Annotated in this window: 62 protein-coding genes, 4 tRNA genes and 1 rRNA gene (2 of these 67 running past the window's edge); 32 read left to right on the plus strand and 35 right to left on the minus strand. The window is 42.8% G+C overall.

Features of this window, described 5'->3' with window-relative positions:
• Together A3L04_RS07185 and A3L04_RS07190 are read left to right on the plus strand one after the other, a co-directional pair.
• On the plus strand, positions 1-1,238 hold the 3' portion of the coding sequence (locus A3L04_RS07185; protein ID WP_068578297.1) for an ABC transporter permease. The gene continues 334 nt to the left of window position 1, outside the view; only the last 1,238 of its 1,572 coding nucleotides appear in the window; its start codon lies off the left edge, out of view; the stop codon is at positions 1,236-1,238.
• A complete protein-coding gene (locus tag A3L04_RS07190) occupies positions 1,232-2,221 on the plus strand; it encodes an ABC transporter ATP-binding protein (protein ID WP_068578298.1) in 990 nt (329 codons plus the stop codon). The genes A3L04_RS07185 and A3L04_RS07190 overlap by 7 nt, the downstream gene beginning before the upstream one ends.
• Here the strand turns inward: A3L04_RS07190 and A3L04_RS07195 are convergent.
• From A3L04_RS07195 to A3L04_RS11295, 4 genes are all read right to left on the minus strand, one after another.
• Positions 2,208-3,254 (minus strand): thiamine ABC transporter substrate-binding protein, encoded by a 1,047-nt coding sequence (locus tag A3L04_RS07195; protein WP_068578300.1) that lies wholly within the window; start codon positions 3,252-3,254, stop codon positions 2,208-2,210. The genes A3L04_RS07190 and A3L04_RS07195 overlap by 14 nt on opposite strands.
• A 54-nt stretch (positions 3,255-3,308) precedes the next feature.
• The gene (locus A3L04_RS11285) at positions 3,309-3,737 is read right to left on the minus strand and encodes an ATP-binding protein (RefSeq protein ID WP_449353739.1); all 429 of its coding nucleotides are present in this window, start codon (positions 3,735-3,737) and stop codon (positions 3,309-3,311) included.
• A gap of 82 nt (positions 3,738-3,819) precedes the next feature.
• On the minus strand, positions 3,820-4,170 hold the full coding sequence (locus A3L04_RS11290) for an ATP-binding protein (RefSeq protein ID WP_231963770.1): 351 nt from the start codon (positions 4,168-4,170) through the stop codon (positions 3,820-3,822).
• Entirely contained in the window at positions 4,158-4,334 is a 177-nt protein-coding gene (locus A3L04_RS11295; RefSeq protein WP_231963771.1) for a hypothetical protein, read from the minus strand. Before A3L04_RS11295 ends, A3L04_RS11290 begins: the two co-directional genes overlap by 13 nt.
• 136 nt (positions 4,335-4,470) lie before the next feature.
• Between A3L04_RS11295 and A3L04_RS07205 the strand changes: the two genes are divergently transcribed.
• From A3L04_RS07205 to A3L04_RS07230, 6 genes are all read left to right on the plus strand, one after another.
• Positions 4,471-5,472: a formate--phosphoribosylaminoimidazolecarboxamide ligase gene (locus A3L04_RS07205; RefSeq protein ID WP_068578302.1), complete on the plus strand. Its 1,002-nt coding sequence runs from the start codon at positions 4,471-4,473 to the stop codon at positions 5,470-5,472.
• A gap of 444 nt (positions 5,473-5,916) precedes the next feature.
• Positions 5,917-6,840, plus strand: coding sequence for a glutamine-hydrolyzing GMP synthase (gene guaA / locus A3L04_RS07210; RefSeq protein ID WP_068578304.1), 924 nt, complete (start codon positions 5,917-5,919; stop codon positions 6,838-6,840).
• 115 nt (positions 6,841-6,955) lie between these two features.
• A complete protein-coding gene (locus A3L04_RS07215; RefSeq protein ID WP_068578306.1) occupies positions 6,956-7,165 on the plus strand; it encodes an antitoxin family protein in 210 nt (69 codons plus the stop codon).
• Positions 7,162-7,623 (plus strand): type II toxin-antitoxin system VapC family toxin, encoded by a 462-nt coding sequence (locus A3L04_RS07220; RefSeq protein WP_068578308.1) that lies wholly within the window; start codon positions 7,162-7,164, stop codon positions 7,621-7,623. The genes A3L04_RS07215 and A3L04_RS07220 overlap by 4 nt, the downstream gene beginning before the upstream one ends.
• Positions 7,604-8,173: a GMP synthase subunit A gene (locus A3L04_RS07225; RefSeq protein WP_068578309.1), complete on the plus strand. Its 570-nt coding sequence runs from the start codon at positions 7,604-7,606 to the stop codon at positions 8,171-8,173. The genes A3L04_RS07220 and A3L04_RS07225 overlap by 20 nt, the downstream gene beginning before the upstream one ends.
• A gap of 106 nt (positions 8,174-8,279) precedes the next feature.
• A complete protein-coding gene (locus tag A3L04_RS07230) occupies positions 8,280-8,549 on the plus strand; it encodes a hypothetical protein (protein WP_068578311.1) in 270 nt (89 codons plus the stop codon).
• Here A3L04_RS07230 and A3L04_RS07235 read toward each other — a convergent pair.
• From A3L04_RS07235 to A3L04_RS07290, 12 genes are all read right to left on the minus strand, one after another.
• Positions 8,504-9,223 (minus strand): DUF2101 family protein, encoded by a 720-nt coding sequence (locus A3L04_RS07235; protein ID WP_068578313.1) that lies wholly within the window; start codon positions 9,221-9,223, stop codon positions 8,504-8,506. The genes A3L04_RS07230 and A3L04_RS07235 overlap by 46 nt on opposite strands.
• Before the next feature lie 20 nt (positions 9,224-9,243).
• Positions 9,244-12,471 (minus strand): DUF2341 domain-containing protein, encoded by a 3,228-nt coding sequence (locus A3L04_RS07240; RefSeq protein ID WP_157895692.1) that lies wholly within the window; start codon positions 12,469-12,471, stop codon positions 9,244-9,246.
• Positions 12,471-14,573, minus strand: coding sequence for a hypothetical protein (locus A3L04_RS07245; protein ID WP_068578317.1), 2,103 nt, complete (start codon positions 14,571-14,573; stop codon positions 12,471-12,473). The genes A3L04_RS07240 and A3L04_RS07245 overlap by 1 nt, the downstream gene beginning before the upstream one ends.
• On the minus strand, positions 14,570-16,279 hold the full coding sequence (locus A3L04_RS07250) for a hypothetical protein (RefSeq protein ID WP_068578319.1): 1,710 nt from the start codon (positions 16,277-16,279) through the stop codon (positions 14,570-14,572). The genes A3L04_RS07245 and A3L04_RS07250 overlap by 4 nt, the downstream gene beginning before the upstream one ends.
• Positions 16,276-16,773: a hypothetical protein gene (locus A3L04_RS07255; protein ID WP_068578320.1), complete on the minus strand. Its 498-nt coding sequence runs from the start codon at positions 16,771-16,773 to the stop codon at positions 16,276-16,278. Before A3L04_RS07255 ends, A3L04_RS07250 begins: the two co-directional genes overlap by 4 nt.
• On the minus strand, positions 16,739-17,191 hold the full coding sequence (locus A3L04_RS07260; protein WP_068578322.1) for a hypothetical protein: 453 nt from the start codon (positions 17,189-17,191) through the stop codon (positions 16,739-16,741). The genes A3L04_RS07255 and A3L04_RS07260 overlap by 35 nt, the downstream gene beginning before the upstream one ends.
• Before the next feature lie 2 nt (positions 17,192-17,193).
• A complete protein-coding gene (locus A3L04_RS07265; RefSeq protein WP_068578324.1) occupies positions 17,194-17,814 on the minus strand; it encodes a class III signal peptide-containing protein in 621 nt (206 codons plus the stop codon).
• Positions 17,815-17,915: 101 nt separating this feature from the next.
• A complete protein-coding gene (locus A3L04_RS07270; protein WP_068578326.1) occupies positions 17,916-18,506 on the minus strand; it encodes a hypothetical protein in 591 nt (196 codons plus the stop codon).
• On the minus strand, positions 18,481-19,593 hold the full coding sequence (locus A3L04_RS07275) for a tubulin/FtsZ family protein (protein ID WP_068578328.1): 1,113 nt from the start codon (positions 19,591-19,593) through the stop codon (positions 18,481-18,483). Before A3L04_RS07275 ends, A3L04_RS07270 begins: the two co-directional genes overlap by 26 nt.
• A gap of 12 nt (positions 19,594-19,605) precedes the next feature.
• Positions 19,606-21,672 carry a prenyltransferase/squalene oxidase repeat-containing protein gene (locus A3L04_RS07280; RefSeq protein WP_068578330.1) on the minus strand — a complete coding sequence of 689 codons (2,067 nt, stop codon included), beginning with the start codon at positions 21,670-21,672 and terminating at the stop codon, positions 19,606-19,608.
• Between the two features lie 56 nt (positions 21,673-21,728).
• On the minus strand, positions 21,729-23,810 hold the full coding sequence (locus A3L04_RS07285; protein ID WP_068578332.1) for a COG1361 family protein: 2,082 nt from the start codon (positions 23,808-23,810) through the stop codon (positions 21,729-21,731).
• 72 nt (positions 23,811-23,882) lie between these two features.
• On the minus strand, positions 23,883-26,618 hold the full coding sequence (locus tag A3L04_RS07290; protein WP_068579599.1) for a DEAD/DEAH box helicase: 2,736 nt from the start codon (positions 26,616-26,618) through the stop codon (positions 23,883-23,885).
• A gap of 50 nt (positions 26,619-26,668) precedes the next feature.
• On the opposite strand from A3L04_RS07290, the gene hjc reads away from it, so the two are divergent.
• Entirely contained in the window at positions 26,669-27,049 is a 381-nt protein-coding gene (gene hjc, locus A3L04_RS07295) for a Holliday junction resolvase Hjc (protein ID WP_068578335.1), read from the plus strand.
• On the plus strand, positions 27,033-28,610 hold the full coding sequence (locus A3L04_RS07300) for an Ig-like domain-containing protein (protein ID WP_068578337.1): 1,578 nt from the start codon (positions 27,033-27,035) through the stop codon (positions 28,608-28,610). Before hjc ends, A3L04_RS07300 begins: the two co-directional genes overlap by 17 nt.
• On the opposite strand, the gene A3L04_RS07305 is transcribed toward A3L04_RS07300, so the two are convergent.
• Genes A3L04_RS07305 through A3L04_RS07320 form a run of 4 tightly spaced genes read right to left on the minus strand, consistent with a single transcriptional unit; the run spans position 28,585 to position 30,387 of the window.
• Entirely contained in the window at positions 28,585-29,187 is a 603-nt protein-coding gene (locus A3L04_RS07305; RefSeq protein WP_068578339.1) for a DUF447 domain-containing protein, read from the minus strand. The genes A3L04_RS07300 and A3L04_RS07305 overlap by 26 nt on opposite strands.
• Positions 29,184-29,468: a PRC-barrel domain-containing protein gene (locus A3L04_RS07310; protein ID WP_068578341.1), complete on the minus strand. Its 285-nt coding sequence runs from the start codon at positions 29,466-29,468 to the stop codon at positions 29,184-29,186. Before A3L04_RS07310 ends, A3L04_RS07305 begins: the two co-directional genes overlap by 4 nt.
• Positions 29,469-29,511: 43 nt before the next feature.
• Positions 29,512-29,964 carry a 30S ribosomal protein S19e gene (locus tag A3L04_RS07315; RefSeq protein WP_068578343.1) on the minus strand — a complete coding sequence of 151 codons (453 nt, stop codon included), beginning with the start codon at positions 29,962-29,964 and terminating at the stop codon, positions 29,512-29,514.
• 3 nt (positions 29,965-29,967) lie between these two features.
• The gene (locus A3L04_RS07320; RefSeq protein WP_068578345.1) at positions 29,968-30,387 is read right to left on the minus strand and encodes a YhbY family RNA-binding protein; all 420 of its coding nucleotides are present in this window, start codon (positions 30,385-30,387) and stop codon (positions 29,968-29,970) included.
• Positions 30,388-31,111: 724 nt separating this feature from the next.
• Between A3L04_RS07320 and A3L04_RS07325 the strand changes: the two genes are divergently transcribed.
• From A3L04_RS07325 to A3L04_RS07355, 7 genes are all read left to right on the plus strand, one after another.
• Entirely contained in the window at positions 31,112-32,095 is a 984-nt protein-coding gene (locus A3L04_RS07325) for a hypothetical protein (protein WP_068578347.1), read from the plus strand.
• A 70-nt stretch (positions 32,096-32,165) separates the two neighbouring features.
• On the plus strand, positions 32,166-32,531 hold the full coding sequence (locus A3L04_RS07330) for a chymotrypsin family serine protease (RefSeq protein WP_068578349.1): 366 nt from the start codon (positions 32,166-32,168) through the stop codon (positions 32,529-32,531).
• Positions 32,532-32,533: 2 nt separating this feature from the next.
• Positions 32,534-33,088, plus strand: coding sequence for a hypothetical protein (locus tag A3L04_RS07335; protein ID WP_068578351.1), 555 nt, complete (start codon positions 32,534-32,536; stop codon positions 33,086-33,088).
• Between the two features lie 229 nt (positions 33,089-33,317).
• Positions 33,318-33,394 (plus strand) — tRNA-Thr (locus A3L04_RS07340).
• Between the two features lie 56 nt (positions 33,395-33,450).
• A tRNA-Ser gene (locus A3L04_RS07345) sits at positions 33,451-33,537 on the plus strand.
• 15 nt (positions 33,538-33,552) lie between these two features.
• Positions 33,553-33,627: transfer RNA gene (locus A3L04_RS07350), tRNA-Cys, on the plus strand.
• A 360-nt stretch (positions 33,628-33,987) separates the two neighbouring features.
• Positions 33,988-34,332: a hypothetical protein gene (locus A3L04_RS07355; protein ID WP_157092435.1), complete on the plus strand. Its 345-nt coding sequence runs from the start codon at positions 33,988-33,990 to the stop codon at positions 34,330-34,332.
• Here A3L04_RS07355 and A3L04_RS07360 read toward each other — a convergent pair.
• Complete coding sequence (locus A3L04_RS07360; RefSeq protein ID WP_068578355.1) at positions 34,321-35,517, minus strand: pyridoxal phosphate-dependent aminotransferase; 1,197 nt, start codon at positions 35,515-35,517, stop codon at positions 34,321-34,323. The two genes, A3L04_RS07355 and A3L04_RS07360, sit on opposite strands and share 12 nt — an antisense overlap.
• 171 nt (positions 35,518-35,688) lie before the next feature.
• Between A3L04_RS07360 and A3L04_RS07365 the strand changes: the two genes are divergently transcribed.
• On the plus strand, positions 35,689-36,762 hold the full coding sequence (locus A3L04_RS07365) for an NOG1 family protein (RefSeq protein ID WP_068578358.1): 1,074 nt from the start codon (positions 35,689-35,691) through the stop codon (positions 36,760-36,762).
• Here the strand turns inward: A3L04_RS07365 and A3L04_RS07370 are convergent.
• Both A3L04_RS07370 and A3L04_RS07375 read right to left on the minus strand, forming a co-directional pair.
• On the minus strand, positions 36,736-37,299 hold the full coding sequence (locus tag A3L04_RS07370; RefSeq protein WP_068578360.1) for a DUF996 domain-containing protein: 564 nt from the start codon (positions 37,297-37,299) through the stop codon (positions 36,736-36,738). The two genes, A3L04_RS07365 and A3L04_RS07370, sit on opposite strands and share 27 nt — an antisense overlap.
• Before the next feature lie 62 nt (positions 37,300-37,361).
• Positions 37,362-37,823, minus strand: a complete 462-nt coding sequence (locus A3L04_RS07375) for a DUF2284 domain-containing protein (protein WP_068578362.1) — start codon at positions 37,821-37,823, stop codon at positions 37,362-37,364.
• Positions 37,824-37,894: 71 nt separating this feature from the next.
• Between A3L04_RS07375 and gcvH the strand changes: the two genes are divergently transcribed.
• Positions 37,895-38,299 carry a glycine cleavage system protein GcvH gene (gene gcvH, locus A3L04_RS07380; protein ID WP_068578363.1) on the plus strand — a complete coding sequence of 135 codons (405 nt, stop codon included), beginning with the start codon at positions 37,895-37,897 and terminating at the stop codon, positions 38,297-38,299.
• On the opposite strand, the gene A3L04_RS07385 is transcribed toward gcvH, so the two are convergent.
• A complete protein-coding gene (locus tag A3L04_RS07385) occupies positions 38,296-38,499 on the minus strand; it encodes a 30S ribosomal protein S17e (protein ID WP_068324258.1) in 204 nt (67 codons plus the stop codon). The two genes, gcvH and A3L04_RS07385, sit on opposite strands and share 4 nt — an antisense overlap.
• Before the next feature lie 76 nt (positions 38,500-38,575).
• Between A3L04_RS07385 and A3L04_RS07390 the strand changes: the two genes are divergently transcribed.
• Positions 38,576-39,226 carry a PHP domain-containing protein gene (locus A3L04_RS07390; protein ID WP_068578365.1) on the plus strand — a complete coding sequence of 217 codons (651 nt, stop codon included), beginning with the start codon at positions 38,576-38,578 and terminating at the stop codon, positions 39,224-39,226.
• Here A3L04_RS07390 and A3L04_RS07395 read toward each other — a convergent pair.
• Both A3L04_RS07395 and A3L04_RS07400 read right to left on the minus strand, forming a co-directional pair.
• The gene (locus A3L04_RS07395) at positions 39,212-39,760 is read right to left on the minus strand and encodes a hypothetical protein (protein WP_068578367.1); all 549 of its coding nucleotides are present in this window, start codon (positions 39,758-39,760) and stop codon (positions 39,212-39,214) included. The two genes, A3L04_RS07390 and A3L04_RS07395, sit on opposite strands and share 15 nt — an antisense overlap.
• A 70-nt stretch (positions 39,761-39,830) precedes the next feature.
• Positions 39,831-40,499 carry a TIGR00703 family protein gene (locus tag A3L04_RS07400; RefSeq protein ID WP_068578369.1) on the minus strand — a complete coding sequence of 223 codons (669 nt, stop codon included), beginning with the start codon at positions 40,497-40,499 and terminating at the stop codon, positions 39,831-39,833.
• Positions 40,500-40,590: 91 nt separating this feature from the next.
• On the opposite strand from A3L04_RS07400, the gene A3L04_RS07405 reads away from it, so the two are divergent.
• Positions 40,591-41,493 carry a THUMP domain-containing protein gene (locus A3L04_RS07405; RefSeq protein WP_068578372.1) on the plus strand — a complete coding sequence of 301 codons (903 nt, stop codon included), beginning with the start codon at positions 40,591-40,593 and terminating at the stop codon, positions 41,491-41,493.
• On the opposite strand, the gene A3L04_RS07410 is transcribed toward A3L04_RS07405, so the two are convergent.
• Both A3L04_RS07410 and A3L04_RS07415 read right to left on the minus strand, forming a co-directional pair.
• A complete protein-coding gene (locus A3L04_RS07410; RefSeq protein WP_068578374.1) occupies positions 41,474-41,875 on the minus strand; it encodes a DUF555 domain-containing protein in 402 nt (133 codons plus the stop codon). The two genes, A3L04_RS07405 and A3L04_RS07410, sit on opposite strands and share 20 nt — an antisense overlap.
• A 10-nt stretch (positions 41,876-41,885) precedes the next feature.
• Complete coding sequence (locus A3L04_RS07415) at positions 41,886-42,179, minus strand: DUF357 domain-containing protein (protein ID WP_068578376.1); 294 nt, start codon at positions 42,177-42,179, stop codon at positions 41,886-41,888.
• Between the two features lie 55 nt (positions 42,180-42,234).
• Between A3L04_RS07415 and A3L04_RS07420 the strand changes: the two genes are divergently transcribed.
• The 5 genes from A3L04_RS07420 (at position 42,235) to A3L04_RS07440 (ending at position 45,336) form a co-directional block, all read left to right on the plus strand.
• The gene (locus A3L04_RS07420) at positions 42,235-42,636 is read left to right on the plus strand and encodes a ParB N-terminal domain-containing protein (RefSeq protein ID WP_068578378.1); all 402 of its coding nucleotides are present in this window, start codon (positions 42,235-42,237) and stop codon (positions 42,634-42,636) included.
• Positions 42,637-42,682: 46 nt separating this feature from the next.
• Positions 42,683-42,760, plus strand: a tRNA-Lys gene (locus tag A3L04_RS07425).
• 98 nt (positions 42,761-42,858) lie between these two features.
• A 5S ribosomal RNA gene (gene rrf, locus A3L04_RS07430) occupies positions 42,859-42,980 on the plus strand.
• Between the two features lie 143 nt (positions 42,981-43,123).
• Complete coding sequence (locus A3L04_RS07435; RefSeq protein ID WP_068578379.1) at positions 43,124-44,812, plus strand: acyl-CoA mutase large subunit family protein; 1,689 nt, start codon at positions 43,124-43,126, stop codon at positions 44,810-44,812.
• 197 nt (positions 44,813-45,009) lie between these two features.
• Positions 45,010-45,336, plus strand: coding sequence for a PadR family transcriptional regulator (locus A3L04_RS07440; RefSeq protein ID WP_068578381.1), 327 nt, complete (start codon positions 45,010-45,012; stop codon positions 45,334-45,336).
• A 3-nt stretch (positions 45,337-45,339) separates the two neighbouring features.
• Here the strand turns inward: A3L04_RS07440 and A3L04_RS07445 are convergent, their stop codons facing one another.
• Positions 45,340-45,495 (minus strand): 50S ribosomal protein L40e, encoded by a 156-nt coding sequence (locus A3L04_RS07445; protein WP_068324217.1) that lies wholly within the window; start codon positions 45,493-45,495, stop codon positions 45,340-45,342.
• 62 nt (positions 45,496-45,557) lie between these two features.
• Here A3L04_RS07445 and A3L04_RS07450 point away from each other — a divergent pair, with 62 nt between their 5' ends.
• Positions 45,558-45,854 carry a hypothetical protein gene (locus A3L04_RS07450; RefSeq protein ID WP_068578383.1) on the plus strand — a complete coding sequence of 99 codons (297 nt, stop codon included), beginning with the start codon at positions 45,558-45,560 and terminating at the stop codon, positions 45,852-45,854.
• Here A3L04_RS07450 and A3L04_RS07455 read toward each other — a convergent pair.
• The gene (locus A3L04_RS07455; protein ID WP_068578384.1) at positions 45,840-46,487 is read right to left on the minus strand and encodes a serine/threonine protein kinase; all 648 of its coding nucleotides are present in this window, start codon (positions 46,485-46,487) and stop codon (positions 45,840-45,842) included. The genes A3L04_RS07450 and A3L04_RS07455 overlap by 15 nt on opposite strands.
• A 62-nt stretch (positions 46,488-46,549) precedes the next feature.
• On the opposite strand from A3L04_RS07455, the gene A3L04_RS07460 reads away from it, so the two are divergent.
• A complete protein-coding gene (locus tag A3L04_RS07460; protein WP_068578386.1) occupies positions 46,550-47,701 on the plus strand; it encodes an alanine--glyoxylate aminotransferase family protein in 1,152 nt (383 codons plus the stop codon).
• Here the strand turns inward: A3L04_RS07460 and A3L04_RS07465 are convergent.
• Positions 47,693-48,274 carry a P-loop NTPase family protein gene (locus A3L04_RS07465; protein WP_068578388.1) on the minus strand — a complete coding sequence of 194 codons (582 nt, stop codon included), beginning with the start codon at positions 48,272-48,274 and terminating at the stop codon, positions 47,693-47,695. The two genes, A3L04_RS07460 and A3L04_RS07465, sit on opposite strands and share 9 nt — an antisense overlap.
• Positions 48,275-48,324: 50 nt before the next feature.
• Between A3L04_RS07465 and A3L04_RS07470 the strand changes: the two genes are divergently transcribed.
• Positions 48,325-49,467: a radical SAM protein gene (locus A3L04_RS07470; RefSeq protein ID WP_068579609.1), complete on the plus strand. Its 1,143-nt coding sequence runs from the start codon at positions 48,325-48,327 to the stop codon at positions 49,465-49,467.
• Here A3L04_RS07470 and A3L04_RS07475 read toward each other — a convergent pair.
• The gene (locus tag A3L04_RS07475) at positions 49,457-50,734 is read right to left on the minus strand and encodes a dicarboxylate/amino acid:cation symporter (RefSeq protein WP_068578390.1); all 1,278 of its coding nucleotides are present in this window, start codon (positions 50,732-50,734) and stop codon (positions 49,457-49,459) included. The two genes, A3L04_RS07470 and A3L04_RS07475, sit on opposite strands and share 11 nt — an antisense overlap.
• 501 nt (positions 50,735-51,235) lie before the next feature.
• Here A3L04_RS07475 and A3L04_RS07480 point away from each other — a divergent pair.
• A complete protein-coding gene (locus A3L04_RS07480; protein WP_068578392.1) occupies positions 51,236-51,463 on the plus strand; it encodes an AbrB/MazE/SpoVT family DNA-binding domain-containing protein in 228 nt (75 codons plus the stop codon).
• Between the two features lie 93 nt (positions 51,464-51,556).
• Entirely contained in the window at positions 51,557-51,853 is a 297-nt protein-coding gene (locus tag A3L04_RS07485) for a PIN domain-containing protein (protein ID WP_231963779.1), read from the plus strand.
• A gap of 82 nt (positions 51,854-51,935) precedes the next feature.
• On the opposite strand, the gene gatE is transcribed toward A3L04_RS07485, so the two are convergent.
• From gatE to gatD, 3 genes are all read right to left on the minus strand, one after another.
• Positions 51,936-53,822, minus strand: coding sequence for a Glu-tRNA(Gln) amidotransferase subunit GatE (gatE, locus tag A3L04_RS07490; RefSeq protein WP_084448892.1), 1,887 nt, complete (start codon positions 53,820-53,822; stop codon positions 51,936-51,938).
• 104 nt (positions 53,823-53,926) lie between these two features.
• A complete protein-coding gene (locus A3L04_RS07495) occupies positions 53,927-54,091 on the minus strand; it encodes an antitoxin AF2212-like protein (protein ID WP_084448893.1) in 165 nt (54 codons plus the stop codon).
• A gap of 318 nt (positions 54,092-54,409) precedes the next feature.
• The gene (gatD, locus tag A3L04_RS07500; protein WP_068578395.1) at positions 54,410-55,726 is read right to left on the minus strand and encodes a Glu-tRNA(Gln) amidotransferase subunit GatD; all 1,317 of its coding nucleotides are present in this window, start codon (positions 55,724-55,726) and stop codon (positions 54,410-54,412) included.
• Between the two features lie 59 nt (positions 55,727-55,785).
• Between gatD and A3L04_RS07505 the strand changes: the two genes are divergently transcribed.
• A protein-coding gene (locus tag A3L04_RS07505; RefSeq protein WP_068578397.1) for an MGH1-like glycoside hydrolase domain-containing protein crosses the window boundary here: on the plus strand, positions 55,786-56,008 show its start. The gene runs 1,418 nt beyond the window's last position; 223 of the gene's 1,641 nt are visible here — the first part of the coding sequence; it begins with the start codon at positions 55,786-55,788; its stop codon lies off the right edge, out of view.

Consider the following 56,008-nt stretch of genomic DNA (forward strand, 5'->3'; position numbering starts at 1 on the left):
CTTTTGGGGAATTAAACATCCTGTACTCCTGGAAGGCCATAGTTCTCGCCCACGCGTTCTACAACTTTCCAGTGGTAGTTAGGATGGTTTCAGCTCTAATAGAGAGAGTGAACCCAAGTTATGAAGAGGTCGCAATGACTCTCGGAGCTAGAGGCTTCACGCTATTCAGGAAGGTAACTCTGCCCCTTATCATGCCCGGGATACTTGCCTCAGCCCTTCTAACCTTCACATTCTCCTTTATGAGCTTCTCAATTCCCCTGATCCTCGGAGGCTACAGGTACGCTACGCTAGAAGTCGACATATTCACATCTGCAATAATAATGCTCGACTTCAAGACGGCTTCTTCCTTAGCTTTACTTCAAATACTGCTGAGCTTAGTGTTCATGTACCTCTACCTCAAGGCCCTACAGCTCTACGCTAAGAGGGAGGAGCAGAAGGTCATGAGAAAGCCGGAGAGAATAACCTTAAGAACGGCCCTGTGGGTTGTTCCCTACTTCTTGCTGGTGTCTATTCTCATCCTCGGACCACTTATTGCAGTGGTTTATGATTCCCTCTTCTATACCGGAAGCTTCAGCCTGGAGATGTATAGGAGAGCCTTCTCCCAAGAGTACAACCCAATGTTCGGGACTACTGTGCTCAGAACTATAGCGAATTCAATCTTCTTCGGAGTTTTAACTGTAGTGATATCAACTTTGATTGCATTACCTTTGAGCTACTCCCTCGTTAAATGGAGATTCAAAGGCAAAGTCATCGCGGATGCACTTGCTACCCTGCCTCTAGCCAGCTCTCCGGTGATACTTGGTCTGGGATACCTCCTAATCTTCAGGAGAACCCCGCTTTACGGAAGCTGGGTGATAGTGGCCTTGGCTCACTCAATAGTTGCTTATCCCTTCGTCCTGAGGGCCGTGAGCTCAGCCCTCGTCAAGATAAAGCAGAACCTGTACGAAGCTGCTCTAACCCTGGGGGCTAATGAGGAGAGGGCATTCCTTAAGGTAGAGTTGCCCTTAGCATCAAAAGGAATAATAGTCGGAGCCATCTTCGCCTTTGCAATGAGCATAGCCGAGCTCGCAACGACGTACATGCTCGCTAGACCAGAATACACGACCCTCACGTTGGCAATATACAAGTTCATTTCCTCAAGGCAGTTCGGCCCTGCATTAGCCCTAGCCGTTGTTCTCATGGCAATTTCCGGCGTTAGCTTCGCCCTCATAGAGAGGATGGGGGAGGAGGTATGGTGAGCATTGAGTTAAGGGATGTAATTAAGAGGTACGATGAATTCACGCTAAGCGTTAACTTAAAGGTTAGGGACGGGGAGCTGATGACCCTTCTAGGGCCAAGCGGGTGCGGAAAGACCACAACCCTCAGAATCATCGCTGGGCTTGAAAGGCCAGATTCTGGAAGAGTTCTCTTCGATGAAAATGATGTAACCGAGAAGAAACCGTACGAGAGGAACATAGGGATGGTGTTTCAGGACTACGCCCTCTTTCCTCACCTAACAGTGTTCAAGAACGTAGCATTTGGACTGGAGATGAGGAAGCTCCCCAGGAACGAGATAGAGAAGAGGGTGAGGTGGGCCCTCAAGCTCGTCGGCCTCGAAGGGTTCGAGAACAGGTATCCAGAGCAGCTCTCTGGGGGACAGCAGCAGAGGGTGGCCTTGGCCAGGGCCTTGGTTATAGAGCCGGACGTTTTATTGCTTGACGAGCCGTTGAGCAACCTAGATGCCAAGGTGAGGGAGAGGCTTAGGGGGGAGATAAGGAGGATTCAGAGGAATCTAGGGATAACAACCGTGTACGTCACCCACGACCAAGAGGAGGCCATGGCAATAAGCGACAGAATAGCAGTGATGAACCTTGGGAGGATAGAGCAGGTGAATGAACCTTTAGAGCTCTACATGAGGCCAAAGACGGAGTTTGTAGCCAAGTTCCTGGGGACTGGGAACATTCTGGAGCTGTACGCGGAGAACGGAAAGGCCTGTTTAGGCGAGCTCTGCTTCAAAACTCCAAAAGATGGAAAGGTAAAGGTATTCTTCAGGCCAGAAAGCGTTGAAATGGGTGATGGTGTTGAAGCTGAAGTTGTTGACTACGAGCTACTCCCCGGGAGGGTGAGAATTAAACTTAGGATTCATGGGGTCGAGATTATAGCCGAAGAGAAGCTCTCTAGGTTCGATCCCAAGAAAAAGAAGGTTAGGATAAGGGTAGAAAACTACGTCATCCTTCCTTAATTGCCTCTTGGGGAGTTTTGCCCTCAACGACGACGGCAGTCCACTGCTTCAGCCACTTGTCAAGGTTCTCCATGACGAGCCCAGGATCGAGGGAGATCGGCTTGGTAACATTGAGAGCGTACTTATAAACCTCTGGGAGCTTGACGTTCTTGTTTACCGGGTACATCCACTGGGTCGTTGGTAGCTTTTCCTGGGCCTTCTCACTTATGAGGAACTCTATGAACTTCTCGGCGAGATCCCTGTTTTTCGTTCCCTTAACTATTCCAGCACCCTCCACCTGGATGAAGTTGCCCCTCCTGAACTGAACTGCCTTAACGTTCGTCTTGTTGTCGTAGTACACAACGGCTGCCGGGGAAGTGGCATAGCTGAGTACCACCGGATACTCACCCTTGCTGAAGGCCTCCCAAGCGGCACTCCAGCCCTTAACTATCTGAACGTTGTCCCTGAGCCTTGCCCAATACTCAAGCCAGGAATTCCCGTAAACTGCGATTGTCCACAGCATAAATGCTAAGCCGGGAGAGCTAGTCCTGGGGTCTTCAATTATTATCTTGCCCTTCCACTCAGGCTTTATCAGGTCATCTAGGCTCTTCGGTGGCTCATCTATCATGTCAGTCCTGTAGTTGAAGGCAAGAAAACCGTAGTCGAACGGAGTTAAATAGTCATCCGCGGGGAAGTACTCCAATATATCTTTCCTTATTACGTCGAAGTTCTTTGGCCTAAACTTCTCAAGGACCCCAGCTTTTATTGCCTTTGCCATGAAGGTGTTGTCAATTCCAACCACAACGTCAGCCTGAGGATTGTCCTTCTCAAGGATGAGCCTGTTAACTAACTCTCCAGTACTTCCCACCAAGACAAGGTTAACTTTGACGTTGTACTCCTTCTCAAACTCGGGAATTACTTCCTTGAGCCAGTATTCAAGGCTATCATAGGCGTAAACCGTTAGAGTTCTTGGGGTTTGTTGTTCCTGGGAGCTTATGCATCCAAGTCCCAGGAACATTAGCAGGATCAAAGCTATTGCACCCACTTTCTTCATTCCCATCACCGAATTTCCCTAAGCACCGAGTTTTTAAATTTGATAGGTCGGTTATCAAACTAAGAGCCATTTCCTCAAGCTTATTACAACTACTTCCCTTCCCCTTACATTCAAAATCTCATCCTGCTCCAAAGTTACCACTATCAACTTTTTGATTCCTAGCTCCTTGCTCGCTTCAATTAGCCCCTTGATTTCTCTTTCATAGTTTTTCTCATGAAGCTCTGCCGTAACTTGAATGAGCTCTTTCCCTTTAATGAGAAAATCAACTTCCTTCCCATTTCTAGTTACATAGTAGAAAAGATCTTCATTCGGTTCGTGTCCCCTCTTTATTAGCTCAGTAAAGATCAAGTTTTCGAGAAGCCTGCCATCATCTTCAACCCCCATAACCTTAAGTAGCCCATTATCTACGAGGTAGGGCTTAAAACCCATCTTTTCCTGCAACTTGTACGACTTTACGTAGGGTCTCAGGGGATAGAAAATCATTGAATCCGAGAGATACTCGAGGTAATTGGCAACGGTCGCCTTGCCTATCCCAATACCAAGGCTTTTGATATTACGGTGGGCTTTACGCCTTAAGGATTTCCCTGAAGGAGAACGGATAAACTCTCACACTTAGACTTCTTCCCCTTAAGGAGGTCGCTATTTCCTTTGAGAGAAGCTTTGAGGAAGAACCAGAAACTATAACACGCTGATTCCTCTCGAGAAGAAACCTAACGAATCTTTCCCAGCCAGGAACATTTTGAACTTCGTCAAGAAAGAAGTAACATTCTTCCCTGGTGTTCTCCGGGAACATTTCATAGTAAACATCAAGAAACGTTAAGAGGTCTTTGACCTCCACGCCGAGCAACCTAGGATCTTCAAAGTCCACGTAAACAGTTCTCTCTTTTGGTAGCCCACTGGAAATTAGGTGCTCCATAATTTGGAACATGAGATATACGTTTTACCGACTCTTCTTGGCCCGATTAATGAGATAGCCCGTGGCGTTCTTGGGAATTTAACTTCTACATCCCTCTCAATAAGCTCAACGTGACGCTCAAGGTTATCCTTAATTATCCTCCCCCAAACTTCCTTTTTAATCATGTTCTGTCAATAGTCCATATTATTTATAAATGTTTGGACCGTCTACAGAACACTGCCTGCTGATAAGAGCGTGTAAAAATAACATTTAAAAATGGGGTTAATTTTACATGATTTTGACTAAAGGAAGGTGAAAGATATGGTGAGGATAGCGACTTACGCATCTCATTCAGCTCTCCAGATCCTGAAAGGAGCCAAGGATGAGAGATTTGAGACTATAGCATTTGGGAAATCTAGGGTTAAATCGTTGTACACTAAATACTTCCCTGTTGCCGACTACTTCATAGAAGACACCTACCCAGAGGAAAAGCTGATCGAGTTAAATGCGATAGTGATTCCAACGGGCTCCTTCGTTGCACACCTCGGAATTGAGCTCGTTGAGAGGATGAAGGTTCCCTACTTCGGCAACAAGAAAGTCCTGAGGTGGGAGAGTGATAGGAGTTTAGAAAGGAAGTGGCTCGAAAAGGCCAAACTAAGACTGCCCAAGGTTTACGATGACCCAGATGATATCGACAAGCCAGTTATAGTAAAGCCCCACGGCGCGAAGGGTGGAAAAGGCTATTTCCTCGCCAAAGATCCCCAGGACTTCTGGGCTAAGGCCGAGAAGTTCCTTGGAATAAGGGATAAGGAGCAACTTAAGGAGGTTCAAATACAGGAGTACGTAGTTGGAATTCCTGTTTACCCCCACTACTTCTACTCCAAGGTTAGGAAGGAGCTAGAGCTCATGAGCATAGACAGGAGGTACGAGAGCAACGTTGATGCCATAGGTAGGATCCCAGCCAAAGACCAGCTCGACCTTAGCATTGACATAACGTACACCGTCATAGGCAACATCCCAATAGTCCTAAGAGAGAGCCTGCTCATGGACGTCATCGAGGCCGGGGAGAGAACAGTTAAAGCTGCTGAGGACCTAATGGGCGGACTGTGGGGCCCGTTCTGCCTTGAGGGAGTTTTCACTCCAGAGATGGAGTTCGTCGTATTTGAGATATCGGCTAGAATAGTTGCCGGAACTAATCCCTTTGTGCACGGCTCCCCGTACACATGGCTTAAATACGATGAACCGATGAGCACCGGGAGAAGGATAGCGAGGGAAATTAGAGAAGCTATTGAAATTGGGGAGATTGAGAAGGTAGTAACTTAAATTTCCCTCACAGCTTCAAGGTAAGCGAGGCCTTTGAATATATGCTTTCTCTTTTCTCAATCTTGAGTGCCTTGTAATGTTTTCTTTAGCGTTAGTTTTTGAGTTTATAACAAAAATATCTGCAATACCCCTTAAATTTGACCAAAGATAACCAAAATTTATTGAAAGAAAGCTAGATTGATTTAGCAAGTTTCGTCAGGTCTCAAAAAATTTACTTAATTAAGTGTTAAATACTCTCGTCTATTACTTCAACTAGTTGTTGGTCTTAATTTTACATAGTCCCTTTAAAACCCTGCTTTTCAGGACCCGAAGAGGACCCCTAAGGAAATCTTAAAATATTTTAAGTAGAAGAGCCCGATACAGAGGCAATAAGTTGCCAAATATATGTCAAAATAAACTTTAAATGTAGCATATTTTAGACAAGATCTTGATAAGGTGAGAGGGATGTGGGAGAAGTTCATAGAGGAGAAGGTTAGGGAGATCAGGGAAACCGTTGGGGATGCTAAGGCGATAATAGCCCTCTCGGGTGGGGTTGATAGCTCAACTGCCGCAGTTCTAGCTCACAAGGCCATTGGAGATAGACTGCATGCGGTCTTCGTCAACACGGGCTTCCTGAGAAAGGGGGAGCCGGAGTTCGTCGTCAAAACTTTCAGGGACGAGTTCGGTATGAACCTCCACTACATTGACGCCCAGGACAGGTTCTTTGAGGCACTGAAGGGAGTTACAGACCCAGAGGAGAAGAGAAAGATAATCGGTCGCGTCTTCATAGAGGTATTCGAGGAAGTCGCCAAGGAGATAGGGGCCGAGTACCTAATTCAGGGAACGATCGCCCCGGACTGGATAGAGAGCCAAGGGAAGATAAAGAGCCACCACAACGTTGGAGGCTTGCCGGAGAGGCTCAACCTCAAGCTAATCGAGCCCTTAAGGGATCTCTACAAGGACGAGGTTAGGCAACTTGCCAAAGAATTGGGCCTTCCTGAAAAGATCTACAACAGGATGCCCTTCCCTGGGCCCGGCCTTGCTGTGAGGGTCATAGGGGAGGTGACTCCAGAGAAGATAGCGATCGTCAGGGAGGCGAATGCCATAGTAGAGGAGGAAGTTGAGAAAGCTGGATTGAGACCATGGCAGGCCTTTGCAGTTCTGTTGGGAGTTAAGACCGTAGGAGTTCAAGGTGATATAAGGGCGTACAAGGAGACGATTGCCGTTAGAATAGTTGAAAGCTTGGACGGAATGACGGCCAATGCAATGAACGTCCCCTGGGAAGTCCTGCAGAGGATAGCCTTCAGGATAACCAGCGAGATTCCTCAAGTTGGAAGGGTTCTGTATGATATAACCAACAAGCCACCTGCAACGATAGAGTTCGAGTGAAAATGGGAGGGCTCACAGTCCTGGAGTGTGAAAAACCAACCGATAAGGAATTCTTTTTTCTTTCCACCATAAAATTTAGAAGGAAGATTGGAGATATTCTGAAGATGGTGAGATCATGAGCAAAGTCATTGAAGTTGTTTATGAAAAAGGCGTGTTAAAGCCTACCAAGCCCCTTAACTTAAAGGAGGGTCAAAAACTGCTCATTAAAATTTACGATGAGGATATTCTTGAATTTGCGAGAGAAATAAGGAAAAAAATAACTCCAGAAAAGGTTAAGGAAGACCCAACGGATTACCTATTACGCCTCAGGGAGGAAGAGACATGAGCTTAAAGGTTGTTATCGATACATCACTGATTTTTCACTTGTTCTCGAGCTTTTACCCGGAAAGAACAAAAACTACTGAAGAAGTAATAAAGCTCGCTAAACTTGGCATCATCGAGCTCTATGCTCCCCAGTTGGGCGAGATAGAGTTTATAGCGGTACTTTCAAGGTACCTCGACCATGATCAAGTGGAGCAAGCACTAAGGTTTTACAGTGCACTAGTGACATGGATTCCAGAAGAACTGCTAATAGAGGATCTCAAGGAAGTTGCATTCAAAACCTATCATAAAGCTTCGGATATATATTTCATAGCTACCGCAAGCTATCTAAACGGTATTCTCATAACGAACGACAATAAAATGGCAGAGCTAGCTAAATCAAGTGGCATTCAATCATTTTGTCTAGTCAAAGAATCTGAAAAGTTTTCAGGGAGGTGGTGGGATGATAGTTATCATGGATAACGGAGGCCAATATGTGCACAGGATTTGGAGGACACTCCGCTACCTCGGGGTTGAGGCCAAGATAATCCCCAACACTACACCCTTGGAAGAGATAAAGAAGATGAAGCCCAGAGGAATAATATTCTCGGGCGGCCCAAGCTTGGAGAACACGGGCAACTGTGAAAAAATCCTTGAGAACTATGAGGAGTTCAACGTCCCGATCCTGGGAATCTGCCTGGGGCATCAGCTAATCGCTAAGTTCTTTGGTGGTAGGGTTGGTAGGGGAGAGAAGGCCGAGTACAGTCTAGTTGAGATTGAAATCGTCGATGAGGACGATATATTCCAAGGCCTGCCGAAGAAGCTCAAGGTCTGGGAGAGCCACATGGATGAAGTTAAGGAGCTTCCCCCAGGGTTCAAGCTATTGGCCAAGAGCGAGACCTGCCCAGTGGAGGCCATGAAGCATGAGAAGTTACCAATCTATGGGGTCCAGTTCCATCCAGAGGTTGCGCACACGGAGCATGGGGCAGATATCCTTAGGAATTTTGCCAAGATTTGCGGGGAGATCAGCTAGTCGATCCTGTCATCATCTTTTTCTTCAGCAACGGGTTTAGTCATCATCACAAAATCCTGAGGAGTAAACTTTTTAAGGTTTAGCTCTTACTATCGAAGGTGATATTTTGGGATATACGATATATTACAGGGTTGAGATAACTAGATGGAGTGAGTTTGTTAAGTTCATCAAGAGAATCTGCCGAGGGCTTGGAATTGGGTTTGAACTTTCTGGGAGTTACGTTGTAGTAACTGGGGAGGAAGCTGAAAGCCTAGTTATTCCGCCAAGTGGAGAAGGGTTCGTAAAAACGTATGGAAGAGAACCCATAACATCGATATACCTACTCATACTCTACTCAATCTCGGCCTTTGGCTCGGTTCTGGTTTGGGAGGATTGAAGTACCTCAATTATTCCTTTAGGAATTGCACCTCTCAATGGTCTATTCTCTACTGCAATCTTAACTAGATCTCCTGGTTTAACCTCAATATTACATGTCACCCAATAGTAGCCAGGCTTGACATTGGCACTAATATCATCGTGTACAAATACTTTCGCTAGATCCCCTTTTACCTCTTCTACAACGCCATATGTGTAGTCTCTTCCAAATTTTGCTTTAAAATAGCCCCTAAACGCAAGAACAACGACTGTAATCCCCCCTATAAATCCGTATAAGTAAATTAGGCTACTCTTGATATCTCTTATGAGTGAATATCCGATAAACGCTACAGAGGATATTCCCATAAGGCCATAGTAGAAGAATCTATATGCAGGAACATTGATAACGAAATTTGTCCCACTAATCAATATGAACCTAATGATAAGGTATGATACAATACATAGGCTAAGAAGAGTATAGATCTGTGTTTTTAATATTATCATCAGAACTCCTGTGATAAGATACAAGATGAAAACTAACTGAAGGCATAAACTGAATGTTTCATGAGCTGTATACTTTTTAAGTCCAATTTTCGGGGGCCTTTCTAATGGTTTAGGAAATAAAAAGAACTTAAATGCCTTTATTATCTTTTGAGTCCAATATCCTATTCTATCAAGTACCTCAATTATATCCAAATAGCCCACCTCCTAGTTCTCTACTTCTGTAGTAATTCGGATGCACCTGTTGGTCCAAATATAGATGTGGCAGTCGTTTCGTCGATAAAGAAGTAAACACCCTCCCTATCAGGAGAGTCAGAAATTCCATATACTCTGTATGTCTGTTGATTACAAACTGGATTGTTGATATAAAGTTTCCCTGGGAAATAATGATCAAGGAAACAAAAGTCAACACTATTAACATATTCTTCTGGCGATTTTTGAAGGACTGTTAGGAATAACCTATTGAGTTTTTCATCAAAGTAGTATGTTAGGCTATCCGTTGGCACCATAAAGCTTACTAGACCTATTGGATAGTAAAATCCATTTTTAGCTAGACCAAGCTCTTCCTGCATTTCTTTTGCAAGAGCAAGATATTTCTCATGATTCTCTGTACTTCCCTCAAGCCTTTCAAAGAATGACATTCCCCATGAAACTCCAAAGTACCCTATCTCGCCTTCCTTATTACCGACTCTTTCTTGTTCGTTTATACATAGAAGGAAGGGCTCTATATCATAAGCCCTAGCAAGATTCTCGGGAGGACGAACTTCTTCCCCAGAGAGTATGGGCGAGTATTTAACGTAGGAATCACCCCAAACTACCCAAGAGAAATATCCAGCATTGTTAACTGTGTTATTTACTACTAAATAAATTGAGATTGGTGGGCTTAGAGATCCAGAGATAAAGGTTTGGGAGGACTCAGATGACGTCTCGGGATCGTGGATATAAGTCAAGTTTAGGCCTAGGCCTAGTGTAGAATTAAATATTACCTCATACCTATTAGGGTTCGATATAAACCACGTTCCTAGGGAATATTTTGCTAAGATATCTGTCCAGTTCTCTAGTATGAATAACTTTTCAGTTGTCCAGTTGTCAACAAATTGAATGCTTATAGGGATTTTTATTTGAGTAATATTCTGAGCAAGGAATTCTAAGTCAATATACTTTCTAATAAGTATCCAATCAAAAATAGCTCCTCTAGATTGTGACTCGCTGTCAATAACGATGTATAGATAAAGTAAGGGGAATTCAAAGAGACGATAACTTGTGGTAGCGCTTCTACTTATAGCTGTTAAGTCACTAAAGTTGAAATAGCCCAATGTTGAATCTGCATAATAATAGGGCATTTCAACAGAGTATGTGTGAAAGTCATAATCTCCTCTGCCATCGGGACTTTCAGATAGTCCTGACCACCATGCGCGATGCTGAGCTAGGAAATTCCATGTAATATCATCGGTGAACAATAGCAAAGAATACTGCCCGGTATTAACATATTCATCTTCAAGCCCTATACCAGCATCCCAATCCTCCTCATAAGTAAAGTTGGGTTTCATTCTAAATCTAATAGCAAAAGGATAGTTGATGTTAATAGGATCCCTTGTTCGGAGAGCTATTATTTCATTTCCACCAGGAATCGTGACTGTTCCATTTCCAGAGGAGTTAAGGAGTATTGGAACATATACCTCCCACTTTTGTTGTAATTCAGTAAGAGAACTCTCGTTAAAGTCATCAAAAAATGGGAAAACAAGATCTCCATTTCCCCTTGTATACGGAAAGTCATTAGAGGATGCTATATATATTGTTCCGGGCAAATTAGTCCTTACCCAGATTAGAGCCCCACTACTATTCCAGTATTCAATCCAGAATGGGAGTTGCCTAGTAAGCTGTCTATCAGCATACACTTTTATTCTTGCTTCTGGAGGCGTGTTGGTGTGAGGTATCAGAGTTGATATAGTGCTATTCAAATATATAGGGACTTGAACATCACTAACTGTCTGTGGGTAACTTAAAGTTACTTCCCATATCCTAAAGCCTGAAATTTCAGAAAGATTGAGCTCTACGTCAATACCTCCTTTAAAGTCTCCCTCCCATGAAGATGAAAGATTATATCTAACAAAGAAATTATTCGAGTAAGTTGAGAATAGAAACATTTTCTGCCCAGCTAACACTGATACATTAGTTGTATAGTTCGTCCCAAATACTGAAGGTATAGACCCTCTTAGAAGAGGAACGTCTGTCGTTTTAGAATAGTAGATATAATAGGTAGTGGTAGTAGGCCTCAACCAAATAAGTATTTTGTCATTACCCCAGTATTCTATCCAGTAACTTCCCTCAACACAGTCAGAAGTATATATTCTTAGAGCTGCAAATGCACCGGAATGTGGGATTACTGTGAAGGGATATTGCGTTGCATTAAATTCAAGGAGAACAAGTTTGCCAATATAATTAGATGGAACAGTAAATGCCACTCTATATTGGTAGGTATAGTTACACCAGCTTGAACCACTTTCAAACACTAACACTCCCATACCACCCTCAGTTAGTACATCTGCTGGATTGACAAGTTCTCCCCTACTGCTAGTATTGACAATTATTGGAGATGTGGTCTGGGAAAGATCTCCCTCTTGAAGGACATATGCTAGTGCACCATCTCCAGGATATTTCTCTCCAATGTATATCGTACTTGGAGACACTACAGTAGAAAATCTACCAATAACTGGTGAATAGCTACTTCTCCCCACTCCTTCAATGACTTTTATTGGCTTATTGAATATTTCCGGATAAGTATATTTACATGCTTTTATTATTCTCTGATACATGCCACCAGTAACAGCAGAAAACATCGGATCCTCAAGTCCATTTAGATCAATTACCGAGTACACATATCCATTTTCTGGAATGCTTCCACTGTATATTACTCTCCCAGCAACATCCTTAATGGTTATATTATTTATCTTTGCTCTGACAACAATTCTAAATGAGTCCAAAGGGGCAACTAGGATATCAACGTTATTAAGCACTGTGCTCTCGTTCATTCCAATTAACAAACCCTGCTTTTTTAATTGTGTATTGATGTTTTTCAGCCACGCTTCTATTGTTTGGTTCCCCATGATCTTTTGCACATCACGACCATAAATTGATGGAGAATTCCCATATAGAATTAAATCCCTTATTGTGTTATTGACCCCATATATCGGAGAAATAAACTCCCCAGTTATAGCTATATAATCAATTGTTGCAATAATGGCTCTCTTTCCAGATATCTCTAATGCCCTCTTGAACTCTAATTGAAGGGTAGAAATTATTTGATAAACTCTTTCCGAATATGCTCTCTCACTTTGGCTTAAGGTTATCTGAGAAGAAACTTCTTCATAAGTTGCTAAGAGTAGAATTAAGGGAATTAAGAGAACAAGAACTGAAGCATTAATTATAAATCCTCTTCTCATCATGACCCCCTCCATATTCTTAAAGTCACAGGGATGGGGGTAAATAACCCTGGGATATTACCCATACTCGCTGTTTGGATACTAACTCCAGAAGGCAAATCAATGTCGATAGGATTCTGTTGAGAGCCATCATAAGGAGAAACTCTCCATTCTCCAGGATTTTTATCATCTATGTAATTAAGCTTATCAAACAGTCTTAAAACGGCATCATCAACTGCGTACTTATTGGGATCTAGCTCATCCACTGTAATTGACTTGTAAGGAGGATCCCCAACAAGTATTGTTCTAGCTTCCACAGTTGCACCATTGTAATAGTAGTAAGTAAGATTATATCCCTTGTAAGTGGGATATCCTTGAAGCAGGTAAGGGAAAATGTCACCATAGCCAGCGTATCCCTGGATAAAATACTTAATTATCCCCCTGGTATCACCGTTTCTAACATAAGAATTACCATTTGTCATTCTTATCTCAAAAATGTTAGTTTTCCCTGGTTGCATCATCCAATCATATAGCTTTGTGTAGGCAACCCTTATTGCGTATCTTCCAAGTGGTCCAGAATAAAATTGCTTGTCATTTTCATATAAGTTTTGTATTGTGGAGTAATCAACAAACGTATAACCAACCCACCAGTCTGCATACCATGGTTCTGCAGTAGGGGGAAGATAATATTCGACTTGAAGTCCACTACCAGTGTATGAAACCCTTGGGTCTCCGTAAGGGAAGTAAATTGATATTGGGATACTATACATTGTTCTTACTGTTCTAGGGACATACTCTATTTTCACGTATGAATCTGGATACCCATAAATTATTCTCTCCCTATTTGCTGAATCGTTATATGTATCTCCTTCATATTCCCAGTAGCCAGTTTTATTGTTGTAGTAAGCATCAAATCCAATTACAAAATCGAATACCATCTTGCTAATGTTTTCTTTAAACTCCTCATAGCAATCTTTGCCACCACACAATATCTGATTTATACTAGCTCCTATTTCGTCATCTGTAAATTCAACAATTGCATCTCCATTTGGGTTAGCATATTTCGTTAGAAGTAGATACAACTTTCCTCCCAAACCATAATAGAGCCTCACAACTCCAACATTTTTAACTTTGAACCTCATGTTTATTGAGGTTATATTTCCAGGAACAAACATCTCAAGGAGATACATAATTCCTGTCCTTTCTGATACTACATTGTACACCTTAACTACCCCAGGATCTTCAACCTCTAGGCTGTTACTCTTATACTCAACGTACATTGTTGTGCCGCTTGCAGACCCTATCTCATCCGATCCCCAAGAAAATACTAATGACACTACATTATCTCCAGGTTTCAGGTATGGTGTAAGATCGTTTGCATATATCTCGCCAAATTCTTCATCAACATAATTACCATTAATATATAGTGCTATATCTTCTCCTTCTCTTGATACAAACTTCCCATCAGCCTCTAGAATTTGAGCGTCAAGAGGGAGATGGATAACTCTCGTTATATTGAGGACATTAAGTCCATTATCTGCTCCAGCAAGAACCCTAAACCATCCATAAAGCTCCTGTCTAGTTACAGTGGCCTTTGTGAGATATGCTCTAGCTATGTATCCTCGCGGGGTTTTATTATATGAATACCCACTAAGAATCACAGTAGACGTTGAAATGTCAGTTATAGTGTTTGGACTAGATGTCCTTATAAAGGTTTGATTGGCCACCATAACTTCATAACCATATCCTGGGAGAAGACTAGATAAAACATAGTTTAATATTACTTTTGCTTTAGTCTCATAGTCAGCTGAGGGATACAAAGGCTGAACCGCCCAATAAGTTGCCAGGATATCCAAGGGACTCATGTCAGGAGACACTAAAGTAGTGTTTAGAGTTCCATTCTGGATCCACGTCTCAATTATATCACCTGGCACTAACTGATTTAATGGCACAGTTCTAAGAATAGTGAGCACATCCCCCGCACTTTTCATGCTCTGCTCTCTCATATAAGTCTGGTAAAGAGCTTGAGTGTTTATTTGAGTAGTCACTACCCCAATAATGACCGTGGATACTAAGATAAATGCCAAAAGGACATCGAGTGTAAATATAAACCCTCTCCTCATCCCTCATCCCACACCCATAATTTTACTAGCCCAAGTTCATATCTATGATCCAATAGGAGGCCAATATTATAGTCATCTATAATATAGATAGGTTGCTTAAAACTTGTTTCGTAAACCCACATTTCAATAGGCTTTCCAGCTTCACTTGAGAATTCAGAAAACACGTCTACCCAGGGAATGCTCACAGAGGTTTCATTTCCCAGATACGTCTTTCTTAAGGTGATATCCCCAGTAGCATTCGTCCATAGATAAGCTTGTACGTAGGAGGTGGGATCTGTCTTAACTATCCCAAGCAATTTTGCTTTTTCTCCGTCCATTATTACGAAGAGAGCATAACCGGTTTCATTGGGAACATTAATATGAAATCTTGCATACAATGGAAGTGTGTATTTAAGAACACCCGAGATTAGTCTTGTATAGTTGGAATTAACTTCTATTTCCGTTTGATATTTCCTCATATCTACAGATACTATCCTGCTAGCATACTCAATCCAACTTGCATTTTTTGGTATCTCATTTAGAGCTGTCGTAAAGCTACTTCCGGAATATGTTATCCTACCCCAAGCTTCAGATCTGTTAAGGGCCTGTGGATATGTATAACTTATGGATGCAGAAAATACATCAAGTGGTAAACCTGAGGTGAAACAGGGTGGAGGGGTAGGAGGAGTCCAAGTATTTGTTAGAGGATAGCCATATATGTTCAATGCAAAGTTTCCAGTAGTGCTGATTACAGGAGGTTCATTAACTCTCCTCCAACTATCTCCAGTCCACTCGTACCATTCTCCAGTCTTATTTGAGGCATACCATGTATTTCCAACTCTAAGATACAAATTTCCAGGTAGATAATTCGGGATTCCTATATTAATTGTCGCAGCACCAGATATATCAATTAGGTATGGATTATTTGTATTATCTCCGAATATAACCAGGTCTCTAGCTATGTTTATCGTCCTAGATCCCTGGCCTCTTATTATTAAAGCTCCATTGATATAGACATCACCACCAACATTTACAGTTACAGCCCCAGTTATTATCCAATCTCCATTTATTGCTAGGTATGGATATGTACCGCTTAAAGAGGGGGGATAATTTCCAACAGTTGTTGTCAATGATCCATATGTATCTACACTCCCCAGGATGCACAATGAAGCATCACTAGATATAAAAGCCGAACCCCTAATGTCTAAAGGGGAGCATTGGATTATTGTTGGATTATTAAAAGTCAATGTCTCACTTCCGGTAATCTCACAGCTACCAGAGTACACATCAAAATTGCCCGCAATACCACCTGCATTTGGATTCCAAGCAAAGTTTACTGTAAAGTTCCACACTCCGAGATAAAATTCTAGACAGAATGGTTTCCCTAGGCTTAAATTCTTTAGGAATTCAGTTACAATAGGAGTATTATTTCTCGCAAGATCAAAGAATGTTAAGGCTTTTTCATAAGATATGAATGGGGAATTTTCTTCACGCAAGCCAATACTCCTTAGTTTGGATACATTTTTATTCCAATCTGAAGGTTCCCCTGGAGTCTTTAGAAGTACATCTAACATATTGTCGGGGATATTTACGCGCTCATACCAAGATACCAGGGAGGATATTGAATCTCGCAGGGAATCTGATGTAGTTGAAATTGTCCCGAGAAGTAATATCGTCAAAGTGAAGGCTATAAATGCATCAAGTGAAAATATTTGGCCCTCCCTCATTTTATCACGCTCCCTCCGTTTTCAACAGTTATATTAAGCACAAGCAATCTTCCACCAATGTAAATACTCCCATTCTCTGTTCTAACGGTAGAAAGACTGATAAGTGACTGCTTAATGAACTCCCCTATCAAGCTAGCAATTTTGGAATTTGTTGTCTCTGTCAAATTCAAGTTATGCGAGAACTTTACTAACACCTCAATTTCACTTGAATTTTCTGTAGTTACTTTTAGTCCCAGGAATGAGAACTTTACCCCCAATGAGCCTGTATAGTTCTCAATTATAACATTTAGAGGTGCATATGTTTCTTTATCTACTATCACGCCATTTGTTAAGTAGGAGGCTGCAAAGTTTGCTGAATTTCTAATTTGAACTAAACTAAGAACTTCTCCAGAGTCACGCAAATATGGCAATGATATTATGATGACACTTAAAACTATAATACTCATTAAAAGCAGTCCTTCAACCGATGTTTGGGCTCTTCGCAACTTTAACATCAACACCACCTTCGGTTTCATTATAGAACACTATAATCCAGAAGCTTGGCGAGTTTTCAGTTAATAGTACAGAGGTATTTGAAGTAACTCCAACTGGTATTTTGAGCGATGTAGAGTACATAGTACCACTTATATTGGCATATATACTAAGGACATTTCCTGAAAGAGAAACATTAACAAAGTCTCCAGGAGAGATGGAAAATGGAAGAGTCATTTTAACAGAATATCCAGGCCCCATGCTATATGCCTTCGTAATTAAATCTCTCACACTTATTGCAAATACTTTAACTTCCGATGCAATTGATAGAGCTTTAGAATTTTTAGTTTCCTGAAGGCCAATGCCAATGATACCTACCGAAAGAAGTGTTACAAGAGTTATGGCAAACAGGAAGTCAATACTTAACTGGCCGAATTTCACTTCTACCCACCTGGATTTATTTTTATTAGAATTTCTCCAGAGGTTGCGTTGTATATCCAAACATCTCCAGTATTTGGGTCCCATTCTACAACAATTTTTAATATTTTGGGTAAAGATGAAGGAGAAATTTTCAAACATGCTAAGTTAATTATAGTTCCATTAAAGTTCACATTAGGAACAGACGACCCCAAGAATACTGTAGTATTCGTTAGGAAATCCTTTCTGTATATAGAATTTGCCCAGAATATATTCTTATAGGGACCAGAAAAGTTAATGAAAGAAGCACCAGTACCATTTAACAACATTACGTATGTCCCATTAGAATACGAAATCGCAATAATTGGATCATCAAGGTTAAACGCCCTAGCAACATATTGAACATCTCTTAAATAGGCCGCCCTATAATATACAGTGACTTTAGCACCTGGGCCTTGGGCATAAACTTGACTTATCCCATTAGATATCATGCTTGCAAGTCCTTTTGCTTCAATTCCAATTTGGGTAGCTAAGATATCCTGAGAAGATTGACTAGTAAATGCCGTAAGTTTCAGAGAGTATACCAACATGAGAACGAAAATCATGAACAAAAACATGAATTCTAATGATATTTGACCCTTTTTCATTGTATCAGACCACCTTATTAGGATATTGAAGTAAGAATTATTTAACCATTACCCCAAGATTTTTCATCAATACTGCTCAAATATGAAGAACTATTTTTCTTTTACCTAATCATGGCTTTCCCTCTCTCAAATGCCACCTCCCTATAATCTGTGTTATACAGTTGGAATTTATATTTCTCTTTTTTCAGTTCAAATTTTTCTAGGATACTCTTCAGTTCGTATATAAAGAATTGCACAAGCTCATAATATTTTAGGTCTGCCTTGCTCCTCTGGTAGTCTACGATATAAAATGCCAATGGTATCATAGCCAGACCTATGATAAAAATTGGGTACCCCGTAAATATTGAGCCGATTGCCGTAAATACTATGCCACTAACCAGTCCAAAGAGATAATACCAAATAACCCTTATATCCCTTTTGGCGCTCTTCACTTTTTCCTCCCAAATCTCCAAAAGCTCAGGATTGTAAAAGTCAAAGGCAGTATGCCTCTTCCCCTTCCTAATCCTCTCCCTTATTAGGAGATCCCAATCATCTCGGTGGTAAACTTCCATCCCTCTAAGTTTAGCCCTTTCAGCATCTATAGCCGAGATTATCCTTATTATGTCCTCAGCACTCTCATGTGCTATGTGAGAATAAACCCCCTTCTCGTCTAATTCTAGCGCAACTTCAACCGAGTCCTTCACCTTGATCATCGACCTCACCCGGATAGATATCGTCAAAATCAGGTAAACCACTTAAAAGTTGCCTTTTTTTGATCTCTCCTTCTTCCTTAGCCTTCATGAACTCCTGAGCATACCTCTTTGCCGTAACGACTATCTCCTCTATGCTCTTACTCTCGTAAATTCCGCTCAGCAATGTCACAACTTCAACTTCCCTCTCCCTGGGATCCGGATAGAAGCCCCTGAAGATCTGCTTCCCCCTTATCCTCTCCGTGAGCTCGTTCAATGCTTCAAATATCTCGTTAGCCTTTAGCGCCTCGGGGGGGCCGTGTATGGCAACTAAGCCGTAAAGAGCGGACTCTATGTTAACGTCAAGATACAAACCCTCATTCTCGAACGATCTTACTATAAGCCTGGACAGGCTCTTCACTTTGGACGCATCTGCCTTGGCGTAGCCAACGGTGGCAAAGCTCCCCATGGCCCTTAGAACGAATTTAAGATCACTTGCATCCAAGGTCTGTTCCCCAGGGACATCTATTAACGCCAAGAGAGAGGCTATCCTCTCAACTATCGCGTAATTTATCCTCTCGTAAGCTTGACTTATATCTTCCCCACTCTCTTTGAGCTTGTTGTTGTCTATAGCGATTATAGAATCAACTATCTTGGAGAGCTTGTCTATGGTTATCGCAGCGTTGATGGTTGGCCTTATCCCCTCCTCCTTTAAGGGGAGGGCACCTATTGCCACGACAAGAGAGTCAGGATACTCCTCCTTGAGGGCCTCAGCGAGGACTGGAGTCCCTCCAGCTCCAGTTCCCCCACCAAAACCAAAGGTTAGGAAGAAGATATCAACGTCTTCGTAGCCCACTAGAGACCTTATCTTTCTCATAACCATAGGAAGATCTCTCTTCATTGCCTCTCTTCCTAAGACTGGATTAGCGTTAACTCCCTTACCACCAACTATGCTTTCCCCTATCAGTATCCTTCTGTCCTGGGGTATGTGCTTTAGGTATTCCAGGTCCCCCCTTGAGGTGTTGATTGCGAGAGCCTCAAAATCTACAAGGGAAAAGATATCAGCAATCTTTGTTCCGCACTGGCCGACTCCTATTATTATTGCCCTCACCCTTCCACCACCTCAGAGGAATCTCACATTGAGTTCGTCTATCTCCACCCTTCCATCCCTGTTCTCATCTACCCACGACGCTATTACGGCTTTTCCATGGAGGTACTTAAGGATAGGACTGTTGAATATGAGGTTAGCAATGTCCTTGTATCCTTTCCCAGCATAGAGAACAAAGAGAAGTTCACCATTTCTGTTCCTCCCAGGTACTATTAAGAGGACCCCATCTCCATACACTGGCATGCCATTTATAACTGGGTATCCAGATGTTGATGTTGTAATGACTACATCACTATTGTACCTTGATATGTCCACATTAACCGTGACTGGATAGACTAAAACATAATTTCCGTATTCAGGGACTTCTGGTAATTTTGTTAACTTCACAGAGACATTTGTATAAAGTATATCCTTCATTCCATCAGCTATTACCCTAGCCATTCCAGCATCAAAGGAACGTAGCTCAACTGAGGAATTCTTTAAATTTGAGAGAACTGTGTACAGATTCACCCTTGGGACTTCTGGATTAATTGAGTAGTACCTCACGAGGAAGGCATCGTATAGGGGACTCTTACCTGGGCTTTCAATGCATACGTTAAGTTTTGGTTCAATCCCCATGGACTTTAGAATGGAGTATATGTACAGAACCTCCCATGCTTGGTCTGGGGGATTTGTTTCAACGTAAGATATGACATCAGCCAGTTGTTCCTTGGGAACAAAATCCTTCAATATTCCAAGGATTATTGTGGTTTCAGGATAAAGTGGAGCAAAGTACCACTTATTCAAGAACGTTTCGAAGGTAAAGCCCCATCCTCCATTCTTTTTCATGCTGAGCAACCATTTTATGTTCTCCTGGATTATCTTTTCTGTTTTGGGAACACCCAACATTATAAGGGCCTTTATGGCAAGAGCTGTAGTTAAGGGCTGCTTTCCAAACATGTCTCCCCAGAAGGTGGACATTATTAAAGATTTTGCCTTCTCCTTTTCTATATTGGTTAGGTTTTTGTACTCAAGAAGAGCTAATAAGGCGAATAAGTATCTCTGGGTCAGATACTGATCCACCATTACTTTCTCTTCTTCACTCTCATAAATCTTCCTCATATATTCAAGACCCTTTTTTGAAGCTGGGCTCATTGGATTGCAGATTTTTAAAGAATCAAGAACGAAGTAAGTGACTGAGGGACTTGAGGGTGAGCCTACATAAACACCCCAGCCACCATCTGGGTTTTGAGAACTCTCCAGAACTGAGCATGTAGCTTTCAGTTTATCTTCTGTGGGGTTTATCACTCTCTCTGAAACCATCGAAAATGCCATGGTTGCGTAGATTGGGTAGTACTTGTTCGTCCAATTATCTTTGTACTTTTCAAGATCTGCTAATATTAAAGCCGTTTGAAAGTCAAGACCCTTTAATTCAAGTAAGGCATACGCCTTCAGGGCTAGTTTAGCTTCGTTACCTTGTAATTTGTTTAAAGCTTCGTTGGGTATGCCCCCTTCAATTTTAGAGGTAATGACAATCCAAAGGTATGTCAAGTAAGGATCATCTGGTATCTTGTCCTTCAGCATAGGATATGCTTTTTTTACGAGATATAGGTCTTCATTAAGCATGACGAGAGCTGCTGAAGCAAGGAGAGTACTCCTATAATCGGGACGCATTCCTGGCAGGTATCCCCATCCATCTTTATTAAATGCTTTCTCCAGATAAGAGACTCCCCTAATTATAGCAATTCTTATTTTTTCTTTCTTTTTTACATCCCCAAAGACCTTAATTGCCTTGCTTAATGCTATTAAAGCGTAGCTTGTATCAGGAACCGAGCTAACACTCCCATAAAAGTATCCCCAACCACCATCACTATTTTGCCAAGAAAGTAGCTCTTCAACTCTGTTCCATACGTCATCCGGTGTTAGTGAGGGTGTTTTATTCAACGCCTGGGAAAGGGCCATTACAATTAAGCTCAGGGTTTTAGTCTCTCCTTCATCAGGATATGTTTTAACTATCTTGCTCGAAATATCGAGCATGTCAACTGCTGATACCGGAGCCGCTATGATTAAGAGTAGCAACATGAGCACGACAGGTCTCTTCATGATCTCCCCTCCCAGAAGAATTAGCTTAAATAATAAATAAAATTTGTGATAAGGGGTCACTGAAGCACTTTTATCTCTCCAACTTCCTCTTTATCCTCTGGTTTCTTTGGAAGACCTCCTGGCCTTGGTCTCTTCTTCTTTGCCTTTAACTTTCTGAGTTCTTCTCTGTACTTTACCATATAATACCCAGTTCCAACAGCCACAGTACCAAACACTACTGCAAGGATGCCAAGAATTGTGGCAATTAGTTTATAGTTAGTCTCATGCTGTGGTGGCAAGAATTTGGACGTTATGTTCTGTATCTTCATAGCGAGGGGAGTTGGATTACTCTGCTGCTTTAATAAGCTTTCCACAAGGCCTGGAAGTTCTTCAGCTTTTGGTGTTTTCTCAACTACTTTAGTTTCGGTCTTTACAAGTACTTTGACCTTCGGGGGTATGCTGTCTATTAGGAGAACGTTTGGATACTCAACGGTATGCCAGTTCCCTAGTGGGTCCTGATACTTCAAACTCACGCTTAGAGGATATGCCCCCTCCTTGAGTACAAGATACTGACCATCAATAACTTTCTCTTCGCCACCTTTTATGATCCCTATTGGTATCTTATCTTTTCCATCAAGGAAGTCTCCTAAGTTAACCAATAGGGTTGCGTTCTTTATAAATTCATATTTCGGATTGTTACCGGTAGCTGAGACTTCAAACCTAAGCTTAATGGTAGAATTTGCTTGAGTCTTAACGAAAGTTGACCAAGTAGAGTTCGATAAACCAAGAACCTTTACCGTCACCTTAGGCAACGCATACACGTTGATTTTCTCAATAACATTGGACTTTATGGTTACCTTTCTTCCTGCTTCGTCATAATATTCAACTATAACCGGCCCCAGTGTGTAAGTCCCAACGGCTTTTGGCTTGAGGGTGTAAACAAGCACAGGCATTTCAGAGAACGGTTCGAGTCTGCTGAGCACCCAAGCCCCAATCCCACTTCTCAATTCAAAGTTATTCGGAACAGGGGCTATAACCTTAACCCTGAATGCGTTTCCTTTCCCGAGGTTCTTTACCTTTATGAAAACAATAAGCTCATCGCCACCTAGTAATAGGGACTTCTGGTTAACACTAAGCTCAGCAACAACTTTGGCCTCTCTGATTATAGGCTTTGCGAATCCTCCTACAGGGGTGTAGACTTTTACATATGTTCTGTTATATGCGAGATCAACGCCGTTGGGTGGTATCTCAACCCTTATTGGGGCTTTTGTGCAAGTATATCCGGTTCCCTCCCTTATCGTGAAAGATTCTAAGGTCTTCCCCTTGGAGTCCAAGAGTTTGAAACTTGAGTAGTATCCAACGCTGACAAGGTTTAGCTTGTAGGTGGTTGCGTTATACTCCAATGTCAGGGTTTCCCCTTTGTAAAGCAGGCCATCATAAACTAGCTGAACGATTTCAGTTTCATTAACTTGAACTGTCTGCTCCTCTTCTCCCGGATTTATTATCTGTGGATTCGTAAAGAAGAGCTCAGGAACATATATGTTCACAACCGCCTCATCATTTTTTGTCGCTTTAACTAACTCCACCACAACGACAGGAGATTGAGTCAGGTCGCTAGACACTTTATATCCTACTGAAATCGGTGAGTCTTTATCGAGTATCTTATACACTGAGGATCCGTCAGGATAGGTCACTTTCATCTTAACCTCATTGTCCGCAGGAATGTCAACAACCGTAAACTTGTACCTAGGGAACAAGGAAGGCAAGGTATAAGACTTACCCTCACTAAGAACAAGATTATCTTCAAGTACTTTCATTGGAGTTGAGAGGGTTATGTATACAACACCTCTGTCCTCCCATATTCCAGACACTTTGATTATAAGTTTCGGATTGTCCTTAGATGGGTAGTATCCCTCTTCTCCTTCTTTCAACAGGAAATAAGCAACGCGCTCTCCTCCTTGGTATAGGTCTATTCTAACACTACTCCAATCACTTGACACATCTCTGAATTGCACTTCATAGTCGCCAAATTTTATTGCACCTCCTAATTTTAGGCCTACAGTCGAAAGCTTCGAGTAGTAAGTCCCTGCCTTAACACTTGGGATGAAGAGACTAGATGAGATTACCAAGAGCAGAATTAAAGCCCCAACCTTTTTCATTTCCCACTCCCCCGTTATTTAATAATTCTTAAGTTTAGGAGTCCCGTAAAGTATAAAGGTCTTTTGGTGTCATCAATCCCAGAACTTTCTGGTCTTTATGTACATCTTTTCTAACTTCATTAGCTCTTTAATCAGCTTACTACTTGGGACACTGCCAAGAACCCTAGATGCCCCCTCAACGCCAACCCCATACGTTGCTAGCGCCAAAAGGGCATGCTTACCATATACTCTAAAAAGGTCTGAAGCCTTTAGTCCCTTTAGATAGCTCCTTTCCTCCTCTTTGGTAGGGGATTTTCCCTGCCGGATCTTTTTAAGGGCCTTAGTAAAGCTTTCAGCATCGAGAGGATGAAGGGGAGCAAGCATGACAGAGCCGCACTTTGGGCATTTAATATCCTCCCTGTCCATTACTCTGCCCACCTTAGTCCTCCAGCTCCATCCACAATTTGTGCACACAAACACGAGCTCTTTCTCCAAGAGAGACCGATAAAACATGTCCTCGATTTCCTTCTCATCAAGGGGTATAGTCAACAAAAACTCCCCAGAATACTGAAGATACTGGCTTGCTACTTTGCTTGGTTTTTCCGTGATGAATCCTCTGACCCTTATTTCTCCCCTCTCCATCTTGCTAAGAACTCTAGATGCTCCATTGATATCAATTTTTTCCTGAAGGATCTCATTAAGGGTTTCTTTCTCTATTATTGACCCTTCAAATAATTTTTCAACGCTTCTAATTCTCGCAGTTTTAGAGAGCGCACCAATCCTTCTGGCAACATTCAGCATCTTCCATTTGTAAATTGGGCTAAACTTTATCCCTCTAATCACTATATCCTCCACACGACCTCTTACTAATAACAACTCCTTTATCTCCTCAGGATTCAGAGTGAAGGGAGCCCAAATAACTATGGCATGAGCGTATGACCTAATGGAAAACACCATGCCATACTTTAGTGAGAGCAAGCTCCATACGTATCTAGCAAGGGCCTCATTAATTTTATTTCCAAAATCTGCATGGATGATTGCCACTTTCTTGAGAACCTCTATTATAACGTCTCTATCTGTTGAAAATTTATCTGAAACAAGCTCTTCCCTAATTGATTCTAGATCCCCAGGATCTATATTGACACCCTTCATAATCTCCATTGCCTTGTCAACTTCATACAGAAGCATTCTCTTCAGCCTTCCAACTTCAATAGCAACTTCATATGGAACTGGGATAAGTTCACCTTCCCAACTAGGGATGGCCCCTTCCACATTGCCGCTTTCTCTAACCTTTATGATCCTCCCATCTTCGCTAATCTCAATCACAAACCAGCTCCTACCGTGCATTATAAACTCCGATCCTTCTTCGATTTCCATTACGAAGTTCTCATCTAACCTGCCAACTATCTTGCCAGAGCCCACGTCAAGCACTAAATAGCTGACTTCGTCAGGAATCGTTGATAAGTTCTCAAAATAATACTTGTAAGATCTCCTACCAAGTTTCAGGATATCATTGACGACCTTAACTATCCCGGCATCTTCAAGCAGTTTAACGACCTCGAGATACTCCTCCCACTTCAGATCGCGATAGGGATATGCTTCCTTTGCAAGCCTATAGGGTTCATTAAGCTTTATTTCTCTATATTCGATGAGCAGTCCCACTATAAAATGGGCTAGAACATCTAGGGCATTCTTATATGGCCTCACACTCTCTAATTTCCCTTCCATAGCCCTTTTAGCTATCACTAGGCTCTGTAGATAGTCTTCAGGGCTGGTTGCAATGATGTACGCCTCACTAACCTCCCAAAGCCTGTGCCTGCTCCTTCCAGCTCTTTGAATTAACCTATTCACCTGCCTGGGGCTCATGTACTGGATAACAACATCAACATCACCTATATCGATCCCAAGCTCCATAGATGATGTACATATTAGTGCCTTTATCTCCCCCTCTTTGAGCTTCCTTTCCGCTTCAATTCTAGCCTCCTTTGATAAACTACCATGGTGAACCTCAACAGGTTTTCCCCATATCTTCAGCCTATGGGCCAGAATCTCGGCAAACTGTCTCGTATTGACAAATATCAGCGCCCGATTGTATTTCTCAACAATTTCCCACAAAACTCTAAGCCTAGCTGCGACTTCTAAGGGAACCTTCAGCTTCTCCGCGAGTTCTTTATCCTCCTCCTTAGGCTTGGGATAAAGAACGGTAACCTTGTACCTCTTTTTTATCCTGGGCTTGACTATTTCTTGGGCTTTCAGCCATTCCATTATCTCTCTTTCATTTCCGACAGTTGCAGATAGACCTATCCTAAGGAAATCGGCAATTAGTGCCAAACGCTCTAGGTTCAGGGAAAGCTGGGCACCTCTCTTGTTATCCACCAATTCAACTACTTCGTCAACTATAACGAACCTGATGTTCTTCAAGAACGGCCTCAGAGATTTCATGGTCAAGATTATTGGAAGTGTCTCGGGGGTTATAATTAAGATGTGAGGGGGATTCTTAACCTGTCTTGCTCTCCTAGAATATGGGGTGTCCCCATGCCTGACTTCCACCCTCAATCCCAGCTTCTCTCCCCACCACCTAAGCCTCTCCAAAAGATCCCTGTTTAGTGCCTTGAGGGGAGCAATATACAGGACAGAAATCGGAGGTAAGTTCTCTTGGAGGATGACATCAAGCGCTGGAATTATCGCCGCCTCTGTTTTGCCGCTTCCTGTAGGTGCCACTATCAGAACACTCTTTTTATCCCTAGCAATCACCTTAAACGCTTCAAGTTGTAAGGGATTCAATTTACCAAATCTTTCTTTGATAGCCTTCTTTAAGAGTATGTGCATCATAGGCTACAAAGGAAACTGACTTAAAAACGTACCTCAAAATGAAGGATATGTATAGGAAAGGTGCCAATGCCGAAAGGGAATTAATAAGGATGCTCGAACGACACGGGTTTGCTGTAATAAGATCGGCTGGTAGCAAGAAAGTTGATCTCATTGCCGGCAATGGAAAGAGATATCTCTGTATAGAGGTTAAATCGACGAGAAAAAATGAGATATACCTTAAAGAAAAGGAGGTTAAGCAGATACTTGAGTTTTCAAGAAAATTTGGCGGCATTCCGATACTAGCCGTTAAGTTCATTGGAAGAGGATGGAGGTTCATTCCAATAGAGGAATGCCAGAGCATCAAGCTCAACGCTGAAGGTGGCTTTCCCTTGGAGGTTATTATTGGGATACAGAAAACATTAGGTGAGCAAAATGAAAGTCATGAGTAAGGCAATAATTTCGTGTCTGGTAGCTTTAGCGCTTGCCAACGTTGTTATTGCCCAACCAATACTAGTTCTCACTGTTTATCCAAAGGAGATTGAAGGAAAGCCGGGAGATATAGTGAGCTTCAACGTCCTTTTAAAGAACGTTGGGAATTCTTCTGCCGAAAATGTCACTGTCTTTGTATTTGACAGAATAAAGGGTATACTGTTCACGCAGGGCTTCATAAAGAACATACCCCCCAACACTACAGCCAATATAACGCTTAAGGCATACTTGCTCAAACCAGAAGCTGGAGTTTATACCATTAAAATCGTCGGAAGGGTTGGCAATTACCTCTCAGAGGACTACCTTCGTTTAAAGGTCAGGTCTGTTATAAACTATACCCTTGGCATTACAGGGGAGAGGAAGATTGTGTATGGAAATAATGCATCACTAACATTATCCATAAACTCCAATTCAAACGTTCTTCTTTATGGCGATGCAAAGCTAATAATAATGAAGGACGGGCGTGTTCTAAAGGTACTTAGCTACAAGCCGATGATAGAGCCGTGGGGATACTGGAGAAAGAGAATCACACTACAGGATTTGAAGATAGGTAACTACACCGCGATATTTACCGCTAACTTTTACAACAGGATTAAGAACACGACATTCCATTTTGAAGTCTTCAGAAGGCCGTTGAAGTATAGGGCCTATTTCTTAAACGGAAATATAATCGTTGAAGTAACAGAGAAGGAAAAGCCTGTAGAAGGAATTAAGGTTCGTATAGGAAATGAGACATTTTATACAGACGAAAATGGAATTGTAAAGTTCCCAGTGTCCTCCCCAGGGACGTATGTGATCTGGGTAGATCTGGATGGCCTGCTATCCCAAAGCGTGATCACGGTGGAGAAGCCGATAATAGTCCCAAGCATTGAAAACTCTACCTTATTGGTAAGGGTCTTTAATTCGGTCGGCGATCCGCTAAGCAATATTACCGTAAAAGTTTCCTCTCAGAAGGGGGAGTTCTATAATATAACGGACAGCAATGGAACTTGCCTGTTTAACTTGAAGAGCATTGGTTATGGAATGATAAAGATAGAGACAATAAGCTCGAGGTACCTGCCCTCAGAGTACTCGCTAGAGGTGAAGCCTCCTGTCCAAAAACCAACAACTTCTACAACCCCCACCCCCACTCAACCGCCAACAACTACCAATACCAAACCTCAAAAGACGGAGACTGGTATAGCGACAAGTATAACAACAACTCCTACCCCCGAAAAAACCGGAATTGATAAAGTGCTAGTCGCACTTCTACTTTCATTTGCCGTGATCCTGAGTATAAGCTCATACATAGCATTCTTCAGACCCATAATAGTTGAGGACAATGTGGGCAAGTACCACTTCATCCGAGTGAAGGCGCCAAGGTTCATTCCGCTGAAGAACTTTACGTATGAAAAGCTTGCTAGTGTAAAGGAGGTATGGGCAGAAAAAGGAGATGTTAAAGTTGAAGGCAACAAGGTAGTATGGCATATTGAAGAGCTAGAGCCAGGAGAAGAAGCTACCCTTCACATGATTCTCGCCTAGAGAGGTTGTATATTACTTCGGCTATTTTTGACTTCCCTCCAAGCTTTTTGTACATTTTATACAGGTAGTTCACTTTTTCCTCAAGGTCGTCCGCTTTAATTCCCCTCCGTCTTGCGACGAGCAACCTGCTGGCAAAAACTCCCAACTCGAGTAAAGCGTTGTCCGCTCTACTTATCGCGCGAGGAACAGTTTTCGTGACTCCCACTGCTACGGGCTGAAGCCTGCACTTCAGCGCTCTGCTACTTCCCAAAAAATCTGAAATAATTGTTCGTTTACACTGAGCGTATCCCTCAATCCAGGAATATCCCTCGATTTTTCTAAGAGACACCTCCTTGCATTTACCAAACTTCAGCCTGGGGAATACGTTAAAAGCCAAAGACACTAACAACTCTACATCATCCACTACCTGAATTACAGCTTCACTATTTCTAAGAAGATCATGGTAGCTTTTCCCCTCAAATATCGTGAACTCAAGGATGTTACTTTCCCTCACAACTCCAATTGGGGTCAAATTGGAAGAAGTAATCAGGAGGACTTCATACGTCTTTCCCTCAACCGGAAAAAATTCCCTTATCATTTTGCCCTCGCAACTTTTGCAAGCTCGTTTGAGTCGACAACTATTACCTCCCCAATGCTCTTCACGGCCCTCATTGGGATTACTATGAGCCCATCCTCTGTCACAACGAATGAACTCGTATCAAGATCTTCATCGGGATCCGCAAGAATCGCAAGTATTTCCCCTTTTTCTCCCTGACTCCCATCTTCATCGAATAGAATATCATACACCCATCCCAACCTGATTCCCGTGTCCGTTATAAGCTCAACGTCCCTTAGTTTGGAAGCTCTTATCCTGACCATTGGCCATCCCTAAAAGTTGTTAAAATAGAAGTATAAAAACATTTCAGTACTTCTTGAGCTCAGGAATAACTTCCTCAAGCTCCTTCTTAAGCTCAGTAGCTATCTTATCAAGGAAGCTCCTGCCCTTTGGAGTGATAACCCTGCCCCTGCCCGGAACTTTCTCAACGAAGCCTGCAGCTTCCAACTGCTGGAGGGCCTTCCTGATAATGCTACCTCCTGCCTTGTAGAACCTCTCTGGAGCATGTCCCCTGTTCTTCCTTCCACCGTAGTACGTCCTGAGCCTCTCAATACCGACAGGACCGTCGATGTATACCCTCCTGAGGATTGAAGCCACCCTATAGTACCACCAGTCTTCCTGCTCTGGGAGCCTCTCCTTGTGTCTTCCGGTCTTGACGAACGGCGCCCACTCTGGAGGCTTTATCTGGGGAATTTCCTTAAGCCTCTGAGCGACCCTCTCAACCAAAAGATCACCGGGAACATCATAAACTGTCGCCATTCCTCAACCCCTCCCTCTTTTGAATTTCTTCCTGAACTCGAGGATATCAAGCTTGATCTTGCGAACGGGTTCTTCTTTAACCCTCTTCTTTGATTGCTCCTTCATCTGGAGCCTCTTTAAATACCTTTCCCAACCCTCTCTCGGCTTGAATAATATAAACCTTTTGCCCCTAACTTCCAAGAGTTCACTGTCGGTTAGCTCTGCGACCTTTTCAGCTATCTCCTTCCTCGTCATTTTTGTTGCTATCAAAGCTCCTTTCCTAATTTCAACCTTGAGTACTCCAGTTCTCGCCAGCTGAGTTTTAATTTCCTTTATTACGCTTTCCTCTAGTCCTCTCTTTCCAATCCACGCTCTAGGTTCAATATCATAATATCTCGCCCTAAGGGCTCGCCTAATCTTGCCCGGTAGTCTTTTAGTAACCATGACCTCTCACCTGAATCTCATGGGATTTCTGGGCTTTTTAAAGGTGTCGCAGTATTTTCAATATTTAAATTGTAGGTCCAAATTTAATAGAGTCTTAGAGAAGTAGAGCGAAATTCCAAGAGAGACCAAAGCTTATGTGCTTACCACACTTTGGTGATCCCAGCTTGATAGTCTGATTATTTTTTCTCTATATATCAGATATCAGGATTATGATATGTGCATATTTTTGAGAAATTATTCAACCACTAGAACCTCAAAAGGGCTTAATTGCAATAACTCTCCTCGATGGGATCACATAAGATATATTCTATGGTCTTGCAAAGGGTGCAATAGCTCTTTCCATACTCTTTAATAATAGAGGAATCATTAAGAAGCTTTCTGTAATCCTTTACCTCTAGATAGATATGCGGAAATCTTTGCTTGGCACATTTGCCTTATCCAAAATACCAACTATAGTGAGCTTTCCAAATTATAATTATAAAACTATATCTAGAAGCTACATCTTAGGAATTACACAAGATAATCTTAAAAGCTAAAACTTTATAATTGTAGGAATTTTCCTAAAAACCCTGACATATTGATGCTTTTCTTTATAATCAATGTATAAATATGGTCAGAGAAAATTGAAGAATTGTTTTTATTGTAATAAAATATCAATGCCCTCATAATATTAAATAAAAAACTTAAATACTTAAAATTTAATTTTGTATAATGGTGATACCAAGTGCAAGGAAAGTTATTGAGTATTTTGTTACTTAGTTTATTATTTTTAAGTTCCATAACTAGCGCGAATATAATTGAGAACAGCAAGGACAAAATTTGCCAGCCTGTAAATTATTGGGTTTTTGAGGATGGGCGGTGGGTTCAGAAGAGTGAGCCTAGGGTCTGGTGGTATTGTCAAGAGCCTAGGAAGGCTGGAGGTTTTGAGGGGTTTGCGTTCAAAGAAATGCCTTATGGCTTGTTTAAGAAGCCAGATTCAAGGATTCTGCACCAAGCTGCAAGAGATTTAATGAATTTAGTAGGAATTGATGAACTTCACGGGAAATTCTCCACAAGCTTGCCCTCTTATGGAGGAATGTTCATCAACGAGGAGAAAGGACTAATTTTCGTATACATAAAGAGTGAGGAAGATAAAGAGAAACTCAAAAAAGCATTAAGAAAATACAAAGGAAAAGTCAACATAGTATTCCTAAAAGGAAAATACAGCTTTAAACAATTAGTAAAGTGGAAAAAACAGGTAGAAAAGCTTGACATCGAGACTGTTAAAAAACTTGGAATTACAATGATTGATGCTGATGAGGCACACAACACTCTGACTATTGGCTTGAAAGAAGTAACGTCAGAAAAATTAAAACTCCTTGAAAATGAACTGGAAAAACTTGGAATACCTAAAGAATCCGTGAGAATTGAACAAAGAGAGTATATAATGTTACATAACGACAGAGACCATACTAGAATTAACAAAGATTACATCAGACCTCTCATTGGGGGAATACAGATAACAAATAAAGAGTTGGGAGGAATTGGCACATTAGGTTATGTTGGATATTATGGTGGCGAGAAATATGCCATAACAGTTGGCCATTTTGGGATTTATGGTACCAGTGGACAGCATGTTTATCAGCCAGATACAAATAATAAAGCTTATTATATTGGTCGAATTACGCACAATCCCTTTTTCAGAAAAAAAAGGATCTGTTTTCTATAGGTATAGTGACTCCCTATTAATTTACATAACAAATGCTGATATATCAACAAAAATTTACCTCAATGGAAATGTGATTGGAAAGAGGTATTCCGCTGAGCAACCCATTGGCGGGAGAGTATATAAAGTTGGTAGAACAACTGGAGAAACTTATGGCTCAATAATAAATAAGTGTGTGACACTTGTAGTGGAATACAGAAAGGAAGAACAACTTAAGTATGGATATCCACCCGTCGCTTACTTTTATTGTCAAATGGAAGCTAACTATTATGCTGCAGATGGCGATAGTGGAGCTCCAGTTTTCTACAGTTATAGAAATGTAGCTGCAGAACTTTACGGTATACATGTGGGGGTTACAAAAACGGGCTCCTCTATATATAGCCCAATAGACGGGATTGAAAAGGACTTAAGAATAACCCTTGACATTACTGGGGGATGAGCATGAACAAAAGAGTTATCCTTATGATCTTCCTTGCTTCCCTTTTCATTTTAGGGATTTTATTATTCCATATCCATGTTAAACATGAAATTCCCGAAGAAGAATCCATTCAGTGGATGCAAAATTGTTCTAAATTTGTAGAATATCCCGTTCCTGAGGATTTGCCGTATGAAGGGTGGAAGAGCACTAAATGGGGACAAGTTCATCCAGAGAAAAATATCACGATAGTTCTCATTCTCCGAGTTAATGGGAGATGGGAATTCAACCTTACTGGGTGTTCCTATATAAACAACACACTCTTTTTAAGATTCAATGCAACAAAAATTCCTGAGGAAAACTCCGAGTTCCGAAGTTATAGCAGAATTCGCCGGTATATTAGAATTCGCAGGACGAGCCCGAAGCCATCAAATGAGTACGAAACTAAGACTGTCGAAGGCATACTAGAACCCCTTGTATACGAGACATCTGTATGGATCCTCCCAAAGGTAGTCCCAGATAATATTGTAGCATATATCAGGGGAGATATTAACAAGGAGATAGTAATACACCTGAACTGAAAGGTGATTAGCTCTGTAGATTTTTCCAAGAGCTGACGCTAGGGTGATCAATATTTTTATCTAAGCCAATACACTTAAAGGATATCATCATAGGAAAGGGGACTAAAGGATTTCCACCTTGCCTCCTTCTAAACAAAATTTAATTGTTGGCAAAAATAGTCAGAGGACACTGATAGATAGAGAGCAAAGTTTATAAGAGGCTCACTTAGTTAAGGCAAAATGGGCACGAGCCGGGATAGCCTAGCCTGGTGGGGCGGGGGACTCGTAATCCCCAGGTCCCGGGTTCAAATCCCGGTCCCGGCTCCACAGCTCTTATCCAAAAACTTTAAATATCCTCCATAAACTCACAACCTATCGGGAGCGCCGCGGTAGCCTAGCCTGGTAGGGCGCCGGCCTGCTAAGCCGGTGGGCGTGGTCCCGCCGGGGTTCAAATCCCCGCCGCGGCGCCATTCTAATATTGTAATGCCGGGATAGCCTAGAGGCCAGGCGGGGGACTGCAGATCCCCTCTACCCGGGTTCAAATCCCGGTCCCGGCTCCACAATATTTTTCTATGAATTCCCCTAGAGAAGTAACATGGACTATTTTCAAGACTCCAAAAGGATAGAAGGAGAGATATGGAACTGCTTAGATGTGAGAGGGAAGATAGTTCTCGACGTTGGCCTAGGGAATTCAACAAGAAAACTGTTCGATCTTAGGAGCTTATGTTATAGTTGTAGAGAACGATATAAAGAGTCCTCAAAAATTATCTTTCGATCCCCATAATACTCTGCGACTTCCTGAAGCTTCCGTTTAGGGGGAGATTGCAGATATAACAGTTTTCAGTTTTGTCCTGCACGAAATAAACCCTAAATTTCATCTAGAGGCTCTGTTTGTGGCGAGAAAACTTGCTCAAACGGTTATGATAGTCGAGCCAGTACCAAGTGGAAATGAAGCTTACCTTAGATTTGCGGAACTGTGGAGAAAAGCTATGACAAGCATTGGAAGATATGAAGTGTATCAACTCCCAGAATACTGGTGGAGATTAGCTAAGGAGGCTGGATTTAATATCACTCTGAAGAAAATCATTAGATGGAATTCATACGTGCCCAGTGAAGTCCTGATGAATATGGGAGAAGAAACTGTTAAAGAGTGGAAGGAGCTTGGAGTTCATAAAGAGATAATTGAGGAATTCAAAGAATTTCTAAAAGAAAAACCAAAAATGAAGTGGTCCGACATAGCAGTCATAGTAGCTTCAAGAGCTTAGCCTTTCCCTCATGAACTTCTCAAACCTATCCATGGCCTCCTCAAGGATTTCAACTGGTGGCAAGAACACCGCCCTGAAGTGGCCTCTTCCGTACTCGCCAAAGCCAGAGCCATGGACAAAGAGGACATGGGCATTGTGCAGAACATCTAGAACAAACTCCTTATCGTCCTTCCAGGGGCCATCCTCTATCTTGGGGAATATGTAGAAGGCACCCTGGGGCTTAGTGGTGGATATTCCCGGGATCTCGTTTAGTCTCTTGTAGATGTAGTCCCTCCTCTCCTTCAGCTTTTTCATGTACTCTTCAAGGTAGTCCATTGATCCAGTTAAGCCTGCTATGGCCGCAAATTGAGCGGGAGTGTTTGGGCAGATTCTTATCCTTGCCAGCTTATCGACCGCTTCCCTTATCTCGGCGAGCTTATTCTCAGGATCAACGTAGTAGAGGTAGCCAAGCCTCCATCCAGTGGCAAAGTAGACCTTTGAGAGGCCGTTCATCACTATAACCGGGACATCCTTGGTCAGGGATCCTGGGGATACATGCTTGCCCTCATACGTCATAAGGTCATATATCTCATCACTTATAACAGGAATGTCATACTCTCCTGCAACGTTGAGGATTTCTTTTAATGTTTTCTTTTCGTAGAGGGCTCCAGTTGGATTGTTTGGATTTATGACGGCTATCGCCTTTGTTCTTTCGGTTATCTTCCTTCTTAGGTCATCGATGTCAGGCTGCCATCCGTCCTCCTCAACCGTCCTGTACTCTACGGGAACGCCTCCCAGGAACTTAACCAAACCAGTGTATGGAGGATAGCTCGGACCTGGGATCAAGACCTCATCTCCAGGATCCAAGAGCGCGCCAAATAACAGCTGTAGCGCCTCAGTAACTGCTGCAGTCACTCTTACATCCTCAGGAGTTATGTCAACTCCATTCTTCTTTTTCTCCCTCTCGACTATAGCCTCTCTCAGCTCGAGAAGACCCTCACTATCTCCATAGTAGTTGTGGCCATCCTTAATTGCCTTACAGTATGCCTCCTTCATGTGCTCAGGGGGCTGAAAGTCAAACTTCACTGGGTCGCCAATGTTCAGTCTTATAACCTTAATTCCCTTCTTTTCGAGCTCTCTCGCTGGTAGAACAACATCCCTAATTGCGTACTCAATCGAGAGTGCCCTTTTAGATGCCTTAATCATATAATCACCATGAAATATTATATCGATCCCAGTTAAATTATTTGTTCAAAAATTTTTCCAAATTAAAATGTTCATACAAGAAAATCTATCGAGACCAGATGGGAAACCGTTTATAAGCTTCCCAAGAGTATGAGGTGAAGGCTAAGCTCACGATAATCCGGAGGTGAGAAAATGAGGAATCCTTTTGAGAGAATGCCAACCGTGCTTACCGCTGATGAATTAATAGATAAAGCCTTTAGGCGAGCTGAAAGGGCTGCATCTGCCTTTAAGCCCAGGGGGGATAGAGTGAGAAAGGCAAGACAAAGGGAAGAGCTTAGGATAAGAACAGTGAGTAACGTGATAAGGGACAATCTAAGGAAGGTACTAGAGCGAACTCCTGGTTTATCAACACTTCCTAAATTCTACCAAGAGCTGGTCGATGTACTTGTTGACAGGGATACATTCCACAAGGCCATGGCTGGCATAGATTGGGCAATAAGGATGGTGAGGGAGCTGGAGGAGAGATACATTGAGAGGATCAGGTACTCGAGGGATCCAGATGAAATGGCCCAATTGAGGAGGCAGTTCTATGGCAGAGTTGCAAGCGTTCTTCGTGACATAGATGACAGGCTCAGGTATCTAAACAAGGCCAGAGAGGTTCTAAAAGACCTGCCGGTAGTTGATTTGGAGGTTCCAACCGTTGTCATAGCTGGACATCCAAATGTTGGCAAGTCAACCCTACTTAAGGCCCTCACGACTGCAAAGCCAGAAATAGCTAGCTATCCGTTCACGACCAGAGGAATAAACGTAGGACAATTTGAGGATGGGTACTTTAAGTATCAAGTAATTGATACTCCAGGGTTACTTGATAGACCAATAAGCGAGAGAAATGAGATAGAAAAGCAAGCAATATTGGCCCTGAAGCACCTTGGAAAATTAATCATTTACATCTTCGACCCGAGTGAGTATTGTGGATTTCCAATAGAGGAGCAGATGCATCTGTTCGAAGAGATATACAGGGAGTTTGGAGAGTTCCCATTCATCGTTGTGCTAAATAAGGTAGATGTGGCCAAGGAAGATCAAGTAAAAGTTATTGAAGAATTCGTGAGAAAGAAGGGACTTGAACCAATAAAAATTTCAGCAATGAAGGGTATTGGGGTAGAAAAAGTTAGGGAGGAAATCGTGAAAAAGTTGAGACCTATGGCCCAAGAACTCGCAAAGAAGAAAATTGAAGAGGAACTAAGAAGATACAGAGCTGACCTCTGACTTCTGTACTTCTTCGGGTAAGGAGAAGAAGGCCACTATCTCAAGGATCGCTGCTATTATAGCGATTAAAGCTCCTATTCCTATTATTAGCAGTATTGCTCCTATGAAGTATAGCAAACCTGCCGTTTTGAACATGTCCACCCCAGTATACTGTGCTATGAGCTCGTAGCTTTTCTTCCTGAAGTACATTCCAATTATCATTGCTATCCACAGAATTATGAGGCCAACTAGTACAACTCCTATGAAGCTTAAGATATTTGTCGGCATGAGCTCTTTTGGATTCAAGAACGCTGCACCCACGGTTGCTACAACTATTATTATAAAGACTATCAATCCACCAACGATTGCTATGAATGCCTTGAGGAAATAGCTGAAAATATCTTTATCTCCGGTTTCGTCGCTTATTATTTTCACTGCCAGGAAAATTAGCACTAAGCCTACAATTGAGAGAACAAAACCTATATGAGGTACCAGTGGCCCTACTAGACCTATTATTGCTCCAATACCACCATACATCTTTGCATTACTCATTGACATTTGGATCACCATGTAAGGTGAACAGGATTTCCTTATAAACTTTACCACATTAAGTTCGAACTTCAGTCTATAAGTATTAATCCATACAAGACAGGTTCATTAAAGTCTAGTGTTACAATTGAGGTTAGTTCTATGCCAACGGCATCAACACTTGGTCTTACTTTTTCTGGCATTTTACACACTCCTGTTGTCTCAAATGTGCATTCTTCGCACAAGTTGCAGTTTCCTGGGAAAAGTGCTATGGCATATGGATAGCCATTCCTGAAGTATTCTTTCTCCTTTTCTAAGAGCCATAGTAAAATTCTCCTCTTCTCCTTTTCGAAGTCCTCTGTATTGATCTTAAACTTCACGAGTAGCGCTTTCTTGTAGTGCTTTATGAGATCCACGGTATCCCTCCAAGAGGGGACATGAGGAGGACAGCTCGGTCTTTTGCCGTACATGGGACATGCCATGCACTTCCATACTGGCCTTGGAGATACGACGATTGAACTTGCGTCAATTTCCCTCTCCCAAACAACTTCCATTTGACGATCTCCCCTAACCAGTATGCAAGGCTTTAAAAATGATATTTTGTATTCCTAAAATGGTGATCCCCATGATCGAGGTCGGAGAATACAAGGTAAAGGAAGGACTGTACTATACAAAAGACCATGAGTGGGTTAAGGTTCTCGACGACGGAACTGTCCTCGTTGGAATTAGCGATTATGCACAGAAAGAGCTCGGCGATTTGGCGTATGTTGAACTACCTGAAGTGGGAAAGGAAGTAAATAAGGGCGATGTTCTATGTGAGGTTGAGAGCGTAAAGGCGGTAAGCGAAGTCTATGCTCCAGTTAGCGGAGAGGTTGTTGAGGTAAATGAAGAGCTCAGTGATAGCCCAGAAAAAATCAATGAAGATCCATACGAGGCATGGATAGCCAAGATAAAGCCAAAGAACTTAGAAGAGGAGTTGAAGGAGCTAATGGATGCAAATGCTTATGCGGAGTACCTAAAAACGCTTTAAAGTATCTTCCCTTCCTTCTTCATTCTCATAAGCTTTGTCACGTAACCGGCGATCCTGTTTCTTATCTTCTTGCTAGTTACGTTGGTTAGTTCTTGAACCTTCTTCTTGTTGTGCTCGAAGTCCGTGGTGAACTCATTTGGATACCTGTCAACTAACTCCCTCGCGACCCTCTTAATGAAACCCTGCCTGATCTTTCCCATTCTCACCACCCCTCCTTATTCATCCACTCTCCGCTAAACCGTAGCAGTTTTAAACTTTTACCTGCATCCACCGAGCATGATGGACTTGCATACACACACAAGATATTCGGATGGTATAGGTTTAATAAGGGACAACGTTTCCTGGGCAGAAAAAAGGAGACTTAAAATAGTAGGAATTAGTGACCATATCCACTTCTTCACCCCAGGAATATTTTCCAAGTACGTGAGAGAGATCAGAACTGTAAGAGACGAGAGCGAAATTGTAGTACTCGCCGGGATAGAGGCAAACATAACTGAGAGCGGGCCAGACATAACGGAAGAATTTGCAAGAGAGCTCGATTATGTTATAGCTAGCGTGCACGAGTGGTTTGGAGAGGGAGAGTGGTATAGGTACTTGGAGTACGTTAAAAAGGCTATAATAGATGAAAACGTAGATATAATAGGCCACTTTGGCAACACCTTCCCCTGGATAGGATATCCTCCATGGGAGGAGGTTCTCGAGGTTATAAAACTCGCAGAAGAATACGGCAAAGCCTTCGAGATAAGTGCCAGGTACAAAGTCCCGGATTTGGATTTCATTAGAGAATGTGTAAAAAGAGGAGTCAAGCTTTCACTAGCAACTGACGCTCATAGACCGGATGACGTTGGAAAAATAGAGTGGAGCCTAAAAATGCTTAAAAAAGCAGGAGGAAGTGAGGAGGATCTAGTGTTCTCAGAGCTTCTCTAGGACGTCCTTAGCTATATCTCCAAGCTTAACCCACTTCATGCCTTCAAATGGCAGTATTATCTTATCTTCAACCCCTGTAAGCTTCTCCACATCATCCCTATACTTGCTCAGGCCAAGCTCTTTGATCAGCAGCAGAGCAAAGGCTATGGTGTTCTTGTCCCCCTCTGATAAAAGCTTTGGAACATGCTTGTCTATTGCATCTTTGAACTTAGAACCGTGAACTTTAACTATTTCCATTGCAAGTCCCATGGCTCCCTCTTTAACGTAAGGGTTCTTTGAGAGAACTAGTGACAACGCTTTATCAACGAGATCTGAGGAAACATCTATAGAATCGGGGCTCTCTCTGAGAATCGTCATTAGGACAAACAGTGCATCTCCAACAGTCCCAGGGTTGGAATCTGATAGCAGTTCTATAAGATCTCTTATTGTTTTTTTGTCTTTTAGTGCCTTTTCAATTACTTCATCCATTTTATTCTCTTCCATTAGTTTCTTTATTTTATCTTTTCCTTTTTTACCAAATGAAAATAGGCCCATCTTGCCCACCTTAATTCAAGAAATCAAAAAATTAGGATTTAAAACTTATTCCCTAAAAATGTTGAGATTATCAATCAAGCATGCCTAAGACCTTGTCGACTTCGTTGGCAACTTCCACATCGAACAAGTGAATTGTCGGAATAGTCCAGAAGACCCTATAATTGTGGGTCTTGTCCTCTTCTCCAAAGTACTGGAACACGAACCTTCCGAACCCAGTTAAATCTCTGTGTATATCCCTAACCTCTCTGAGTACTCTCCTAACCTTTGGGGGATACTCCTCATAGGGCAGGGGGATTGAGTTTATGAAGACATTGTCCTTGTAAAAGTCGGTTGTTAATCCAACGGCCCTAACAGTTTTCAATAGCTGAGTAAACTTTTCCTTTTCCCAGAACCTCTTGAGTATTATCCTGGGGTCCTCTTTAGCTAAGGGAAATCTCGCATCTTCCTCCTCGAGCCAGAACTCCAAGTAGGGCTGGCCTCTCTCAATAACTATCCTCGCTAGCAACCTTGCGTTCTCCGGGATCTCTTTCTGAGTTTCTTCAATGTGGTATTCCTTCCCATGAACGGTGTATGTTTCTCCCTCTTTTCTCTCGCCAACCTTCGATACAAAGTATGCCCTCTCTCCTTCAATAGTTCCTAGGTGCAGATCATACCCCCACGCCTTAAGGTCCCTCATTCTGAACCTTCTCTCTGCTGGCACAACTCCAGGGTTCTCAATTATGTAGTAGCCCTCTAGCACTTTTTCCTCACCAATAGTTATTAAAACGTGAGAGCTTTTAAAGCTTTGGTTTGAGCTAAATCCTTAAATGCGATTGAGAGAATTGGAACCCATGAACACCGTGATCGTTAGATACGGAGAGATAGGGACGAAGTCCAGGCAGACGCGAAGATGGTTTGAGAGGATTCTAATAAATAACATAAGAGAAGCTCTCGTCAGCGAGGACATTGAGTACAAGGAGGTATTTTCAAAGCACGGAAGGGTGATAGTTAGGACCAATAGAGCAGTCGAAGCGAGTAGCGTCCTTGTCAGGGTTTTCGGAATAGTTTCACTATCACCGGCAATGGAAGTTGAGGCATCCCTTGAAAAGATAAACAAAACCGCCCTCAAGCTGTTCCGAAAAAAAGCAAAAGAGCTCAGCATTAAAAACCCAAAGTTTAGGGTAACCGCGAGAAGAATAACTAAAGAGTTTCCCCTCAACAGCCTCGAACTACAGGCAAAGGTTGGAGAGTACATACTGGAGAACGAGGAGTGCGAAGTTGACCTACACAATTACGATATTGAGGTTGGAATTGAAATAATGGAAGGGAGAGCCTACATCTTTACGGAGAAGATTAGAGGATGGGGTGGGCTCCCCATTGGAACCCAAGGAAAGATGGTAGGAATTCTCGAAGACAAAAAATCCGCTTTAGCAATATTCCTCATGATGAAAAGAGGAGTTGAGGTAATTCCCGTCTACGCGGGCAATGAAAACGTTAAGGAGCTGTGGTTGAGAATAAAGAAGTTCGCTTATGGATCGAAAGGAGACCTCATAAGGGTTGAATCTTTAGGAAAAGTAAACAAGATTATCAAGGACTTTGGAGCAAAGGGAGTTATAAAGGGGTTACAACTTCATGAAGGGACTGAAGAAGAGATAAAGAAGGATAAGAAAATGTTCACAGTTCCCGTTTACTATCCATTAATAGCCCTACCCCAGGACTACATAGAGGATGTCGCTAAGCGAATTCCTCTTTAGCTTCTTCTCCCGCAACAACCCCTCCATTCTCTCCCCCATTATTCAGCTCATGAATCTCGTACAACTTCAAGGGGACCTTTTTAAGAGCCTTGCCTACAACAGCCTTAGCTATTCTCTCCGCATGCTCGAGGCTTTGAGCGTTGAAGACCTTTAAGGTCAGGTATATTCCCACAAGCCCAACGTTTCCAACAACAAACGCGCTCTCAAATTCGGCACCACAAACTGGACACTTTGAGTATCCTATCTCAACCCTAACGAAATCGAGCTTTTCCTTCTCCAATGCGCTTATCACTTTATTTGCGGCAACCTCAATTGCCTCTTCAACATCTCTCACGTCCTTAACTATAATTGGAGCTTCTAAAACTACTATGTAATCTCCCATGGCTCTCACCTCACCCAAAGGCAAACAGCCTGTTGTCGTCTCCCTTAAAGACACCTAACCTCACTCCTGCATCGATAAAGCCGTGCGCATAATTTAAAGCAGCAAAGGCTGTCACATAGTCCCCTCTTTTGAAGTAGTACTCAGCATCTTGAAAGTAGCTTTTGGCCATTGTTAAAAAGTCTTTCGCGACTATATAAAGGTGGCTTCTCTCATCTACCACAATCTCAAGCTTTTCCAGAGCCTCTTTGGTTATCCTGAAGTACTTTTCAAGCTTTTCCTTGGTTATTATATTGTTCACCTGCATAGACAAACACACAAAATCAGCAACAGTTAATAACTGTTTTGCTTTGACATTAGGCATGATAAAACTTATATCAAGAGAGGAGGCAATAAGAAGAGCTGAGAGGATTAAGAGGGAAAATGAACTGATTTATGGAGTTGATTTCGAGATACTCCATGACATAGTTGACATAAGAGAATTGATACCAACGCAAAAAGAACTCAGCAGAAAGAAACTTGAGGCTGTTATTCAACGCGTTCTTCATGGGTATGATGCTCCAATAATATGCCTATATTACCGAGGAAAACTATACCTACTAGATGGGCATCACAGGGTGTATGCTTGTAGGATCCTGGGGACAGAAAAAGTAGAAGCTCTAATTTTAAGACCCAAGAAGACAATAAAGAGTAACATTGGTGAGTCTGTGAAAAGGCAAGGACTCAAAAGCATCGAAGATATGATTGTTGTACATGAGATATAACCGAAAAGCTTATAAAATATCTTTTATCCATGAGAGATCGGGTCGCGGGCCGGTAGCTTAGCCTGGTTAGAGCGGCGGACTCTTAATCCGCAGGTCGGGGGTTCAAATCCCCCCCGGCCCGCCAGACTCTTCTTGGAAATCAAAATATATTCTACAATAATCTCCTTTACCTTCAACACTACCGAAAACTTTTTAAACCATTAACTAAGCAGTAACTAACGGCACGGCGGCCATAGCGGGGGGGCTACACCCGGTCTCATTTCGAACCCGGAAGTTAAGCCCCCCAGCGATCCCGGTTGTACTGCCCTCCGAGAGGGGGCGGGAAGCCGGGGACGCCGCCGGCCGCTAGATTTTTCTCCCAAACACTATAGCTAAAAGAGAATACTCTTTTGAAAATTCTTTCAACTGGACAAAATGTCCACAAAATCTTTAGGTTTGTAAAGTTTTTTATAGGTAAAATACCCATATATGAACAGGTGGCCAAATGATGACGTTTGATAAGGAGGCTTTAAAGAAAATTAAGGAAGAGGAAAAGAGATGGGAAGAAACTACCGTTAGACAGTTCTTACAGAAGGCTCCTGAGAGAAAAGAAAGGTTCCTGACCGATGACGGCTTCGAGATAAAGAGAATTTACACCCCCGCAGATCTGGGGGAGAACTGGGACTACATGGAAAAGCTCGGCTTCCCAGGAGAGTACCCATTCACAAGGGGAGTCTATGCAACGATGTATAGGGGAAGAATCTGGACAATGAGACAGTACGCTGGCTATGCTACAGCAGAAGAGTCAAATAAGAGGTACAAGTACCTGCTGAGTCAGGGGCAAACAGGGTTAAGCGTTGCTTTCGACCTGCCTACCCAGCTCGGCTATGACTCAGATCATCCCCTAGCAGAGGGAGAAGTAGGAAAGGTCGGAGTAGCTATTGATTCCCTGTGGGACATGAGGATTCTCTTCGATGGTATTCCATTGGATAAGGTCTCAACGTCAATGACGATAAACTCAACCGCAGCAAACCTTCTTGCAATGTACATTCTCGTTGCTGAGGAGCAGGGAGTTCCCCAGGAGAAGCTCAGGGGGACAGTTCAGAACGATATCCTCAAGGAGTACATCGCAAGGGGAACCTACATCTTCCCACCACAGCCTTCAATGAGGTTAACAACCGACATAATAATGTACTGTGCAGAAAACATTCCAAAGTGGAACCCAATAAGCATCAGCGGTTATCACATTAGGGAGGCTGGAGCCAACGCTGTTCAGGAAGTAGCCTTCACGCTAGCTGATGGTATCGAGTACGTTAAGGCGGTAATTGAGAGAGGGATGGATGTAGATAAGTTCGCTCCAAGGCTGAGTTTCTTCTTCGCAGCACACAACAACTTCCTTGAAGAAATTGCAAAGTTCAGGGCAGCGAGAAGGCTCTGGGCGTACATAATGAAGGAGTGGTTCAACGCGAAGAACCCAAGGTCAATGATGCTTAGATTCCACACGCAGACCGCTGGTTCAACTCTAACGGCACAACAGCCAGAGAACAACATAATCAGGGTTGCAATTCAGGCATTAGCTGCAGTTTTGGGAGGAACTCAGTCCCTACACACTAACTCCTATGATGAAGCCTTGAGCCTTCCAACCGAGAAGAGCGTCAGGATTGCATTAAGAACTCAGCAGATCATTGCCTACGAAAGCGGGGTAGTCGATACAGTCGACCCGCTTGGTGGTGCATACTACATCGAGTGGCTGACAGATCACATCTTTGAGGAGGCCCTCAAGTACATTGAGAAGATTCAGAAGATGGGCGGAATGATGAGGGCAATCGAGAGAGGCTACATCCAGAAGGAGATTGCCGAGGCAGCATACAAGTACCAGAAGGAGATAGAGGAAGGTAAGAGGATAATTGTCGGAGTTAATAAATTCGTCACCGATGAGCCGATAGAAGTGGAGATACTAAAGGTCGATCCGAGTATAAGGGAGAAGCAGATCGAGAGGCTGAAGAAGCTCAGGAGCGAGAGAGACAGCAAGAAAGTGGAAGAGGCACTAGATAAGCTTAGAAATGTTGCGGAGAAAGAAGATGAGAATTTGATGCCCTACATAATAGAAGCTCACAGACACCTTGCAACTCTTCAAGAGGTAACTGATGTGTTAAGGGAGGTATGGGGAGAATATAGAGCACCCCTAATATTCTGATCTCTTCTATAATTTTTAGGTATTTTATCAATTTGACACTATTTATAACAGTTGAATGTCCATATTTCTTGGTCATTTTTCGCAAATATTCAAGGAATTTTGGATATCTTTCCAAACTAAAGCGTACTGCAACCGAAAAATATTTTAATAACATATGTTTTATGGTGAAAGAATATACGTCTCTAAGGGTGATATAAATGGAGGAGGTATTATTAAGGCTTAAGGATAAACTCACGAAGGAAATGCTCTGGATGTACATACTGAAGTTACTCAGAGAGAGGCCCATGTACGCTTATGAAATCAGAGGACAGCTAAAACGAAGATTTGGATTTGAACCAGCAACGGTTAGCTCCTATGTCGTTCTGTACAAGTTGGAAGAAGCAGGATATGTCACTTCAGAGTGGCACGAGAGCGAGAGTGGTAGGCCTTCAAGGAAGTACTACAAGCTTACAGAGAAAGGGGAAAAATTGTTCGAAGATGGAGTAAAGATAATAGAAAACGTCCTTGAAATGCTGAAGGAGTAGGAATCAGCGCCCTCCTCCTCTTGGCTCCCTTGCCTTTGGCCTCAATCTTTTATAACCGCACTTTCTGCACTTCTTGGCTCCCCATGGATTAGTGGCACCGCACCTGAGGCATATATACTTCTTGAAGATCCTCGCTTCAGCCTCTGGAAACCTCGCCATTTTATCTCCCCCGCCTAAACTTATGGGTGCATTTTTTAAAGTTTGCCGTATACATGACAAGCATGAAGAGAGACATCCTCATCGGTGTAGTATTCCTATTGGGAATATTATTAACGCTAACATTCAAAGACTTTACCTTCCTAATAATCCCCTCAATAGGTATCCCGGCGAGTTTGGCGTACCTAGAAAGGCACAAAAATATCTTGGCAAAATCAAACCTCCTCGAAAGGGATACGCTTATGATCATTGGAATAATAACCCTAGTCACCATCGCGTTTAACTTTATGATAGATCCAAGATTTGGGTTACTTATGCTTGGAACGGTAGTACCATTGATTGCCGGCTTAAAGGGTAGATAGTACTTCAACTACTCTCTTTAAATTTCGGGAAGTTTTGTACTCTCTAAGAGCCAACCTTAAGCTCTCTCGGAATTCGTCGGTAATGCCATATTCCTTAGAGATCCTTCGGGATATCACATTGTCGGAAAGAAAAAGCATTGCCATCGCTGAAGTTAGGTTTTTAGGTCTTCTTTGAGTGCTCGCCTTCTCAAAGTCAATTATCCAAACATCCTTCCCTATTATTATATGCTTACCTCCCTGTATCTGCCCGTGATCTATCCCCAAGGTATCAAGTGCGTAAGCCTTTTCAGCTATCCTCAAAATGTCCTCCTTTCTAGGAGTCAAATTTATGAGAAGCTCTCCCTCAACGTACTCCCTCACAAGTACTTCCCTTCTTTCAATCTTAGTATACAATACTAAATCACCTGTGATGTCCTTACCTTGTAGTATCTCAAGGATTTTAGCTTCTCTCCCCAATGTTTTCCTAGGTGAGTCAGGCCTTTGGTACTTAACTACCACCTTTTTGCCACCAAGGGTTCCCAAAAACACATAACTGGTTGTTCCCTTGGCCAAGAACCTTTCCAATTCTACCCCATAGTCACTTAGGATTGGTTTCAACTTCCTTATTTCATCTTCAATGATTTCTTGAAGCATTTACATCCCCAAGTCCAAATCATTTTTATAGCTATAAAACAATATTGGATCTGGTGAGGGCTATGGAGTACGAGGAAGCCTTTAGAGAAGTTTATGAAATGGTAAAGCCAAAATACAAGCTCTTTACGGCAGGACCAGTCGCATGCTTCCCAGAAGTACTCGAGATAATGAAGGTGCAAATGTTTAGCCATAGATCCAAAGAGTACAGGAAAGTGCACGTTGACACCGTTGAAAGGCTCAGGGACTTCCTTGAGGTTAAGAAGGGAGAAGTTCTACTAGTTCCAAGCTCTGGAACAGGGATCATGGAGGCCAGCATTAGGAATGGAGTTACGAAGGGTGGAAAAGTCCTTGTAACAATAATTGGGGCGTTTGGAAAGAGGTACAGGGAGGTCGTAGAGACAAACGGAAGGAAGGCTGTAGTTCTAGAGTACGAGCCAGGAAAGGCCGTGAAGCCCGAAGATCTCGATGATGCTCTGAGAAAGAACCCCGATGTTGAGGCCGTAACGATAACCTACAATGAAACATCGACTGGAGTACTCAATCCTCTGCCAGAGCTCGCCAAAGTGGCAAAGGAGCATGACAAGCTGGTATTTGTTGATGCGGTCTCAGCGATGGGAGGAGCAGATATAAAGTTTGACAAGTGGGAGCTTGACGTTGTGTTCTCAAGCTCCCAGAAGGCATTCGGTGTTCCCCCAGGATTGGCAATTGGAGTATTCAGCGAGAGGTTCCTAGAGATAGCCGAAAAGATGCCTGAGAGAGGATGGTACTTTGACATCCCACTGTACGTTAAGTACCTCAAGGAGAAGGAATCAACACCCTCAACGCCTCCAATGCCCCAGATCTTTGGCCTAAATGTCGTTCTCAGGATCATAGAGAAGATGGGTGGAAAGGAGAAGTGGCTTGAGATGTACCAGAAGAGAGCAGAGATGATAAGAGAAGGAGTCAAAGAGATGGGCCTCGACATTTTAGCTGAGGAGGGGTACGAGAGCCCAACGATTACAGCAGTTGTCACTCCAAAGGGAATAAAGGGAGATGAAGTCTACGAAGCAATGAGGAAGAGAGGATTCGAGCTGGCCAAGGGTTACGGTAGCGTCAAGGAGATCACCTTCAGGATAGGCCACATGGGCTACATGACGTTCGACGATATAAGGGAGATGCTTGACAACCTCAGAGAGGTAATAAATGAGTTAAAGAAGCAGAAAGGCCTAACATAGTCTCTCTAACTCTTTTCCTTTTATCTTGTATATTGCATTAACCTTCCTGTGCCCCGTTTTTATGTCCCTATAGAGCTCTACGATGATCTCAAACTTCTCCAGCATTTCATCGTCTATCTTTAGCCAGTGCTTAATTTCATCCCAAAGGTTCCTTGAGAGGACTAGGGAAGTTATTATAAAGCCGTATTTGTCTACTAACCTTTCAAGAATCCTGGGAACGCTAACGGTGTGAAGGGTGTCAATTATAACGTAGTCAGGATTTATTGAGTTTATCTTCTCGATTACTTCTTCAGTTCTTACATCGACGCTTCTACCATCAAACTCCGTGTTTATAACGAAGATGTTGTCCTTAAAGGGCTTAAATTCATTATAAGCGGTAACAACTGCTATCTTCCAGTCCTCGGGAATTAAAAATGTCATTGCCTCAACTAACTTAGTCTTTCCTGCCTTTGTTCCTCCAACTACTAAAATATCCTCCCTCCTTTTTAGAGCCTCCTTTAAAACATTAAGGCAGTCCTGGGTTATGACCTCATACCTGAGCAGATCTTCAGGAGTAAAGATGTACACTCCCATTCTTATCCCCAGGGGATAGTATATTTAAGGAGGATAAAAAGGCTTGCATGATGAAACTCAAAGATTTCATAATAGGGCCCAGCAGCCACATCAGCTCACTCTGCCACAGCATAGTTAGAGGAGAGGTCTTCACGACCTGCGAGGTAGGGTGTATATACTGCTACGCTAGATGGTATAGAGGGCCTCACGGGAAGCCAAAGCCCATATGGGACGTCTTTAAGCTAATAAGTGAGCTTGGCAGAATGCAGAGGGAAGGATTAGTGGTAACCCCAGTTAGGTTTTCTGCATTAAGCGATCCATTTCAGGGAGAGGCTAAGGTCACCCTCAAGGCCCTAAAGCTCGCCTACAGGGAAAAGGTTCCGGTAGTTGTGAACACTAAGCTCATTCCTGGGAAAAAGCATGTAAAAATTATGGAAAGCCTCGGGAGTGAGGGACTTTTGGTGTTCCAAGTCTCACTGTCCACGCTAGAGAACTCAAAAACTCTGGAGCCCCTAGCACCTAGCCCCCAGGAAAGACTTGATCTCATAAGGAAGGTCTCTGAGATAGGAATCCCAGTTATCGTTAGAGTTCAGCCCTTCATCCCGGGATGGATTAAAGATATAGGAACCTTTGTATCAGAGGTCGCATCCGCCGGAGCTGAGATGATAATCCTCGAGTTCCTGAGAATAAAGAGGAGTCTTCTTAAATTCTTCTCTAAGATGTTCCCAGGGGAAGAGGCATATAGGGAGGAATGGTCATCCTACCTGCCAGGAACGCCTAATGAAAAGGCCCCTCTAATCCAGCCCCCTCTGAACTATAGGATCAAAGTAACTGAAGAATTCTCAAGGGAAGCAAGAAAGGAAGGATTAGCATTTTCAACGTGCAAGGAGGGGCTTTTTGAGTACCATCACCCACTTGACATGGACTGCTGCGGAATGGAGCTTCTAGGTGTAGACTACGCGAGGAGGCCAACTCTGTGGGATCTCTACCTGGAGATAGTGGAGAAGGGATATGCAAAGCCGGAGGATCTATGGAAGAGATGCGAGCGTGAGAAGCTATTGTGTGGGGATAGGCTTAAACTATATCCAAGATGGTTTAAGAGGGGCTTTAAGGTTCATGAAAAAAGGCTTGAGAGCCTTCTAAAAAAGCCCCACATCCTAGAGAGAATAGCCCCTTCAATAAAATATAAAGAAGGAAAATTTATCAGGCGATAATTCCACTCTTAAGTTCTCCCTCGGTCTTCGCAACAATTGCGGTTCCTGTGAGGTCTCCGGTAACGTTGACCATCGTTCTACCCATGTCAAGGATTGCGTCGATACCAAGGATCATTGCGTAAGCAGCGGCAACGTTTGGATCCGTAAGCGGTAACCCAACGCTCTGGAGAACCATTGCGAGCATTATCGCTCCAGCGCCGGGAACACCAGCTGTTCCTATCGATGCCAGAACTGCTGTAAGGACTATCGTTAACTGCTGGCCAATCGTTAAGTGCATTCCAAGAGCGTTAGCTATGAAGAATGTACAAACACCCTGGTATAGAGCGGTACCGTCCATGTTTATGGTAGCTCCCAGTGGAAGCGTGAAGGAGTATATTCCCTCTGAAATACCCATCTCCTTAGCAACCCTCATTGTAACCGGTAGGGTACCGCTTGAGCTCCTCGTAACAAAGGCGGTAAGCATGGCATCCTTAGCCTTGCTGATGAACTTGATTGGATCGATACCGAAGATCTTGAGGAGGACGAAGTACACAATGAGTATCTGGAGGAACAGTCCAACGTAAACTGCAACGGTAACCTTTGCCAGCTCTCCAACAACTTTAACTCCCTGCTGAGCCATTACATTAGCTATTAACGCGAAGACACCAATGGGAGCGTACTGCATCACTCCACCAACGATTTTGTACATTGCCTCAGCTAAACCATTGATCGCGTTGAGTAGTGTTTCAGCGCTCTTCCTTACTTTCTCATCCTTGCTGTTCATTAGGTACGTTATTGCAATTCCAAGAACTATTGCGAAGAATATCGTTGGTAGAACTTTACCATTGGCTAAAGCTCCGAATGGATTTGTTGGTATTATGTTGAGCAGAGTCTGAACCATGGAAGGAGCTTGCTTTGCTGCAAATTTCTTCCCAGCTTCAACCAGCTGAATTCCCGCTCCGGGGTTGAAAACCCTCGCCATTATTATTCCAAGGGTAACTGCAAATGCTGATGTCAATAGGTAATAAATAACTATCTTAACACCAACCCTACCAAGCCTTGCTGGGCTTATGCTCGCTGCACCAACTACCAGTGAAGCGAATACTATTGGCATCACTAGCATCTTCAGGAGCCTAACGAAGAGGTCACCGAATGGTTTGATGTAAGTCTTCACTGCATCTGCGTAGCCATAGTGGCCCGCTATGAGTCCAAATATTGCACCCAGGATAAGACCGATGAGGATCTTCTGCAAAACAGGGTATTCAAGATATCTTTTAAGGATGCCCATCTATGCACACCTCCGCACAAATGTATATCGAAGCCTGATATCGAGCAGGAGAGTTATATAAGTTGTTAAACATATACATTTAAATATTCGTCTTCTGCCATAGAGAATTTCGACAAAAATCGTGCAAAATCAATGCAAGTTAAAAATCAAGAATCTTAGGAAATTGTGGAAATTGTCAGGTAGCTCACCCAATCATCACCGCTCAGCGAGGCAGGCTTCATCATCCATTAAAGAGGGGGAGAGAAGGGTTAAAAAGATGGAGGTCAGATACCCTAGGGCTCATCACGCTTCAGGTCTAGCGAACTTCATCATCCTCCAATAAGCCCATTTCAAAGGAGAGTTAAAATACTTATAGCCTATTTGTGAAGTTTATTAAGTAACTCCCACTGGCAGATAAACGATGCTAGTTCCACCCCTGTTATTAGAAATGGTTAGAGTTAGACGTCTGAACTCTTCATAAATATAGTAGGTTGTAATATCTACTAGTAGGTGTGATGTACTATGGGCGTCACTAAAGTTACTAGGAATTACCAGATAACCATTCCTGCTGAGATCAGGAAGACTCTTGGGATAAAAGAGGGAGAGCTCCTTGAAGTGTACCTTGAAGGAGACAAGATAATCATTAAAAGACTAGAAAGGAGAAGAAAAAGGCTTAGACTTGGGAAGAAGCTCCCCCCAGAGGAAATTGAAAGAATCATAGAGGAGGGCATGAAAGAATGCGCGGAGTGATTGATACCAATGTTTTCATATATGACACCTTCGAGGATTCTGAGTTCCACAAAGAGGCAGAAAAAAATTTTAGAATCTCTCGATGTTTGATATGTGCCAAGCATAGTTCTCCAGGAATTTGTTTGGTTTTTCAAAGGCGTTGGGTTTTCCGTTACTGAAACTTGGGAAATTCTGAATGGTTACACTAAGGATCCAAGGTTTAAAGGGCTTAATGATACTCCAAAAGTTGTGGAAAATGCTCTCAGAATTTTAATTGGAGAGAATCTTTCTCTCTCACGCTTCAATGATGCGATGATATTAGTTCATGCCCTCGAAAAAGGTGCTTTTGTGACCTTCGATTCGAAATTCAGAAAATTGGCCAAGAGACAAGGAGTCAAAGTTCTTCCATAAAATCCACTAACTCTAGCGAAACATGTATTGGCTTACAGCAAGTAATTTGATAGGTTCTGCTCCAGTGCCTTACAAAATAAAATCAAGAGGACAGCTCTTGGAGTTTCTTCCTCACGATCTGGCTTACCAATTTACCATCCGCCTTGCCCCTAACTCTGGCCATTACCCTTCCCATTATTAGGCCCATGGCTCCCATACCCTTAGCCTTCACGACATCAATGTTCTGCTGGATTACCTCTTCAACTATCCTCACAACCTCTCCCTCGCTCAACAGCGTTAGCCCTTTTTCCTGGGCCACCCTCTCAGCTGTCTTCTCCGGATGCAGGGCTAGCTCCTTGAATATCTCCTCAAAGGCCTCCTTCGCTATCTTTCCTTCCAGATAGAGTTTGAACGCCTCCCTGATGTGCTCTTCGGTGATGTTCTCAATTGGTACTTCCTTTCTCAATCCCTTGAGAACGACCACCAGAACCGAGGCTGCAAGCGATGGCTTAACACCCATCTTAATTAGTTCCTCAAATAATTCGTCCCTCTCGTCGTCAACCAGCGTTTGTGCTAGACTTTTGTCGAGCTTGTACTCTTTGATGTACTTTTCAACCTTCGCCTGGGGCAACTCTGGGAGGTTCTCCTTTATCCTCTTCTTCAGATCATCTGAAATCCTCAGGGGAGGTATATCAGTCTCGGGATACATCCTTGCCTTTCCTGGGAGAGGCCTCATGTACTGCGTATTACCATCTGGAAGGGCCCTCCTTGTCTCTTCAGGAACACCCTCAATTGCCTCCCTCGCACGCTTAATTACTTCGCGAAGGGCATTCTTCGCCGTTTCCTCCTCAGCGGCAACTAAAACGAATGCATCTTCTTCTCCGAGGTTGAGCCTTTCGATTATCTTATCGACTTCCTCTTGGGTTATCCCGTAGTTTGGCAACTCATCAATGTGGAATATCCCAGGAACGTACTTCTTTGCTCTGTCCGCAAATTCAGTCCCCAGTCTCCTGCCGGGCTGAATTTCCATCCCTATTAGACCCCTGAACTTGGGAAGCTTTATCGCTAAAACCCTTCCTCCCTTCTTGATAGTTCTCGCGATGATCTTTGATTTGGTATTCTGGAAGATGTCGGTTACATCGTAGAATTCTTCCTTTATGTCTTCAGGCTTAACCCCTCTCTTCCTAAGCTCATCCCTTATCTTGAGAAGGTTTAGTTGCCTCTGCACTTCCCTCTCTATTATTAAAGGAATCATATCTAACTCCTGAACTCCCTTTATCTCTATTCTCGCTCCTCCCTTTATTGAGACGTTTAGATCCTGTCTTATGGTTCCAAGACCGCGCTTGACTTTCCTCGTTGCCCTCAGGGCATCTCCAATGAACTTTGCTACAACTTTGGCCTGCTCCGGATGGTGTATATCCGGGGTTGTGCTTATCTCGATTAGAGGTATGCCGAGCCTGTCTATCCTGTAGATTACCTCCTTATCTTTCCTCTCAATAATTCTTGCGGCATCTTCCTCAAGGCATATCGTCGGTATTCCGACGGTTCCCCAGGGCGTCTCAACTTTTCCGTCTGTAGCTATTATGGCCGTCCTCTGGAATCCAGAGACGTTTGATCCATCTATCACTATCTTCCTCATGTAGTATACCTCATCCACGGGCTTCGCGTTTAGGAGGTAGGCAATTTGCAGTGCAACCTCTAAAGCCTCCCTGTCAGGACCCCTTGGAGGTTCCTCATCCATATATACGAGATCACTCAGCTCATTGTTTCCTTCATACGTGTATATCCTTCCCTTTTTGAATTCTTCAAGTGCCGCAGGGTCAACTTCACCTAGCTCGCTCATGGTAGGCCTTAACATTCTTTGGAATGTGAAATCGACATTATCAGTTAGCTCGCTTGGAACTGGTGAGAACAGCTTATTTGTATCGAGCTGACGGTGAATTTCAAGACCAACTTTTAGTCCTACCTCTTCATAATTTATGTTCTCCATCACTGCACCCCCGCTGGAATAAAGCGAGAATAATTTTAAGCATTATGAAGTGCAAGATAAGAACAGGTTAATTACACAAAAACATAAAAACATAATAAAGGAAATCACTCAGCCCAAGTAAGGTACTCGTAGTAGTCCTCATCCCATCCCTCAAGCTTCTGCTCCTTAATTTCATCCCTAACTACAACCTCCACTTCTATCCCCTCCTCAAGTTCTGCCATGTCCAGAGGCTTGAAGACGCCATCCACATAAACTGCCCTAATTCTCATCGAACTCACCTCGATTTCATCGAACCTAATTCTACCATCCTACATTATATCAGGAAATTCTTAGATAAATGTGACGAAAAACCTTATAAACTTTTCGATATTTCATGGATATAAACGAAACTTATTCGTCAAATGTTATATGGGGGATAGACAATTGGTCAAATAGACAATAAGATGCATGAAACAAAACTAGAACATCAATGATCTTGAAAATGTAAAGTGGACAGAACTGACCTCCTCCTCACCTAGGGTTCTGGCGTCATCGGGCACAGCCAGGACCCTCAGAAAGAAGAGGAGTACAGAGGTATAAAAATGGAATCAGATTAAATATGTGTTTGGCTTCGTGTAGGGGGTTATTTCTCCAGCATAATTAGTTAGCATCATTTTTCTGACCTCATTGAGATCCTGGGTGTGGCCCAAGACCCACATTAGCTTTACATAGGCAGTCTCTGGCAGCATATCCTCACACGGTATAACACCGGCCTTTAGTAGCTTCCTCCCAGTTGCATAAACGTTCATGTTGACCCTTCCATAGAGACACTGACTAGTCATGCACACGGCAACCCCCTCTTCCACAGCCCTCCTTATTGAGGGTATCATGTCGTTTGGCGTATGACCAAGCCCAGTGCCTTCTATAACTATTCCCCTGTATCCCCTGTCAACAAGGAAATCTATTATCTCAGGGGCAGTGCCGGGGTATATCTTTACCAGAGCAACTTTTTCCTCAAGTTTATCGTCAACCCACACTTCTCCTTCGCCCCTCTTCCTGTAATCATCCCTCAGGAACTCTATTCTTCCATCGCCCCATATTTTAGCTATTGGAATATCGTTTATGCTCCTGAAAGCATCCCTTCTGCTCGTATGCATCTTCCTCACTTTGGTCCCCCTGTGAGCAAGGCAGTAAGTATCCCCAGTCTCTCCGTGCATTACAACCATTACCTCTGCCACTTCACTAGTAGCCATCCTAACGGAGCATATCAGGTTCATCGCGGCATCACTACTCGGTCTGTCGCTACTCCTCTGGGCACCCACCAATATTACGGGCTTGGCAAGATCCCTGAGCATGAAGCTTAGGGCCGCAGAAGTGTAGCCCATCGTATCGGTTCCGTGTGCAACAATAACACCATAAGCTCCGGAATTCAGTTCCTTTGCGACTTCATGAGCTATCTTAATCCAGTGTGAAGGCTTCATATCTTCGCTGAAGATGTTAAAGAGCAATCTCGGCCTGACGTTTGCTATCTCAAATATCTCCGGGACGGCTTTAGCAAGCTCCTCAGCTGTGAACGCTGGGTAAACTGCTCCAGTCTCATAATCAATTCTACTGGCAATAGTTCCGCCGGTCCCCAGGATAGTCACGCTCGGAAGGCCGGGCTTGGGCTCAAGCTCCGCCTTGAAGTGAACCTCTGGCTTTGCCTTTGCCTTCTCAACAACCTCTATAGAGGTTATCTTATCCACGGCAATTCCGATGTTGTATCCATTGTCGAGCTTTATAACGAGCGTATCTCCTTCTGAGAGCTCATAGGGGGGCATTACAAGGCCTTCGTATTCAATTTTCTCCCCATCCTCTAGCTTAACGAGTCTGACGTAATCACCAACTTCAATTCCATGTTTCTTCATGAATTCCTCAACATTCATTTCGCTCCCCCACTCAGAAAGGGAGAAGGAGTTTAAAGCATTTTATCCAAACATATCCCATGCTGTCAAGCGGGCCTTCCTTCGTCAAGATAGATCGAGATAAGGTAAGCATATTCTCCTACGATACCGAGCTATGCGAGCTTGAAGTAAAAGTGGAAATGCCGAATAAGAGGATAAGGGGGCTCAAGGATAATGAATACACCGAAAGGATAATAGTGGCAAATCCCAGTGAGAGAAGTGCTAAAATTAACCCGCAGATTATTATAAAGCCCAAGTTTAGGG

This window comes from Thermococcus chitonophagus (genome assembly GCF_002214605.1).
In the GTDB taxonomy this organism is placed as follows: domain Archaea; phylum Methanobacteriota_B; class Thermococci; order Thermococcales; family Thermococcaceae; genus Pyrococcus; species Pyrococcus chitonophagus.

Coding starts and splice junctions, on each gene's coding strand:
- A3L04_RS07450 (WP_068578383.1), top strand. CDS start 45,558: ATGAAGAGAGACATCCTCATCGGTGTAGTATTCCTATTGGGAATATTA.
- A3L04_RS07460 (WP_068578386.1), top strand. CDS start 46,550: ATGGAGTACGAGGAAGCCTTTAGAGAAGTTTATGAAATGGTAAAGCCA.
- A3L04_RS07470 (WP_068579609.1), top strand. CDS start 48,325: ATGAAACTCAAAGATTTCATAATAGGGCCCAGCAGCCACATCAGCTCA.
- A3L04_RS07245 (WP_068578317.1), bottom strand. CDS start 14,573: ATGAGGAGAGGGTTTATATTTACACTCGATGTCCTTTTGGCATTTATC.
- A3L04_RS07370 (WP_068578360.1), bottom strand. CDS start 37,299: ATGTCAATGAGTAATGCAAAGATGTATGGTGGTATTGGAGCAATAATA.
- A3L04_RS07495 (WP_084448893.1), bottom strand. CDS start 54,091: ATGAGAATTAGGGCAGTTTATGTGGATGGCGTCTTCAAGCCTCTGGAC.
- A3L04_RS07360 (WP_068578355.1), bottom strand. CDS start 35,517: ATGATTAAGGCATCTAAAAGGGCACTCTCGATTGAGTACGCAATTAGG.
- A3L04_RS07390 (WP_068578365.1), top strand. CDS start 38,576: ATGATGGACTTGCATACACACACAAGATATTCGGATGGTATAGGTTTA.
- gatD (WP_068578395.1), bottom strand. CDS start 55,726: ATGAATGTTGAGGAATTCATGAAGAAACATGGAATTGAAGTTGGTGAT.
- A3L04_RS07255 (WP_068578320.1), bottom strand. CDS start 16,773: ATGTTAAAGTTGCGAAGAGCCCAAACATCGGTTGAAGGACTGCTTTTA.
- gatE (WP_084448892.1), bottom strand. CDS start 53,822: ATGGAGAACATAAATTATGAAGAGGTAGGACTAAAAGTTGGTCTTGAA.
- A3L04_RS11285 (WP_449353739.1), bottom strand. CDS start 3,737: ATGATTTTCTATCCCCTGAGACCCTACGTAAAGTCGTACAAGTTGCAG.
- A3L04_RS07420 (WP_068578378.1), top strand. CDS start 42,235: ATGATAAAACTTATATCAAGAGAGGAGGCAATAAGAAGAGCTGAGAGG.
- A3L04_RS07335 (WP_068578351.1), top strand. CDS start 32,534: ATGAACAAAAGAGTTATCCTTATGATCTTCCTTGCTTCCCTTTTCATT.
- A3L04_RS07290 (WP_068579599.1), bottom strand. CDS start 26,618: ATGCACATACTCTTAAAGAAGGCTATCAAAGAAAGATTTGGTAAATTG.
- gcvH (WP_068578363.1), top strand. CDS start 37,895: ATGATCGAGGTCGGAGAATACAAGGTAAAGGAAGGACTGTACTATACA.
- A3L04_RS07215 (WP_068578306.1), top strand. CDS start 6,956: ATGAGCAAAGTCATTGAAGTTGTTTATGAAAAAGGCGTGTTAAAGCCT.
- A3L04_RS07310 (WP_068578341.1), bottom strand. CDS start 29,468: ATGGTCAGGATAAGAGCTTCCAAACTAAGGGACGTTGAGCTTATAACG.
- A3L04_RS07455 (WP_068578384.1), bottom strand. CDS start 46,487: ATGCTTCAAGAAATCATTGAAGATGAAATAAGGAAGTTGAAACCAATC.
- A3L04_RS07375 (WP_068578362.1), bottom strand. CDS start 37,823: ATGGAAGTTGTTTGGGAGAGGGAAATTGACGCAAGTTCAATCGTCGTA.
- guaA (WP_068578304.1), top strand. CDS start 5,917: ATGTGGGAGAAGTTCATAGAGGAGAAGGTTAGGGAGATCAGGGAAACC.
- A3L04_RS11295 (WP_231963771.1), bottom strand. CDS start 4,334: ATGATTAAAAAGGAAGTTTGGGGGAGGATAATTAAGGATAACCTTGAG.
- A3L04_RS07305 (WP_068578339.1), bottom strand. CDS start 29,187: ATGATAAGGGAATTTTTTCCGGTTGAGGGAAAGACGTATGAAGTCCTC.
- A3L04_RS07385 (WP_068324258.1), bottom strand. CDS start 38,499: ATGGGAAAGATCAGGCAGGGTTTCATTAAGAGGGTCGCGAGGGAGTTA.
- A3L04_RS07440 (WP_068578381.1), top strand. CDS start 45,010: ATGGAGGAGGTATTATTAAGGCTTAAGGATAAACTCACGAAGGAAATG.
- A3L04_RS07300 (WP_068578337.1), top strand. CDS start 27,033: ATGAAAGTCATGAGTAAGGCAATAATTTCGTGTCTGGTAGCTTTAGCG.
- A3L04_RS07415 (WP_068578376.1), bottom strand. CDS start 42,179: ATGCAGGTGAACAATATAATAACCAAGGAAAAGCTTGAAAAGTACTTC.
- A3L04_RS07480 (WP_068578392.1), top strand. CDS start 51,236: ATGGGCGTCACTAAAGTTACTAGGAATTACCAGATAACCATTCCTGCT.
- A3L04_RS07355 (WP_157092435.1), top strand. CDS start 33,988: ATGATAGTCGAGCCAGTACCAAGTGGAAATGAAGCTTACCTTAGATTT.
- A3L04_RS07395 (WP_068578367.1), bottom strand. CDS start 39,760: ATGGGCCTATTTTCATTTGGTAAAAAAGGAAAAGATAAAATAAAGAAA.
- A3L04_RS07320 (WP_068578345.1), bottom strand. CDS start 30,387: ATGGTTACTAAAAGACTACCGGGCAAGATTAGGCGAGCCCTTAGGGCG.
- A3L04_RS07475 (WP_068578390.1), bottom strand. CDS start 50,734: ATGGGCATCCTTAAAAGATATCTTGAATACCCTGTTTTGCAGAAGATC.
- A3L04_RS07205 (WP_068578302.1), top strand. CDS start 4,471: ATGGTGAGGATAGCGACTTACGCATCTCATTCAGCTCTCCAGATCCTG.
- A3L04_RS07220 (WP_068578308.1), top strand. CDS start 7,162: ATGAGCTTAAAGGTTGTTATCGATACATCACTGATTTTTCACTTGTTC.
- A3L04_RS07465 (WP_068578388.1), bottom strand. CDS start 48,274: ATGGGAGTGTACATCTTTACTCCTGAAGATCTGCTCAGGTATGAGGTC.
- A3L04_RS07285 (WP_068578332.1), bottom strand. CDS start 23,810: ATGAAAAAGGTTGGGGCTTTAATTCTGCTCTTGGTAATCTCATCTAGT.
- A3L04_RS07435 (WP_068578379.1), top strand. CDS start 43,124: ATGACGTTTGATAAGGAGGCTTTAAAGAAAATTAAGGAAGAGGAAAAG.
- A3L04_RS11290 (WP_231963770.1), bottom strand. CDS start 4,170: ATGGAGCACCTAATTTCCAGTGGGCTACCAAAAGAGAGAACTGTTTAC.
- A3L04_RS07315 (WP_068578343.1), bottom strand. CDS start 29,964: ATGGCGACAGTTTATGATGTTCCCGGTGATCTTTTGGTTGAGAGGGTC.
- A3L04_RS07195 (WP_068578300.1), bottom strand. CDS start 3,254: ATGAAGAAAGTGGGTGCAATAGCTTTGATCCTGCTAATGTTCCTGGGA.
- A3L04_RS07365 (WP_068578358.1), top strand. CDS start 35,689: ATGAGGAATCCTTTTGAGAGAATGCCAACCGTGCTTACCGCTGATGAA.
- A3L04_RS07270 (WP_068578326.1), bottom strand. CDS start 18,506: ATGATCAAGGTGAAGGACTCGGTTGAAGTTGCGCTAGAATTAGACGAG.
- A3L04_RS07225 (WP_068578309.1), top strand. CDS start 7,604: ATGATAGTTATCATGGATAACGGAGGCCAATATGTGCACAGGATTTGG.
- A3L04_RS07280 (WP_068578330.1), bottom strand. CDS start 21,672: ATGAAGAGACCTGTCGTGCTCATGTTGCTACTCTTAATCATAGCGGCT.
- A3L04_RS07410 (WP_068578374.1), bottom strand. CDS start 41,875: ATGGGAGATTACATAGTAGTTTTAGAAGCTCCAATTATAGTTAAGGAC.
- A3L04_RS07190 (WP_068578298.1), top strand. CDS start 1,232: ATGGTGAGCATTGAGTTAAGGGATGTAATTAAGAGGTACGATGAATTC.
- A3L04_RS07445 (WP_068324217.1), bottom strand. CDS start 45,495: ATGGCGAGGTTTCCAGAGGCTGAAGCGAGGATCTTCAAGAAGTATATA.
- A3L04_RS07240 (WP_157895692.1), bottom strand. CDS start 12,471: ATGAGAAGAGGATTTATAATTAATGCTTCAGTTCTTGTTCTCTTAATT.
- A3L04_RS07250 (WP_068578319.1), bottom strand. CDS start 16,279: ATGAGGGAGGGCCAAATATTTTCACTTGATGCATTTATAGCCTTCACT.
- A3L04_RS07405 (WP_068578372.1), top strand. CDS start 40,591: ATGAACACCGTGATCGTTAGATACGGAGAGATAGGGACGAAGTCCAGG.
- hjc (WP_068578335.1), top strand. CDS start 26,669: ATGTATAGGAAAGGTGCCAATGCCGAAAGGGAATTAATAAGGATGCTC.
- A3L04_RS07265 (WP_068578324.1), bottom strand. CDS start 17,814: ATGAAAAAGGGTCAAATATCATTAGAATTCATGTTTTTGTTCATGATT.